At 67.6% G+C, this 48210-nt stretch carries 46 protein-coding genes and 1 tRNA gene (1 of these 47 cut by a window edge); 19 read left to right on the top strand and 28 right to left on the bottom strand.

Going from position 1 to position 48210, the window contains the following annotated elements; genetic code table 11:
• Positions 1-326: 326 nt before the first annotated feature.
• Complete coding sequence (locus WCD84_RS06665) at positions 327-662, bottom strand: hexameric tyrosine-coordinated heme protein (RefSeq protein ID WP_343280839.1); 336 nt, start codon at positions 660-662, stop codon at positions 327-329.
• A 117-nt stretch (positions 663-779) separates the two neighbouring features.
• Between WCD84_RS06665 and truB the strand changes: the two genes are divergently transcribed.
• The 3 genes from truB (at position 780) to pnp (ending at position 4446) form a co-directional block, all read left to right on the top strand.
• Complete coding sequence (gene truB, locus WCD84_RS06660; protein ID WP_343280838.1) at positions 780-1769, top strand: tRNA pseudouridine(55) synthase TruB; 990 nt, start codon at positions 780-782, stop codon at positions 1767-1769.
• Positions 1770-1951: 182 nt separating this feature from the next.
• A complete protein-coding gene (gene rpsO, locus WCD84_RS06655) occupies positions 1952-2212 on the top strand; it encodes a 30S ribosomal protein S15 (protein WP_343254445.1) in 261 nt (86 codons plus the stop codon).
• 125 nt (positions 2213-2337) lie between these two features.
• Complete coding sequence (gene pnp, locus WCD84_RS06650; protein ID WP_343280837.1) at positions 2338-4446, top strand: polyribonucleotide nucleotidyltransferase; 2109 nt, start codon at positions 2338-2340, stop codon at positions 4444-4446.
• Positions 4447-4658: 212 nt separating this feature from the next.
• Here pnp and WCD84_RS06645 read toward each other — a convergent pair whose 3' ends face one another.
• Positions 4659-6062: a GntP family permease gene (locus tag WCD84_RS06645; RefSeq protein WP_343280836.1), complete on the bottom strand. Its 1404-nt coding sequence runs from the start codon at positions 6060-6062 to the stop codon at positions 4659-4661.
• A gap of 168 nt (positions 6063-6230) precedes the next feature.
• Between WCD84_RS06645 and WCD84_RS06640 the strand changes: the two genes are divergently transcribed.
• The 3 genes from WCD84_RS06640 to WCD84_RS06630 all read left to right on the top strand — a co-directional run bounded on the left by WCD84_RS06640 (position 6231) and on the right by WCD84_RS06630 (position 12503).
• On the top strand, positions 6231-8513 hold the full coding sequence (locus WCD84_RS06640) for a TonB-dependent receptor (protein ID WP_343254440.1): 2283 nt from the start codon (positions 6231-6233) through the stop codon (positions 8511-8513).
• Positions 8514-8631: 118 nt separating this feature from the next.
• Positions 8632-11976, top strand: coding sequence for a PAS-domain containing protein (locus WCD84_RS06635; protein WP_343280835.1), 3345 nt, complete (start codon positions 8632-8634; stop codon positions 11974-11976).
• Between the two features lie 38 nt (positions 11977-12014).
• Positions 12015-12503 (top strand): NUDIX hydrolase, encoded by a 489-nt coding sequence (locus WCD84_RS06630; RefSeq protein ID WP_343280834.1) that lies wholly within the window; start codon positions 12015-12017, stop codon positions 12501-12503.
• A 56-nt stretch (positions 12504-12559) separates the two neighbouring features.
• Here the strand turns inward: WCD84_RS06630 and WCD84_RS06625 are convergent, their stop codons facing one another.
• Together WCD84_RS06625 and WCD84_RS06620 are read right to left on the bottom strand one after the other, a co-directional pair.
• The gene (locus tag WCD84_RS06625) at positions 12560-13231 is read right to left on the bottom strand and encodes a response regulator transcription factor (RefSeq protein ID WP_343254437.1); all 672 of its coding nucleotides are present in this window, start codon (positions 13229-13231) and stop codon (positions 12560-12562) included.
• Positions 13232-13255: 24 nt separating this feature from the next.
• Positions 13256-14089 carry a 3-hydroxybutyrate dehydrogenase gene (locus WCD84_RS06620; RefSeq protein WP_343280833.1) on the bottom strand — a complete coding sequence of 278 codons (834 nt, stop codon included), beginning with the start codon at positions 14087-14089 and terminating at the stop codon, positions 13256-13258.
• Positions 14090-14192: 103 nt separating this feature from the next.
• Between WCD84_RS06620 and WCD84_RS06615 the strand changes: the two genes are divergently transcribed.
• The 7 genes from WCD84_RS06615 to WCD84_RS06585 all read left to right on the top strand — a co-directional run bounded on the left by WCD84_RS06615 (position 14193) and on the right by WCD84_RS06585 (position 20793).
• Complete coding sequence (locus WCD84_RS06615) at positions 14193-16073, top strand: 3-hydroxybutyrate oligomer hydrolase family protein (protein ID WP_343280832.1); 1881 nt, start codon at positions 14193-14195, stop codon at positions 16071-16073.
• A 163-nt stretch (positions 16074-16236) separates the two neighbouring features.
• Positions 16237-16869: a CDP-alcohol phosphatidyltransferase family protein gene (locus WCD84_RS06610; protein ID WP_343254434.1), complete on the top strand. Its 633-nt coding sequence runs from the start codon at positions 16237-16239 to the stop codon at positions 16867-16869.
• Between the two features lie 60 nt (positions 16870-16929).
• A complete protein-coding gene (phaE, locus tag WCD84_RS06605; protein WP_343280831.1) occupies positions 16930-18393 on the top strand; it encodes a class III poly(R)-hydroxyalkanoic acid synthase subunit PhaE in 1464 nt (487 codons plus the stop codon).
• Position 18394: 1 nt separating this feature from the next.
• Entirely contained in the window at positions 18395-19459 is a 1065-nt protein-coding gene (locus tag WCD84_RS06600; protein ID WP_343280830.1) for a class III poly(R)-hydroxyalkanoic acid synthase subunit PhaC, read from the top strand.
• Entirely contained in the window at positions 19456-19656 is a 201-nt protein-coding gene (locus WCD84_RS06595; protein WP_343280829.1) for a PspC domain-containing protein, read from the top strand. The genes WCD84_RS06600 and WCD84_RS06595 overlap by 4 nt, the downstream gene beginning before the upstream one ends.
• An 11-nt stretch (positions 19657-19667) precedes the next feature.
• On the top strand, positions 19668-20132 hold the full coding sequence (locus tag WCD84_RS06590) for a hypothetical protein (RefSeq protein WP_343280828.1): 465 nt from the start codon (positions 19668-19670) through the stop codon (positions 20130-20132).
• A 256-nt stretch (positions 20133-20388) separates the two neighbouring features.
• Positions 20389-20793 (top strand): hypothetical protein, encoded by a 405-nt coding sequence (locus WCD84_RS06585; protein ID WP_343254429.1) that lies wholly within the window; start codon positions 20389-20391, stop codon positions 20791-20793.
• Positions 20794-20805: 12 nt separating this feature from the next.
• Here the strand turns inward: WCD84_RS06585 and WCD84_RS06580 are convergent, their stop codons facing one another.
• On the bottom strand, positions 20806-21603 hold the full coding sequence (locus tag WCD84_RS06580; RefSeq protein ID WP_343254428.1) for an NRDE family protein: 798 nt from the start codon (positions 21601-21603) through the stop codon (positions 20806-20808).
• A 472-nt stretch (positions 21604-22075) separates the two neighbouring features.
• Here WCD84_RS06580 and WCD84_RS06575 point away from each other — a divergent pair, with 472 nt between their 5' ends.
• From WCD84_RS06575 to WCD84_RS06550, 6 genes are all read left to right on the top strand, one after another.
• Positions 22076-23386, top strand: a complete 1311-nt coding sequence (locus tag WCD84_RS06575; RefSeq protein ID WP_343280827.1) for a tyrosine-type recombinase/integrase — start codon at positions 22076-22078, stop codon at positions 23384-23386.
• Positions 23383-23922 carry a hypothetical protein gene (locus WCD84_RS06570; protein WP_343280826.1) on the top strand — a complete coding sequence of 180 codons (540 nt, stop codon included), beginning with the start codon at positions 23383-23385 and terminating at the stop codon, positions 23920-23922. Before WCD84_RS06575 ends, WCD84_RS06570 begins: the two co-directional genes overlap by 4 nt.
• Positions 23923-24009: 87 nt before the next feature.
• Positions 24010-24246, top strand: a complete 237-nt coding sequence (locus tag WCD84_RS06565) for a helix-turn-helix transcriptional regulator (protein WP_343280825.1) — start codon at positions 24010-24012, stop codon at positions 24244-24246.
• On the top strand, positions 24243-24482 hold the full coding sequence (locus WCD84_RS06560) for a hypothetical protein (RefSeq protein WP_343280824.1): 240 nt from the start codon (positions 24243-24245) through the stop codon (positions 24480-24482). The genes WCD84_RS06565 and WCD84_RS06560 overlap by 4 nt, the downstream gene beginning before the upstream one ends.
• A complete protein-coding gene (locus WCD84_RS06555) occupies positions 24482-24748 on the top strand; it encodes a hypothetical protein (protein WP_343280823.1) in 267 nt (88 codons plus the stop codon). Before WCD84_RS06560 ends, WCD84_RS06555 begins: the two co-directional genes overlap by 1 nt.
• Positions 24749-25087: 339 nt before the next feature.
• Positions 25088-27442: a phage/plasmid primase, P4 family gene (locus WCD84_RS06550; RefSeq protein ID WP_343280822.1), complete on the top strand. Its 2355-nt coding sequence runs from the start codon at positions 25088-25090 to the stop codon at positions 27440-27442.
• 372 nt (positions 27443-27814) lie between these two features.
• Here WCD84_RS06550 and WCD84_RS06545 read toward each other — a convergent pair whose 3' ends face one another.
• The 23 genes from WCD84_RS06545 to WCD84_RS06435 all read right to left on the bottom strand — a co-directional run.
• On the bottom strand, positions 27815-28258 hold the full coding sequence (locus WCD84_RS06545) for a terminase small subunit (RefSeq protein ID WP_343280821.1): 444 nt from the start codon (positions 28256-28258) through the stop codon (positions 27815-27817).
• 60 nt (positions 28259-28318) lie between these two features.
• Entirely contained in the window at positions 28319-29488 is a 1170-nt protein-coding gene (locus tag WCD84_RS06540; RefSeq protein ID WP_343280820.1) for a phage portal protein, read from the bottom strand.
• Between the two features lie 11 nt (positions 29489-29499).
• Positions 29500-30024, bottom strand: a complete 525-nt coding sequence (locus WCD84_RS06535) for an HK97 family phage prohead protease (RefSeq protein ID WP_343280819.1) — start codon at positions 30022-30024, stop codon at positions 29500-29502.
• 51 nt (positions 30025-30075) lie between these two features.
• The gene (locus WCD84_RS06530; protein ID WP_343280818.1) at positions 30076-31293 is read right to left on the bottom strand and encodes a phage major capsid protein; all 1218 of its coding nucleotides are present in this window, start codon (positions 31291-31293) and stop codon (positions 30076-30078) included.
• Positions 31294-31524: 231 nt separating this feature from the next.
• A tRNA-Leu gene (locus WCD84_RS06525) sits at positions 31525-31611 on the bottom strand.
• Positions 31612-31676: 65 nt separating this feature from the next.
• Positions 31677-32288 carry a cysteine dioxygenase family protein gene (locus WCD84_RS06520; RefSeq protein ID WP_343280817.1) on the bottom strand — a complete coding sequence of 204 codons (612 nt, stop codon included), beginning with the start codon at positions 32286-32288 and terminating at the stop codon, positions 31677-31679.
• Positions 32289-32381: 93 nt separating this feature from the next.
• Entirely contained in the window at positions 32382-33497 is a 1116-nt protein-coding gene (gene metX / locus WCD84_RS06515) for a homoserine O-acetyltransferase MetX (protein WP_343254426.1), read from the bottom strand.
• A gap of 85 nt (positions 33498-33582) precedes the next feature.
• Positions 33583-34926 carry an NADP-specific glutamate dehydrogenase gene (gdhA, locus tag WCD84_RS06510; RefSeq protein WP_343280816.1) on the bottom strand — a complete coding sequence of 448 codons (1344 nt, stop codon included), beginning with the start codon at positions 34924-34926 and terminating at the stop codon, positions 33583-33585.
• Between the two features lie 67 nt (positions 34927-34993).
• On the bottom strand, positions 34994-36079 hold the full coding sequence (locus tag WCD84_RS06505) for a tetratricopeptide repeat protein (RefSeq protein WP_343280815.1): 1086 nt from the start codon (positions 36077-36079) through the stop codon (positions 34994-34996).
• Positions 36079-36558 carry a cytochrome c-type biogenesis protein gene (locus WCD84_RS06500; RefSeq protein ID WP_343280814.1) on the bottom strand — a complete coding sequence of 160 codons (480 nt, stop codon included), beginning with the start codon at positions 36556-36558 and terminating at the stop codon, positions 36079-36081. The genes WCD84_RS06505 and WCD84_RS06500 overlap by 1 nt, the downstream gene beginning before the upstream one ends.
• Positions 36555-37145 (bottom strand): DsbE family thiol:disulfide interchange protein, encoded by a 591-nt coding sequence (locus tag WCD84_RS06495; protein WP_343280813.1) that lies wholly within the window; start codon positions 37143-37145, stop codon positions 36555-36557. The genes WCD84_RS06500 and WCD84_RS06495 overlap by 4 nt, the downstream gene beginning before the upstream one ends.
• Positions 37142-39070 (bottom strand): heme lyase CcmF/NrfE family subunit, encoded by a 1929-nt coding sequence (locus tag WCD84_RS06490; RefSeq protein WP_343280812.1) that lies wholly within the window; start codon positions 39068-39070, stop codon positions 37142-37144. The genes WCD84_RS06495 and WCD84_RS06490 overlap by 4 nt, the downstream gene beginning before the upstream one ends.
• Positions 39071-39559 carry a cytochrome c maturation protein CcmE gene (gene ccmE / locus WCD84_RS06485; RefSeq protein WP_343280811.1) on the bottom strand — a complete coding sequence of 163 codons (489 nt, stop codon included), beginning with the start codon at positions 39557-39559 and terminating at the stop codon, positions 39071-39073.
• Positions 39556-39732 (bottom strand): heme exporter protein CcmD, encoded by a 177-nt coding sequence (gene ccmD / locus WCD84_RS06480; RefSeq protein WP_343280810.1) that lies wholly within the window; start codon positions 39730-39732, stop codon positions 39556-39558. The genes ccmE and ccmD overlap by 4 nt, the downstream gene beginning before the upstream one ends.
• On the bottom strand, positions 39729-40493 hold the full coding sequence (locus WCD84_RS06475; RefSeq protein ID WP_343280843.1) for a heme ABC transporter permease: 765 nt from the start codon (positions 40491-40493) through the stop codon (positions 39729-39731). The genes ccmD and WCD84_RS06475 overlap by 4 nt, the downstream gene beginning before the upstream one ends.
• A gap of 164 nt (positions 40494-40657) precedes the next feature.
• Positions 40658-41101: an azurin gene (gene azu / locus WCD84_RS06470; RefSeq protein WP_343254417.1), complete on the bottom strand. Its 444-nt coding sequence runs from the start codon at positions 41099-41101 to the stop codon at positions 40658-40660.
• A 147-nt stretch (positions 41102-41248) separates the two neighbouring features.
• Positions 41249-42085 carry a c-type cytochrome gene (locus tag WCD84_RS06465; protein ID WP_343254416.1) on the bottom strand — a complete coding sequence of 279 codons (837 nt, stop codon included), beginning with the start codon at positions 42083-42085 and terminating at the stop codon, positions 41249-41251.
• On the bottom strand, positions 42082-44616 hold the full coding sequence (locus WCD84_RS06460; RefSeq protein WP_343280809.1) for an MtrB/PioB family outer membrane beta-barrel protein: 2535 nt from the start codon (positions 44614-44616) through the stop codon (positions 42082-42084). The genes WCD84_RS06465 and WCD84_RS06460 overlap by 4 nt, the downstream gene beginning before the upstream one ends.
• A 26-nt stretch (positions 44617-44642) precedes the next feature.
• Entirely contained in the window at positions 44643-45689 is a 1047-nt protein-coding gene (locus WCD84_RS06455) for a DmsE family decaheme c-type cytochrome (protein ID WP_343254414.1), read from the bottom strand.
• 111 nt (positions 45690-45800) lie between these two features.
• A complete protein-coding gene (locus WCD84_RS06450) occupies positions 45801-46478 on the bottom strand; it encodes a TetR/AcrR family transcriptional regulator (RefSeq protein WP_343280808.1) in 678 nt (225 codons plus the stop codon).
• 22 nt (positions 46479-46500) lie between these two features.
• Positions 46501-47169 (bottom strand): heme exporter protein CcmB, encoded by a 669-nt coding sequence (ccmB, locus tag WCD84_RS06445; protein ID WP_343280842.1) that lies wholly within the window; start codon positions 47167-47169, stop codon positions 46501-46503.
• Entirely contained in the window at positions 47169-47813 is a 645-nt protein-coding gene (gene ccmA, locus WCD84_RS06440) for a heme ABC exporter ATP-binding protein CcmA (RefSeq protein WP_343280807.1), read from the bottom strand. The genes ccmB and ccmA overlap by 1 nt, the downstream gene beginning before the upstream one ends.
• Positions 47814-47847: 34 nt before the next feature.
• Positions 47848-48210: the 3' portion of a DUF3293 domain-containing protein gene (locus WCD84_RS06435; protein WP_343280806.1), read on the bottom strand. The gene runs 123 nt beyond the window's last position; only the last 363 of its 486 coding nucleotides appear in the window; its start codon lies beyond the right edge, outside the window; it ends in the stop codon at positions 47848-47850.

The raw sequence follows: 48210 nt of genomic DNA, 5'->3' as shown, positions 1-48210 counted from the left end.
CCCGTGCACAGGGGGTGTGCGTACAGCCGGCCATGGATGGCCGGCGGCCGGCCTTGGGAGCAGGACGCGGACAGGCCGGGGGAGCACACCCCCTGTGCACGGGACGGGCAACGCGCGCCGCAACGGAGGCTTCCGTCGCGACAAGGACAGACCAGCGCTGTCGCCGATCGCGGCTATAGCCGCTCCCACAGGGTTGGGAGGTGTCGATCGCGGCTGTAGCGGCTCCCACAGGGTCGGGATGCGCCGATCGCGGCTATAGCCGCTCCCACGGGGTCGGGATGCGCCGCTCCCACAGGGTTGGGGCCAGGCGGGCAGGGACGTCGCGGTCAGTCGCCGCCTTCATCCTGGCCGCGCCAATAGTCGTTGGCTTCGGCGATCGTCCTGAACTCGATCGCGACAAGCTCTGCCGCACGCATGAGCATCATCGGATCCTCCTCGTATTTTTCGCGCACGCGCTGCTTGGCGTCGGCGTCCTTCTGGATGCTGCCGATGGTTTTCCTGACCAAGGTGATCGCCAGCTGCCGGCCCTGCAGCGGAGTGCTGGTGATCAGGCTGGGTAGGTAGTCGTTGCTGGCGGGCGCGGCCACCGCAGCATCCTGTGCGTGCACGGGCAGCGCAATCGCCGACAGCGCAAGGGCAAGGGCCAGGGTTTTCGTTTTCATGAGCGCTCCTGTTCGTGGTCGACCGGATGCGTGCAACCGGTGGATGCGGTCAGGCTGCGCCGCGTATGCGCGGGTGGCCATGATCCACATCAAGGGCACGCCACCTACAATGCCGTGATGAAGCAACGATCGCGAACGAAATTCCGCAGGCTCGACGGCATCCTGCTGCTCGACAAGCCCCGTGGACCGAGTTCCAACCAGGCGCTGCAGCGTGCGCGCCATCTGTTCCGGGCGGAAAAGGGTGGCCACACCGGCAGCCTGGATCCGCTGGCCACCGGCCTGCTGCCGCTGTGCTTCGGTGAGGCGACCAAGATCGCCGGCGGCCTGCTCGGCGCGCGCAAGGCCTACGACACCGTCGCCCGCCTGGGCCAGGTCACCGATACCGATGACGCCGAAGGCCAGCTGCTGCGCGAGCGGCCGGTGCCGCTGCTGGACATCGCCACGATCGATGCCGCCCTCGCACGGCTTACCGGCCCCATCATGCAGCGGCCGCCGATCTATTCCGCGCTCAAGCGCGGCGGCGAACCGCTGTATGCGAAGGCCCGTCGCGGAGAAGACGTCGAAGTCGAGCCGCGCGCGGTCGACGTGCACGAATTCAGCCTGCTGTCTGCCGCCGACCTGCTGGATGCCACCGACGGCGTGGCGCCGGGAAATATCCTGCGGCTGCGCGTGGAGTGCGGATCGGGAACCTATGTCCGCAGCCTCGTGCGCGATCTCGGCGAAGCCCTTGGCTGCGGCGCGCACGTCGCTGAATTGCGGAGGCTCTGGGTGGACCCGTTCAGGAACCCGAGGCTGTGGACGTTCGCCGAGCTCGAGGCGCTGGCTGAACGGGGCGAACGCAGCCTCGAGGCCTGCCTGCTGCCGGTCGAGGCGGGCATGGATGCCTGGCCCCGGGTCGAGGTGGATGCCGCTGGCGCCGCGCGCCTGGCGCATGGGCAGGGGGTGGACGGCGTATTCACCGGCGCAGGCGAAGTCGCCGTGTTCGGACCCGGTGCCCGGGTGCTGGGGCTGGGGACGAGCGATGGCGAGGGCGGCCTGAAGCCGCGACGCATGTTCACATGGGCCTGCGCGCAGCCCGCTCCTGCCGCGGCGCCGGGCAGGGACTGAGGCCGCGCCTTGTCCGCAGGGGCTCGCGCGCGGTACAATTCCGCGGCTTTTTCCAAGCACTTCCGGCGCCCGATGACGGGCGCCAGGCGTCCCACAGCAAGCGGCGGTTCTCGTGGTGTGCGTCCGTGCCGGTCGGCATGGGGGCGTTCCTGCGGTCCACGCATCACAGAAAGGCATAAACGATGTCCATCGACACCAGTTCCATCATTGAAGACAACAAGCGCGGCGAGAACGACACCGGTTCCACCGAAGTCCAGGTCGCCCTGCTGACCGCACGCATCGTGCACCTCACCGAGCACTTCAAGACCCACAAGCAGGACCACCACAGCCGCCGCGGCCTGCTGAAGATGGTCAACACGCGCCGCAGCCTGCTCGACTACCTGCACCGCAAGGACATCGCGCGCTACAAGGCGCTGATCGGGAAGCTTGGCCTGCGTCGCTGATACACACCCCGCCGCGGCGCAGAGATGCGCCGCGGTTCTTTTTCCGGCGCGCCGCGGGCGCGCCACCCGGCAAGGGGCAAGGGTCCCGGCCGGTTCATCGCAAGAGACACCGAGGAATCACCAACGTGGCGAAAGTTACCAAGAGCTTCGAGTACGGCAGTCGCACGGTCACCATCGAGACCGGTGAGATCGCACGCCAGGCCGGCGGCGCGGTCATGATCTCGTGCGAGGGCACCATGCTGCTGGTCAGCGCGGTCGCCAACAAGACCGCACGCGAGGGGCAGGACTTCTTCCCGCTCACCGTCGACTACCAGGAGAAGTTCTACGCCGGTGGCCGCATTCCGGGCGGCTTCTTCAAGCGCGAGGGCCGCGCGACCGAAAAGGAGACGCTGACTTCGCGCCTGATCGATCGCCCGATCCGCCCGCTGTTCCCCGATGGCTTCCGCAACGAAGTGCAGATCATCGCCACGGTGATGTCGATGAACCCCGAGGTCGACGGCGACATCCTCGCCCTGATCGGCGCCTCGGCCGCGCTCTCGCTCTCGGGCGCGCCCTTCGACGGCCCGATCGGCGCCGCCAAGGTCGGCTACAAGGACGGCCAGTACCTGCTCAACCCGACCGTGTCGGAGCTGAAGGAGTCCGAGCTTGAACTCGTCGTCGCCGGTACCGCGAACGCAGTGCTGATGGTCGAGTCCGAGGCCAACGAGCTGTCCGAGGACGTGATGCTCGGCGCGGTGATGTTCGGCCACCAGCAGATGCAGGTCGCGATCGCCACCATCAACGAGCTTGTCGCCGAAGCCGGCAGGCCGAAGTGGACCTGGAGCGCGCCCGCTGCCGACGAAGGCATCGTCAGCGCGATCCGCACCGCGGTCGGCGAGAAGCTCGCCGAGGCCTTCCAGGTGCGCGACAAGCTCGAGCGCAAGGACACGATCTCCAACCTCAAGAAGTCGATCCTCGCCGCCATCGCCCCCGAAGCGGAGTCGAAGGCCTGGGCGACCGGTGACCTGTCGAAGGAGTTCAGCGAGCAGGAATACCAGACGATGCGCAACTCGGTCCTCACGACCAAGGTCCGCATCGACGGCCGCGCGCCCGACACCGTGCGCCCGATCGCCTCGAAGGTCGGCGTGCTGCCGCGCGTCCACGGCTCCTCGCTGTTCACCCGCGGCGAGACCCAGGCGATCGTCGCCGTCACGCTGGGCACCGCCCGCGACGGCCAGATCATCGACGCGGTCTCCGGCGAGTACAAGGAGCACTTCCTGTTCCATTACAACTTCCCCCCGTACTCGGTGGGCGAAGCCGGCCGCATGATGGGCCCGAAGCGTCGCGAGATCGGCCATGGCCGCCTTGCCAAGCGCGGCGTGCTCGCCGTGATGCCGACGATGGAAGCGTTCCCGTACACGATCCGCGTCGTGTCCGAGATCACCGAATCCAACGGCTCGTCGTCGATGGCGTCGGTCTGCGGCTCCTCGCTGGCGCTGATGGACGCGGGCGTGCCGATCAAGGCGCCGGTCGCGGGCATCGCCATGGGCCTGGTGAAGGAAGGCGACGACTACGTCGTGCTGTCCGACATCCTCGGTGACGAAGACCACCTGGGCGACATGGACTTCAAGGTCGCCGGTACCGAGAAGGGTATTTCGGCGCTGCAGATGGACATCAAGATCCAGGGCATCACCGAAGAGATCATGAAGGTCGCGCTGGCGCAGGCGAAGCAGGGCCGCCTGCACATCCTCAAGGAAATGGAGGCCGCGCTGACCTCGCCGCGTTCGGAGCTCTCCGAGTTCGCGCCGCGCCTGATCACCATCAAGATCCACCCCGACAAGATCCGCGAAGTGATCGGCAAGGGCGGTTCGGTCATCCAGGCGATCACCAAGGAAACCGGCACCCAGATCGACATCCAGGACGACGGCACGATCACGATCGCATCGGTCGACGCCGCCGCCGGTCGCGCCGCCAAGGAGCGCATCGAGCAGATCACCTCCGACGTCGAGCCGGGCCGGATCTACGAGGGCAAGGTCGTCAAGCTGATGGACTTCGGTGCCTTCGTCACCATCTCCCCCGGCAAGGACGGCCTGGTGCACGTGTCGCAGATTTCCAACGATCGCGTCGAGAAGGTCAGCGACGTGCTCAAGGAAGGCGACGTGGTCAAGGTCAAGGTGCTTGAAGTCGACAAGCAGGGCCGCATCCGCCTGTCGATGAAGGCGGTCGAGGAAGGCGAGGGCACCCCGGCCGATTAAGGGCTGGCAGGTCCCGGCGCGCCTTCGGGCGCGCTACGGCTTTACCGGGAAAGCGGGCTTCGGCCCGCTTTTCTGCGTTCGGAAGCTGCTCCGTCGCGGTGTGCGCTGCCCGTCCCCGGACGTTTCCCGGCGTCGCGACTGGGTAGCCCGGCTTCAGCGCGGCTCGATGCGGGATCCGGTCACGCGCGCCGCGAAGACAAGAGTACGCAGGCTCAGACCAGCCCGGTCGCGTAGAACACGCCGATGATCACGAACACCGCCAGGGTCTTGATGATCGTGATCGCGAAGATATCCTTGTAGGCCTGGCGGTGGGTCAGGCCGGTGACCGCAAGTAGGGTGATCACTGCGCCGTTGTGGGGCAGGGTGTCCATGCCGCCGGACGCCATCGATGCCACCCGGTGCAGCACTTCCATCGGAATCCCGGCGGCTTCGGCGTTGGCGATGAAGCTGTCGGCCATCGCCGCCAGAGCGATCGACATGCCGCCGGAGGCCGAGCCGGTGATGCCGGCCAGGGCGGTGACCGTGACCGCCTCGTTGATCAATGGATCCGGGATGGCGCCAAGCGCGTCGGCGACGAGCAGGAAGCCGGGCAGCGCGGCGATCACGGCGCCAAAGCCGTATTCGGACGCGGTGTTCATCGATGCCAGCAGCGCGCCGCCGATCGCCGATTTCGTGCCCTCGGCGAAGTGCTTGAACACCGTCTTCCAGGCAAACACCATCACCGTCACGATGCCGATCAGCAGCGCGCCCATGACCGCCCAGATCGCCGCGATCTTCGCCACCTCCTGCACTACCGGCGCCGGGTTGCCGACCACCGCGGGAATGAAGCTGTGGCTGTCGCCGTACCAGCCCGGGATCAGCCGGGTCAGCGCCAGGTTCGCAACGCCCACCATCACCAGCGGCAGCAGCGCGATCAGCGGGTGCGCCAGCCGTTCGCCGACGAAGGGTGCGGGCTCGTTGAGCAGGGTGGCCGGATCGCCATAGCCCTCGCCGGCGCGCTGCGCCACGCGCCGGCGCCAGTCGAGATAGGACAGGCCGACGATGATGATGAAGACGCCGCCGATGGTGCCCAGGATCGGCGCCGCCCAGGTGTTGGTGCCGAAGAACGCCGTCGGGATGATGTTCTGGATCTGCGGCGTGCCCGGCAATGCATCCATGGTGAAGGTGAAGGCGCCCAGCGCGATGGTGCCGGGGATCAGGCGCTTGGGGATGTCGCTCTGGCGGAACAGTTCGGCGGCGAACGGATACACCGCGAACACCACCACGAACAGCGAGACGCCGCCATAGGTCAGCAGCGCGCAGACGATCACGATCGACAGCATCGCCCGCTGCGCGCCGACCACCTTGATGGTGGCGGCGACGATCGACTTGGAAAAGCCCGAGATCTCGATCAGCTTGCCGAACACCGCGCCCAGCAGGAACACCGGGAAATACAGCTTCAGGAAGCCGACCATCTTGTCCATGAACAGGCCGGTGAACATCGGTGCCACCAGCGAGGGATCGGTCAGCAGCACCGCGCCCAGGGCCGCGATCGGCGCGAACAGGATCACGCTGTGGCCGCGGTAGGCGACGTACATCAGGAAGACCAGCGCAGCGAGCACGATCAGGAACGACATCGGCAACCCTTCGATCGTGCGGCGCACGACTCCACGGGCGACAGTGTTCCCGCCAGCCGCCGTCTCGGCCCATTGTCCGAAGGTACGATGCCGCCGCGGGCGCCGCCTCCCTAGTCTTGGCACCACGCGGCAATCGGCCGCGCGCTACCAGCATTTCCCGGGGACCCCATGAAGCCTGCCAACATCCGCGCCACCTCACTCAGCCTGGCGATCGTCGTGGCCCTGGCCGCGCCCACCCTGCATGCGCAGGACGCCGGTCCGGCCCAGGCCCAGCCCGCGAGCAGCGCAACCGACCTCGACACCATCACCGTCACCGCCCGCCGCCGCGTCGAGTCCATCCAGGACGTGCCGGTCGCGGTCAGCGCGTTCGGCGAGGAGCAGCTCAAGGACCTCCAGGCCAGCGACATCAGCGGCCTGCAGGGCGCGGTGCCCAACCTCAATATCGTCCAGGGCCGCGGCTCGTCGAACACGGTGAACGTGTTCATCCGCGGCATCGGCCAGCCGGATTCGCTGCAGACCTTCGATCCCGGGGTCGGCATGTACGTCGACGATGTCTATTACTCGCGCATCAACGGCGCGCTGTTCTCGCTGTTCGACGTGCAGCAGATCGAAGTGCTGCGCGGCCCGCAGGGCACGCTGTACGGCAAGAACTCCACCGGCGGCGCGATCAAGATCAACACCAAGAATCCGTTCGACAGCGAAGGCGCAGCGGTCGAGTTCGGCGTCGGCAGCTTCGGTCGCACCGATTTCCGCGCCTACCTCGGCGAGCAGCTCTCCGATACCGCCGCCTTCAGCATCGCCGGCGCCTGGCTGAAGAACGACGGCTATGTGGAAGACCCGGTGACCAGGGAGGACTACAACGGTGAGGACACGATCGCTCTGCGCGGCAAGCTAGCACTGCGTCCGAGCGACAGCTTCAGCGCGACGTTCTCCGCCGACTACACCCGCCAGGACAACGCGCTGACCCTCGGCCAGCCGACCGCGCCGCTGATCCGCACGGACCTGGCCTTCGGCCCGGTGGTCCTGCACCAGCCGGGCACCGACGACTACGACTTCAAGAGCCGTACCTCGTTCCGCCCGGACCAGGGGCAGGAGATGACCCACAAGGGCGTCAGCGCCAACCTGCAGTGGGACCTTGGCCAGCAATGGACGGTCAAGAGCATCACCGCCTGGCGCAAGCTCGATACCAGCTCGTACATCGACATCGACGCCTCCGAATGGGAGCTCGGCGACGTCCTGGTCGAGGTGGACCAAGAGCAGGTCAGCCAGGAACTCCAGCTGCAGTACGACAATGGCAGCAACGTGCAGGCGATCTTCGGCGCGTACTACATGAACGAGACGCTGCCTTCCTACCAGGAAGCGTATGCCAGCGATTTCTTCGGCTTTGCAGGAGCGCCGATCGACTTCCTGCGCACGATCGACGATGACCTGGAAACCACCAGCGTCGCCGCCTTCGCCCACGTCAACTGGGAGTTCGCCCCGACCTGGACGCTGGCCGCCGGCCTGCGTTATTCGCGCGACGAAAAGGACTACTGGCGTACCACCAGCACCTTCTGGGGGCCGCTGTTTGCCGCGATCAACGAGACAGTGGCTTTCAGTGGCAAGCAGAGCTGGGATGCGTGGACGCCGTCGCTGAGCCTGCAGAAGGCTTTCAGTGACCAGGTGATGGGTTACGTATCGGCGAACCGCGGCTTCAAGTCGGGCGGCTTCAACGGCCGGGCCAACGCCGTGCTGGAGACCACGTCCGCGGCGTTCGATCCCGAGTTCGTGTGGACCTACGAGGCCGGCGTGAAGATGCGTTCGGCGGATGGCCGCCTGACCGCCAACGTCGCTGCGTTCCACAGCAGCTACAAGGACTTCCAGGCCCGCGTGTCGGAGGTCTTGAATCCGGACTCGCCGGTGCCGACGTTCTCGTTCCCGGTGCTCAACGCCGCCGAGATGGAAATCAACGGATTCGAGTTCGAGGGCGTTGCGCGACTGGGTGATGCAACCACGCTCAGTGGCCAAGTGAGCTGGATGGACGCCAGCTACAAGGATTTCGCGGACCTGCGCACCACCGACCCGGGCAACCCGGAATACAACCCGACGCTGCACGACCACGTTCCGTTCTCGCCGGACTGGACTGCCCGCCTCGCGTTGCAGCACACCTTCGCCCTGGGCGGCAGTGGCGCCCTGACCGTGGGCGGTGACGTTTCGTATCGTGGCGACACCTGGCTGTCGGTCGACAATCGCCCGGGTCTGATGCAGGACGCCTACACCACGGCCGGTCTGTTCACGGCGTGGGATTCGCCCCAGTACGCGTGGCAGATCCGGGCCGGCGTGCGCAACCTGACGGACGAGCTGTACAAGACGGAGGGCCAGGAGTTCTCTTCGGTGGCCAATATCCAGACTGCGTACTATGCACCGCCGCGCAACTGGTACCTGTCGGTCCGCCGCAACTTCGATTTCTAGTCGTCTGCGCATGATGTCCCTGCGGGCCGCGGTTCCAGCCGCGGCCCGCTGCGTTTATGCTCCGTGCCGGTAGTACAGGGGTGGCAGGGGCCGGAATGACGCGAACAGTTGCAAGGCCATGCTGAGCGTCGGCGTGGTGGTCGCGGCCGCGGTGCTGTGGCTTGCGCTGCTGTTCGGCGTCGCGGTCTATGCCGAGCGCCATCCAGGCACGCTGGCGCGGCACTGGCGCCATGTCTATGCGCTCTCGCTGGCGGTGCACTGCACCTCCTGGACCTTCTACGGCACGGTCACCCAGGCCGCGCGCTATGGCTGGCCGCTGCCGCCGACCTTCCTCGGCGCGATCGTGTTCTACATCGTGGCCTTCGCCTTCATGCTGCGCCTGGTCCGGCTGGCGCGTGAGAGCAATGCGACGTCGATCGCCGACCTCATCGCCACACGCCTGGGCAAGGATCCGTGGCTTGCCGCCGTGGTCACCCTGGTCGCGCTGCTGGGCATGGTTCCCTACATCGCGCTGCAACTGAAGGCGGTGACGATGAGCTTCGCCACGCTGACCACGGGTGGTGGCGGCGGTGGCGCGATCGCACCCTGGCGCGACGGCGCGCTGTACGTGGCGCTGGCGATGGCGGTGTTCGCGATGGCCTTCGGCACCCGGCGCGCAAGCGCGGCCGAGCACAACCGCGGCCTCGTGCTGGCGATGGCCTTCGAATCGCTGTTCAAGCTGGTGGCGATGCTGGCGCTGGGTGCGCTGGTCTGGTTCGGCCTGGGCGAGATCGAAGTCGCGCAGGTACCTTCGCCGCCGGCCCCGGTGGGGGGCTTCATCCCGCTGGTGCTGCTTGGCGCGCTGGCGATGTTCATCCTCCCGCATCAGTTCCACGTCGGCGTGGTGGAGTGCCGCGACGAGCGCCACGTACTCACCGCGCGCTGGCAGTTTCCGCTCTACCTGGTGTTGATCGCACTGCCGACCCTGCCGCTGGCGCGGGCGGGCACGGCACTGCTTGGCGACAGCGTGCCGCCGGACATGTACGCGCTGGCGCTGCCAGCCGCGCTGGGCCACCACGGGTTGGCGCTGTTCGCCTTCCTGGGCGGACTGAGCGCGGCCACCGGCATGGTGGTGGTGAGCACGCTGGCGCTGAGCCTGATGATCGGCAACCACTGGTTCACGCCGGGCCTTCTGCGCGGCGCATGGTCGGCCGGTCGCGGCGGCGACGATCGCCGCGGCGCGGTGCTCGCCCTGCGACGCGCCGGCATCCTGGGGGTGATGCTGCTGGCCTGGGCCTACAGCCGCGTGATCGCCGGCAGCCAGTCGCTGGCGGACGTCGGTGCGGTCTCGTTCTCGGCGCTGGCCACGCTTGCGCCGGCGCTGTTCTGCGCCGTGTGGCGCACGCGCACGCCGGCCGTCGCGGCGACATGGGGCGTGCTCGCGGGCTTTCTCGCCTGGGCCTGGGTGACGCTGTCGCCGATGCAGGTGGAACTGTCCGGGAGCAGCGGTGACTGGCTGGCGGCGGGTCCCCTTGGAATTGCCTGGCTGGCACCGGACACGCTGTTCGGGCTGACCGGGTGGAGCCGGCTGGGGCGGGCGGTAGGCGCCAGCCTGTTCGTGGGTGCGGCGACCATGCTGGTGCTGTCGGCCTGGCTGTCGTCGCCGGATCGCGACATTGCGCGCGGCTCCGACCTGCGCACCCTGCGCCAGGCTGGGCGGCGCTTCCTGCCGGTGCGGGCGGTGGACGAGTTGCTGCGCGGTGCGCCACAGAGCGGCCCGGTGCCGGTGCTGATCGAGGCGCGCTTCGAGCGCGAGCTCGCCGCAGTGCTGGGCAGTGCCTCGGCGCGGCTGCTGCTCGACGCTGCGCGCCGCGAGGCCGGCCCCGACCTCGACACCGTGGCCGAGATCGTCGGCGAAGCCTCGCAGGACCTGCGCTTCAACCAGCGCGTGCTGCAGGCGGCGCTGGAGAACATGAGCCAGGGCATCAGCGTGGTCGATCGCGAACTGCGGCTGGTGGCATGGAACCGGCCGTATGCGGAGCTGTTCGGCTATCCGCCGGGGCTGCTGCGCATCGGGGTGCCGGTGGCGGAGCTGGTCGCGCACAACCTGGGCCGAGGACTTGTCGGCGATCTCGGTGCGCGTGTCGAGGGCGAGTCCGCAAAGCGCCTGAGGCACATGCAGGCCGGCACGCCCTATGTCAGCGAACGCGTGTTCCCGCAGGGTGGCATGGTCGAGATCCGCGGCAACCCGATGCCCGGTGGCGGCTTCGTCGCCACCTTCACCGACGTCACCGCCTTCCGTCGCACCGAGGCCGAGCTCAAGCGCAGCAACGAGACCCTGGAGCAGCGCGTCGAGGAGCGCACCGCCAGCCTGGACCAGGCGCGGCGCGAAGCCGAGCGCGCCAACGACGCCAAGAGCCGCTTCCTGACCGCGGTCGGGCATGACCTGCTTCAGCCGCTGCACGCCGCGCACCTGTTCACCGATGCGCTGGCCGAACAGGTGCAGGGCCGGCAGAAGGAGTCGCTCGGGCAGATCCGCGGCGCCCTGGATTCCACCACCGACCTGCTCACCGGCCTGTTCGACATGGCACGCCTCGAGGCTGGAGGACTGGTGCCACAGCCCCGCGCCTTCCCCTTGGCCGAAGTGCTGGAACCATTGGCTTCGGAGTTCCGCGCGCTGGCCGGGGATCGCGGCCTGCGCTTCGACCACGTTGCCAGCAGCGCCTGGACGCAGAGCGACCCGCAGCTTCTGCGCCGCGTGCTGCAGAACTTCCTCGCCAATGCCGTGCGCTACACCGGCCGCGGCCGCGTGCTGCTGGGGGTGCGGCGGGCAGGCGGCCAGCTGCGCATCGAAGTCCACGACACCGGCCCGGGCATCGACGTGGCGCAGCAGGGGTTGATCTTCGAGGAGTTCCGCCGTGGCGAAGGCGTGGGCGGGCAGGGGCTCGGCCTTGGCCTGGCGATCGCCGAACGCATCGCGCGGCTGCTCGGTTCACGAGTCGAATTGCGCAGCCGTCCAGGCGTGGGGACCGTGTTCGCGATCGCGCTGGCGTCGGTGGCCGCGCCAGCGGAAGCTCCTGCCGTGCAGGCTGCGCGTGCCGGCCTGGCCGGCGCCCGCGTGCTGTTGCTCGACAACGATCCGATGGCGCTGGAGTCTCTGGCCGCCCTGCTGCGCGGCTGGGGTTGCAGTGTCGACGTCGCTGCCGACGCGCGGGCCGCGCTCGCCGCGCAGGCCGCGCATCCAGCCGACCTGTGGCTGCTCGACTACCACCTCGATGACGGCCAGACCGGCATCGGCGCCTGGCGGCAGCTGTCGGCGCGCCACGGTGCGGTGCCCACCCTGGTGCTCAGCGCCGACGCCACCGATGCGGTGCGCCGGGACGTCGCCGAACACGCACTCGGCCTGCTGCAGAAACCGGTGCGGCCGCTGGCGCTGAAATCGATGCTCGGCCGCATGCGCGTCAGGCCCGGGTCCGCGGGCTGAGCGCCTACAATCACGGGCTGCCCGCACCCTCCGATCCGATGCCCTATACCCCGATCCTGGCCACGCTTGGCTACGTGCTTTCACCCGACCACCGCCGCGTGCTGATGGTCCATCGCAATGCCCGTCCCGGCGACCAGCACCTGGGCAAGTACAACGGGCTGGGCGGCAAGCTTGAAGCCGACGAGGACGCGCTGGCCGGGATGCGCCGCGAGATCCGCGAGGAGGCCGCGATCGAATGCACGGAGCTGCAGCTGCGCGGCACCATCAGCTGGCCGGGCTTCGGCAAGCACGGCGAGGACTGGTTCGCCTTTGTCTTCCTGGTCAAGGAGTTCACCGGCACGCCGCCGGCGTCGAACCCGGAAGGCACGCTGGAATGGATCGACATCGACCGTGTGCTCGAGCTGCCGCTGTGGGAGGGCGATCGCCACTTCGTGCCGCTGGTGTTCGACGACGACCCGCGCGCCTTCCACGGCGTGATGCCGTATCGCGACGGGCGCATGCAGTCCTGGAAGTACTCGCGGGCCTGACGCCGGCAGACGGGTCGGGCGGTCGGGCGGCTGTTCGGGCCCGGCCTGCGCGGTGCTCAGGCTTCCGGGGCCACCTGGCGCGCGGGGTCGGACAGCTCCAGCTCGCGCAGGATCACGCCGGCCTGGGTGCGGTTGCGCACGCCAAGCTTCTCGAAGATCGCCGACAGGTGGGCCTTCACCGTGCGCTCCTGCACGTCCAGCCGATCCGCGACCTGCTTGTTGAGCAGCCCCTCGGCGACCAGCGCCAGCACCCGGAACTGCTGCGGCGTCAGGCTGGCCAGGCGTGCTGCAAGGTCGGTGTCGCCCGGCGCCGACTGCGCACGCGCCACGGCGCCGCGCAGCGCCGGCGGCAGCCATTCCTCGCAGGCCAGCACGCTGCGGATCGCATCGCGCATTTCGTCCAGGCCGGCGCTCTTGGGGATGTAGCCGGCGGCGCCATGGTCGAGCGCGCGGCGCACCACCCGCGGGTCCTCGTTGGCCGACACCAGCACCACCGCGACCGCCGGGAACTGCGCGCGGATCGCGGCCAGGCCGGCAAGCCCGTGGTTGCCGGGCATGTGCAGGTCCAGCAGCACCAGGTCGATGTCGGACCGCGACTCCAGCGCCGCCAGGGTGGCGTCAAGCGTGCCGGCCTCGATGGTTTCGGTGCCGGCCTCGGCCTCGACCGCCGCGCCGCGCATGGCGGCGCGGAACAGCGGGTGGTCGTCGGCGATCAGCAGGGTGGCCATGGGCGCGCGTGCCTGGATGCCCGCCTACTGCGCCGTCCAGCCACCGTCGACCGGGAACGAGGCGCCGGTGACGTTGTGCGCTTCGCGCCGGCACAGCCAGGTGGCGAGCGCGCCGATTTCGGCGGGCAGGGTCATGCGCAGGCTGGGCTGCTTCTCGGCCAGCATGGCGCGCACGCCGTCGTCGCGGCTGCCGCCGTTGCGGCGGGCCTGAATCTGCGGCTCGATCAGCGGCGTCTCCACCCAGCCCGGGCAGATGCAGTTGACGGTCACGCCGCCGCCGTCACGGCTGCCCGCGGCCGCGTACTCCAGCGCGGCGACCTTGGACAGCCCGACGATGCCGTGCTTGCTGGCGACATACGGCGCCTTGTCCTTCGAGGCCACCAGGCCGTGCACCGAGGCGATGTTGACCACCCGGCCGAAGCCTCGCTCCGCCATCCCCGGCATTGCCAGGCGCATGGTGTGGAAAGCGGCGCTGAGGTTGATGGCGATGACCGCGTCCCACTTGCCGACCGGCATGTCGGCCAGCGGCACCGCATGCTGGATGCCGGCGTTGTTGACCAGCACGTCGATGGGCGACCAGGCGTCGATGTCGGCCATCATCTTGGCGATGGCTTCGGGATCCAGGAGATTGGCGTCGAAGTGGCGGACGTCGCCGCCGCCGGCGGTGCGCACGGCGTCGAGCGCGGCATCCACCTGGGCCTTGTCGCCGAGGCCGTTGATGGCCACGCGCGCCCCGGATTCAGCCAGCGAGCAGGCGATGCCCAGGCCGATGCCCGAGGTGCTGCCGGTCACCAGCGCGGTGCGCCCGGAAAGAAAGGTGTCGGTCATGTCGGGCTGGCCTGCGGGGGGGATGTCCACGGTAGCAAATCCATATGCCGCTCCACTGCGTACGAAAGTACGATGCCGGCCTCACCGGCCGCTGCTACGGTGCCTGCATTCCCTGCTGAAAAAGGTGGCGCGCGTGCGCAAGACTACGGACCCGACCCCGACCGCATCCGGGACGCGCCTGTTGGCGCTGGCTGCGCTGGCCACCGCCGCGATCACCGCCGGCTGCGCTGCCACTGGCACGCGTGACATGGTGATGGCCGGCGACGCCACCGGGGAGACCCTGATGTTCGAACACCAGCGCAGCAGCACCCATCGCGACGGCGACGACCTGCTCACCGCCGGGCTGGGCATCGACGGCCTGCGCCAGATGGTGCCGCCGGCATTTGCCGATGCCGAAGCGCCGACCGCCGCCGAACTCCGTCGCCGCGCGCTGTGGAGCAACTGGCGCGGCATCGCCGACCTTGGCCCGGCCGGTGGTTACGGCGAGCTCTACGGCAGCGTCGCGGCGGTGCCCGGTCGCGAATTTTCCTCCTACGCCACCGTCCAGGGCGCAGCGCACCCGCACCGCGTGCTGGTGCAGGTGCCCGATGCCTTCGACGCCGCGAAGCGCTGCGTGGTCGTGACCGCCTCCTCGGGCTCGCGCGGCATCTACGGCTCGATCGCCGTCGCCGGCGCCTGGGGCCTGCCGCGCGGCTGCGCGGTGGCCTATACCGACAAGGGCGCAGGCAGCGACTACTTCGACCTCGACGCCGGCATCGGCTTCGGCGCCGATGGTCGCGCGGTGGCCAAGGGCGCGTCCGACGACCTCGCCTTCGTGCCCACCGCCGCGGACGCCGCCACCGGCGTCGCCTTCAAGCACGCGCATTCGCAGGACAACCCGGAGGCCGACTGGGGCCGGCACGTGAAGCAGGCCGCCGAGTTCGCGCTGCAGTCCCTGGACGAGGCCCTGCCGGCGCAGGCGCCCTTCACCTTCGACAACACGCGGGTGATCGCGGTCGGCATCTCGAATGGCGGCGGCGCGGTACTGCGCGCGGCCGGGATCGAGGGCGACTGGCTCGACGCCGTGGTGGCGGGCGAGCCCAACGTCCACGTCGATGCGCCCGGCGCGCGCACGCTGTACGACTACACCACCGAGGCCGCGCTGCTGATGCCCTGCGCGCTGCTGGATATGGAAAACCTGCCGCAGCCGCCGCTGCTCGACCAGGTCCGGCCGCTGTACGCGGCGCGCTGTGCGTCGCTGGCGGCCGAGGGCCTGCTGCCAGGCACCGATACCGCGACCCAGGCGCGCGCGGCGCACGAGGCACTGCGCGGCGCCGGCTGGAGCGATGAGGCGCTGCGCGCCGGCGCGCTCTCCGCCGGCTTCGACCTGTGGCGCGCGGTGGCTGCGACCTACGCCAGCGCCTACGGCCGCTATGGCGTGGGCGAGGGTCCCTGTGGCTTCTCGTTCGCGGCCCAGGGCGCCGACTTCATGCCGCGCGCGGCCACGGCCGCCGAGCGCGCCGCCTGGTGGCCCGAAGCCAGCGGCATTCCCCCTGGCTCGGGCGTCGGCATCATCGACGCCGGCATGGCGCCGCCCGACCTCACGCTCAAGGGCCTGCAGTGCCTGCGCGCGCTGTGGACGGGCGAGGGCGCCGACGCCGACCGCGTGCGCGCCGGCATCGCGGCGACCCGCGCCGCATCGCCGCGGGCCGGGCTGCCGGTAATCGTGGTGCACGGCCTCGACGACGGCCTGATCCCGGTCGCGTTCAGCAGCGCGCCCTACGTCGCCCACGCCCGCGCCGCCGGCCGCGACGTGCGCTACTGGCAGGTGCGCAACGTGCAGCACTTCGACGGCTTCCTGCCGCTGCCCGACTACGGCGCCCGCTACCTGCCGCTGCTGCCCTATGTGTACGAAGCGCTGGACAGCATCGACGCCCACCTCGACGGCGCGCCGCTGCCGGTGGACGCGGTGATTGACACGACGCCGCGCGGCGCCGGGATGCTGGAGGCTTCGCACCTGGCAATTCCGCGCTGAGATTGATCGGAGATGCCGTTCGCAGCTATGGCTGCTCCTGTACAGCGGCCTGTGCCGTTGCGGGAGCGGCTATGGCCGCGACTCGGGGCTTCCGGTTGCGACTACTCCACGGCAACGGCGGATTTGGCATGCTGGCAGTCCTTTCCCCCGCGACGGAGCGGCGATGACCCGCCAGCGCCATTTCTCGATGATCCGCGACTTCCACCTCGCCGACTGGTTCACCCTCGCCAACGCCGTCTGCGGCACCGGCGCGATCTTCGCGGCCATGCGCTACCTGCAGGAGGGTGCCGGCACGAACGGCATCCGCGACCTGATGCTGGGCATGGCGCTGATCCCGCTGGCCTTCGTGTTCGACGCGCTGGACGGCCGCGTCGCCCGTTGGCGCAAGGTCGCATCGACGCTCGGTCGTGAACTGGATTCGCTGTCCGACGTGATCTCCTTCGGTGTCGCCCCGGCGGCGCTGGGCTATGCCTGCGGGCTGCAGGGCGGCTGGGACTGGGTGGTCCTGAGCTACTTCGTAGGCTGCGGCGTCAGCCGGCTGGCGCGCTACAACGTTACCGCCGAGACCCTGGCCGACGGTGGCGACAAGGTGAAGTACTTCGAAGGCACGCCGATCCCGAGCAGCGTCGGCATCGTCCTGCTGCTGGCCGTGGCCGCCTGGCAGGGCGCGCTGGGCGGTGATGTGTGGTTCGGGCAGTGGCAACTCGGGCCGTGGCAGCTGCACCCGCTGGTGCTGGTGTATGCGCTGTCGGGTTCGCTGATGATCAGCAAGACCATCCGCATCCCCAAGCCTTGAGCCACGCAGGCACCGCCACCGGCGGTTGCTATGATCGGAGCGAACAGACGGAGGCGCGTGATGTCGGGGAATCCACGGGACGATTTCGAATCGCTGGCACGGCGCTACTGGGCCGCATTGGGCGACGCGCTGCGCAACACGGTGCCGGGCGTTGATGGGGCACCGGGCATGGGAGGATTCCCGGGCCCGGGTGGCACGCCGGGCGCAGGTGGCATCCCGGGCATGCAGGGAGCTCCAGGCATGGCCGGGATGTTCGGACTGGGCGCAGTCCCGGGGCTGGGCGGCATGCCGGGTATGGGCGGGATGCCCGGCATGGGCGGTCCGCAGGCCTCGATCCCCGGCGCGGAAGCGTTGCAGCAATCGCTGGACTGGTGGACGCGGCTGGCACAGGGCGATCGCACCGGAACCAACGACGCCCTGGCGCACTTCAACAGCCAGGCGCGGCAGTGGTATGCCCGGATGCAGGAAGTCGCGGCGCGCTTTTCCGGCCAGGAGTCCAGCGCGGCCGACGTGGCCCGTGCCTGGAAGGACGCGCTCGGCGCTGCCGGCGAAAATCCGTTCCCGGAGATGCTGCGCACGCTGCGCGGCAACGGCCTCGAGGGCCTGGAGCAGTGGATGGAGGGCGCATCGCCGTGGCTGGATTCCATCCGCGACGAAGGCCTCTCGTGGCTGCGGCTGCCGGCCTTCGGCGCCGACCGGGAAAAGCAGGAGCGCGCACAGGCGCTCGCGGCCCACATGGCCGAGTACCAGCAGGCGTCCGGCGCGTACAGCGCATTGATGCTCAAGGCCCAGCAGGACGCGTTCGCCATCTTCGAAACGAAGCTGATCGAACGCGAAGAGCCCGGCCGCCAGCTGCAGTCCGCGCGCGCGCTGTTCGACCTGTGGATCGACGCTGCCGAGGAGGCGTATGCAGTGATCGCGCTGTCGCCGGAATTCCGCGAAGTCTACGGGCGCCTGGTCAATGCCCAGATGCGCGTGCGCGCCGGCATGCAGCGCCTGGTCGAGGACGCCTGCGCGCAATGGGGCATGCCCACGCGCAGCGAGCTGGATGGTGCGCACCGCAAGCTTGCACAGCTCGAGCGCGAGGTGAGGAAGCTGCGTGATGCGGTGGCACAGGGGCAGGGTGGCAGTGGCGGAACCGCCGCTGGACGCATACCTGCCGGCGCACCGGCATCACCGCCGGTGCGCGACCCAGCGGTGAAACGCACGGCGACTGCCGCCGCCAAGGGCGCGAAAAAGACGTCGCGCTCATCCGCAGGGAGCTTCGGCGGCGCGATAGCCGGTGCGATGCCGCGCGCGCCGGAGCCGATTGGATCGAAGCCGGAAGCAAGGCCGACGTCGAAGGTCCCGAAGAAGGCAACGAAGAAGGCAACGAAGAAGGCCACGAAGAAGGCAGCGAAGAAGGCAGCGAAGAAGGCGGGCAGGAAATTGACCAAAAAGGCGAGCAAGGCGGTGGCGAGGAAGTCCTCCGGCAAGGTCGCCCGGAAAACAGTGACCGGCACTGCGAAGAAGGGGAAGCGCTGACATGTACGGTCCGCTCAACATCACCCCGGCGGGACTCGCCGAAGAAGCGATGCGGCTGCAGCAGAAGCTCGCCGCCGGCCTGCAGGTGCTGCGCGAGGTCGACGACGTCGACTTCGGCGCCACCGACAAGGAAGAGGTCTGGCGCGACGGCAAGGTCGTCCTCTACCGTTTCATCGGCGAGCGCGAGCCCACCGCCAAGGTGCCGCTGCTCATCGCCTATGCGCTGGTCAACCGCCCCTACATGGTCGACCTGCAGGACAACAAGTCGCTGGTGCGCCAGCTGCTCGCCCGCGGCGAGGACGTCTACATCATCGACTGGGGCTACCCGGACCGCTCCGACCGCTTCCTCACCCTCGAGGACTACATCGAGCGCTTCATCGGTGGCGCGGTGGACCATCTGCGCGCGGAGTACGGCCTGGATGCGATCAACCTGCTCGGCATCTGCCAGGGCGGCGCGTTCTCGCTCAGCTATGCCGCGCTCAATCCCGGCAAGGTGCGCAACCTGATCACCATGGTCACGCCCGTGGATTTCCACACGCCCGACAACATGCTGTCCAACTGGACCCGCGGGATGGACGTCGACCTGTTCGTCGACACCCTGGGCAACGTGCCCGCCGACCTCATGAACATGTGTTACCTCACGCTCAAGCCCTGGCGTCTGTTCGTGCAGAAGTATGTGGGCATGGTCGACATCCTCGACGACAAGGCGGCGATGGAGGACTTCCTGCGCATGGAGAAGTGGATCTTCGATTCGCCCGACCAGGCCGGCGAAGCCTTCCGACAGTTCATCAAGCAGTTCTACCAGGGCAACGGCTTCGTCAATGGCGGCATCGAAATCGGCGGCCGTGAGGTACACCTGGGCCTGGTGGACATGCCGGTGCTCAACATCTACGCCGAACAGGACCACCTGGTGCCGCCGTCGGCATCCAGGCCGCTCGGCGGACTGGTCGGCACCAGCGACTATTCCGAACTCTCCTTCCGCGGTGGCCACATCGGCATCTACGTGTCCGGCCGCGCGCAGAAGGAAGTCCCGGGCGCGATCCACGAGTGGCTGGGGCAGCGATGAGCGCGGGCCGGCCCAGTCTCAGCCGTCCGCTCGACGACCGCGTGCTCGCCGGCGTGATCGGCGGCCTTGCGCGCCGGTTCGGTTGGAATTCCACCCTGCTGCGCGTGCTTTACGTCGTGTTTTCGGCGCTGTCGATCGCATTCCCGGGCATCCTCGCGTATCTGGTGCTGTGGCTGTTGATGCCCGAGGACGGCTAGCGCAGTCCGCAATGCGCGGGCTTCGGCTGGTCGTGGGCGCGCTGGGCGTGGCGTGGACGCTGCCGAACACCCTGATCGGCGTGCTGGTCGGCATTGCCGCGCTTCCATTCGGCGCGCGCGGCAGCCTGCGCAGGCGCGATTTCGCCCTGGTCTTCGACGGCGTGCCCTGGGGCCCCGGCGGCGCGATGACCCTGGGCAACGTGATCCTGCATACCGGTGACAGCATCGACTGCGACTGCATGACCTACGCCCACCGCGCGGGTCTGAGCGAGCAGCCCGCGGTGCGGCTTGCCGATCACGAGCGCGCGCACGTGCTGCAGTACATGGTGCTGGGCCCGCTGTTCCTGCCGCTGTACTTCGCGTGTGGCGGGATTGGCGTGCGCAACCGCTTCGAGCGCGCGGCCGACCGCTATGCGCTCAGCGGCCGCGGCTGGTGGCCCTGGCCGGCACCGCCGACGAACGGTCGCCTCGATTGACGTTCGCATAACGGGGGCTGCGCTATCGTCGCAGGCGTCGAAGAAAAAGCGGAAAGGCTCCGGCCCGTACGCAATCGCTTCGACGACGAAAGGCTCAGCCGACCAGGGAAACCTGGACGACTGGGCCTTTCACATGTCTGCCCCATACGGGTTTTCCCGAGGCGCGTCCGGGATGGTGAGGGGCTAGTCTGATGACATGGGACCAGACTGACCGCACGATTGCAGGCCTGGCCGCGAACCCGGAGAGCGAAAGCCCATGAGTCCTGTCCGCCTGCGCGCCGACGTCACGCCCTGGTCGTTCCTGCTGCCGATGCTGCTCGCGGTGGCGGGCGGAGTCCTGCTTGCCGACATCGTCCGTCACGTCGCCGGTGCCGCCTTCGGTCCAGAGGAGCGGCAGCAGCCGACGGCCGCCGCCGTCGCAAAGCCGGATCAAGGCGACGACGATGCCCCGGACGACATGGATTCCGACGAGACGGGGCTGGTCGAGGTCGGTGCCTCCAGCGGCGGTGGCGTGGTGCTGCTGCCCGGGCCGTCGACCGCGATGCGCGAGGGGGCCGATCGCGCCTGCATCAACGACACCATCGCCATGCGCCGGCCGAATGGCTGGGAACAGGGGCTGGAAGACAATGCGCCGCTGCGCTGCCGCGCAAGCTCGCCCTGACGCGCAAGGCCTTCAAGGCGGCGGTCGCGGCACGAAGGCAAGGCTGGTGCCCAGCACGACCGCCCTGGGCCCGAAGCGGCGCTCCGCGAACACGAAGCCGTCCTCTCCGGCCAGCACCAGCGTGCTGCAGCGCGTCCCGTAGTCATCACTGCTGACGAAGGGCGGCGACAGCCTTCGCTCCAGTTCCAGGCCGATGCCGGTATCGGGCAGGGTGTCGTCGGGTGCCAGCGCGGTATCGGCGAGCGCGGCGAACAGCGGTTCCAGCGACTCTGGATCTGACAGCGGGTCGCGCTTCGACAGTCCGGATTCCAGCCACGATGCCAGCGCGCGGGTGGCCAGCCTGCTCTTGGGCCAGGCGGCGTTGAAGGCGCCGTTGGACATGGCGTGCAGGCCCGGTTCCACCAGCGTATTGGATGCAGTGGGCCGGTTGCTCGCGAATGCCAGCTGGACGCCGTCAAAGGCCAGCAGGTTGAATGGCCCGAATTCGTCGGGACGTTCATCGATCCCGGCTGCAAACGCCGGTGCGGCTGCGGTTCCACGTACGAAATCGCGCACCAGCCAGCCGCGCGAGCGCGGCGCCACGTCTGCTTGCAGGCCGTTGCGGACATTGGTGACCGCCGCCAGGCGGCCGGAGGTGGACACCTGCAGCCAGCCGCCGCCCTGCACCAGGTCGCGGCCGCCATAGACCGCGGGATCGTCGGGGTCGAGATCCGCGGCCGCAGTCGGCCGGGCGTGGGCCTCGTCGCGGTTGGCGGCGATGGCCAGCGGATAGCGGGGATGCTGGCGCCAGGCGAGCGCAATCAGGCACATGTCGCCATGGTAGCGAGGTCTGGCGGGTGCCGCGCCGGGCATGTGGGCACGGGAGGCATGAAGAGAGGCGCCGGCCCAGCACCGTGGCCAATGGCCACGGCCGTAATTCCGTGTAGGCGGCGCTCCAATCCGTTGGTGCGCTGTGCTGCCGGTCAGCACAGGATCGCCGCAAGCGGCGCTTGCCGGTATCAGGGTCGGTCCTGAATCAGGGTCAGGAAACTCCTACCCCACCCTGAAGGCCGCGGGTTGCGCGTCGTACAGCGCGGACTCGCAGTATTGGTGCCGAAGGTGGGACTCGAACCCACACGGTTTTAAGGCCGGCGGATTTTGAATCCGCTGCGTTAGGGTTTCAGGGGATGTCATGATGTGTCACCGGAAGTGTACGTCATTGAAAAATATAGCATCACTGTTTCCGGCGGTGTCAGCGCGTTTCAGGTAAGCTTGCGACAAACGGGCACCATACGGGCACCAGATGACGCAGCGGACACTCACAGACAGGCAGATCAGGGCGCTGAGGCCAGGCGAATGGGCGAGCGATCCGGCCGCACGCGGGGCAGGTCGGCTACAGGCGCGCAAGCTTGTCAGCGGCTCATTGGCTTGGTATTACCGCTATACGGCCCCGGACGGAAAGCGCCACCGCCAGCCCATCGGCTCCGATCTATCGCTAGCTGCCGCGCGTGCCGAAGCTGACAAGCTGGTGCGCAAATTCCAGGCCGGCGCGCGTGACCTTCGGGAAGTGGTCAAGGATGAGCGCGAGCGGGAGGCGCGGGAACGTGCCATCGCTGCGCGAGAGGCAGAGGAAGCGGCAGCCCGACAGGTCGCATCGCTCGGCAAGCTGCTGACGGCCTACGTCGCGCAGTTGCGCTATGACGGCAAGAAAAGCGCGCGTGACGTGGAGACCACATTCGCGCGGCACGTCGAAACACCGTGGGAAAAACTTTGGGCAATGCCTGCGGCAGACGTGACCACGGATGACCTGCTAGAGATCGTCGCCCGCGTGGAGCGCGCCGGAAAGAAGCGGGAGGCCGCAAAGCTTCGCAGCTTCCTCCGTGCGGCCTACTCGGCAGCGATCAACGCGCGCACCAGTGCATCCGCACTTGATGCTCTGCGCGTCCTTAAGATTCGGGCGAATCCGGCACGCGACCTGGGAGTTATTAAAGGCAGCACAACGCCCGGCGAGCGTGCACTATCGCTTGCGGAGTTGCGCGCGTACTGGAAGCGGATCAATGCCAAGGGGTTCCGCTACGGCCCCATGCTGCGCTTCCACCTGCTGACAGGATCGCAGCGGCAGGAAATGCTGGCGCGGGCCACAGAGGCCGACATTGACCCGGATGCAATCTCATTCCGTCTATGGGACCACAAGGGCCGGCGCTCGCAGCCACGCGTCCATGATGTGCCATTGATTCCTGCTGCTATGGAAGCTTTGGACGCGATGCGGACGCCGCGCGTAGGCCCGTACTTGTTCACCGCTACAAATGGCGCTAGCGGTCAAAGCAATAGCACCATGCGCGATGCGGTCAAGGCCGTGAACAAGGCAATGAGTGAGGCGGGGGAGCTGACAGGCGAGCCATTCACTGCGTCCGATCTACGGCGCACCGTGGAAACCCGGCTGTCTGCCGCTGGCGTGTCAATGGAGGATCGCGGTTACTTGCAGTCGCACGGCCTTGGCGGTGTTCAGGCCCGCCACTATGACCGCCACAAGCGGCTGAAAGAAACGCGGGAAGCCTTGGAGCTACTGCACAAGTTGGCCACGGGTAAGATCAGGAAGAGGGGCGCGCAATGAACAACGCCTTTGATGACAACTTGCCAACCAGACTCAAGATTCCCGAGCGCGAGGGTAACAGCGTTGTCGATGTCCGCGCGGTTGCGGATGAGTTGGCGCGTGCGCTCGGGTGGTATCGAAAAGAAACAGCAGAGCGAATCACCCCGAAGGGCAGGCGTGAACAGGCCGACAGACTATCTACGCTGCTACAGGAGTTGGCCGGGTACTTTGAACAGCCGACAGCGATAGACCCGCTGTTGCGCTCGCGTATGCTAGATAACATGCGGCATTTGAGAATTGCGATACCTGAATTTTCGAGGATCGCGGGGTGTGTTGTGAACGCAGCCCGTGAACTCCCGGAAGTGAGAACCGGCCCGAGCGTTGACGCTGCTAGAGGGGCTGCCGCACGCATGGTTTATCAAGCGATCAGGGCGCACACGACACCACAGCTAGGGAAGGTGGCGTCACGAGAGTTGGCTGCGAAGTTGTTGATGGGTTGCCAAATCAGAATCCCGGATGGGGACAAGGAGCGCCGCGCGATCATGGGGGAAGGTTAGGCCGCGAATCCCGCTTAACTCTCCCCTTACTAGACCTGTCGGCGATACCTAGCTTAGGCGGCACATCCTGAAACGGAGTGCCACCCCATGAAACACCACAAGGGCCGCAGGGCCACAGAGTTTCCAGACCTCAACAAACTGGACGACGCCGCGCTGATTACCGGCAAGGTAGCGCAGGCCGTGTGCGGAGTGTCGCGCTCCACGCGCTACCGCTTGGAGAAGGCAGGGCACTTCCCCAAGGGCCGCAAGGTGGGTTCAATGACGCGCTATGTTCTGGGAGAGGTTCGCGCCCATGCAAAGCAGTGCGCGGAGGCCTACCAATGAGCATCTGGCCTCCGCTGTTTCAGACGATGCGCGTTCCCGGAATGAATGCCGTGGAAGGCTTGGCGCTCGATACGTTCGGCGTGGCTGCCGACGATCCAAACGCCCCCGAATGCGTCATGCGGTGGGCAACGTCCGCGCTGCTGCGACTGTACGCCGAAGGTGACGGGGAATTGTGCGCGCAGCTTGAAGCCGCAATTGTCCAGGCTGCGGCCGACTTTCAACGGGGGATGCACTAATGCTCACTCCCGTTGAAATTGACTACTGGACTTCGCACGTTCGCGGCCCCAGCGCCGCAAAGACCGTTGCATATGCCCACGCGCAAGCGATGGCATGGGTCGATAGCCACGCTGGGCACATGCTCCCAAGCATTCAGCACGGCATCGTCCGCAACTACTTCCGCTTTGTTATCGAGACAGACGGCGGCGAACGCCGACTGCTGATGGACGCAATCGACGCACTGCTACAAATGGGGGAGGCCATCCATGCAAACTCCAACGCTTGAGCCGGCCATCGCTATGTATTTGTTGGAAGCATACCCAGGCGTCCGGCGCGAAGGGCTGCGGAACATGTGGTTTTCCGCGTGGAGTTGGGTTGCGGATGAGCTGCCGCCGCACCATCCGGCGACCCACTGGGCTCTACACAGCGCCGCGCTGTTCCGGCTGCGCGCGATTTGTGAGCAAGACCCAAAGCGCAAAGCGGCCTTCCTGTTCTCTGCGACCGAAGCACTAGCGCCCGTTCGGCGCTGACAAAAATCCTTGGCAGGGGTGCGCCCTTCAACGCTGCACCTTTTAAGGCTTGGCACACAATGACAACTCCCCGATTTGCGGCCGCAGTAGGCGGCATGGCAAGCATTCCTCACTGGTTCCCGTGGCGCCTGGAATGGGACGCCAACAAAGGCAAGTTCGCAAAGCTTCCATGCACGTTGGACGGTGCACGCTGGCCAGTAGACGCAGCATCGCCAGCGAACTGGCATACATTCGACGCGGTACGCGACGCTGTAATCAGCCTCGACACGCCGGGCGCAGCGGTGCGCTACACGATGGGCTTCCGCCTCACAAGGGAAGCGGGCTACGTTCTATTTGACCTAGACCACGCCCTAGGCCAAGACAATCAATGGCAGCCCATCGTTAATGAGCTGTGCGCGCAGTTCGCTGGCGCGATGATCGAAGTGTCATCGTCTGGCCACGGGTTGCATATCATCGCCAGAACTTCCAGTGCGATGCCCGAACACCGCTGCAAGCCGTCACGCGACGTGGCAGCCAGTACAGCGCCGGTGGAACTTGAGCTGTACAGCGAGGGCCAGAGCATCGCGTTCGGATTCGGCGACCAGGTGCAAGGGTGCGCGGATACCTGCTTTGACTTCGCGCCACTGGTTGAATGCTACTTCAAGCGCGACGCGCTGCCGCTACCGATGTCGCCCGAGCGTGGCCACGCCGTAGGGTTCAACGGCACCGATGATGAGTTGATTAGGAAGGCGCTGTCAGCGCCCGTTAGCGCTGCTGTTGCGTTCGGCGGCAAAGCATCCGTTGCGGATTTGTGGAACGGGAAGTGCGCGGCTGACAGTCATGCCGATGCGGCCCTAGTCGCACACCTTGCATTCTGGTGCGGCCCCGATCCCGAGCGGATCGAACGTCTTATGCGTCGCTCCAACCTGATACGCCCCAAATGGAATGAGCGTCGGCCGGGCGGAAGCTATTTGACTCATACCATCGCCGAAATACTGGCAAAGACTGACACGTTTTATACCGAGCGGCCCACCACTGCAGAAGATGCAGCGGCCAGCGTGACCAGCGACCTTGCGAACGCCCACCGGCTCAACGCCGCGCATGGCCAGGACTTGATGCACGTCCCCGGCATTGGCTGGCATGTGTGGAGCGGCGGACCGTGGCGGCACGATGATGACCAGGCGCGGCGGCTGGCGTTCGGCCTTGGCCGGATCATCCAAGAGGAGGCGGACGCGCTCAGTTCTTGGGTTGAGGATTCGACCGTCGCGGGCAGCGATGAAGCGAAGCGGCGTGCCGACTTCCAAAAGACTTTGCGCCGGTGGGCGCGCTCATCGGAATTTGTCGTGTCAGTCCGGCACACGATGGAAGCGGCGCAAACGATGCTGGCAATAAAGGCTGACCAACTGGACGCCGACCCAATGCTAGTCGGCACACCTTCGGGCGTGATCGACTTGGCCACGGGTCAGCAGCGGCCACATGCGCGCGAGGATCGCATCACCAAACAAATCACAGTGGACTATGACCCGAGCGCCACTGCGCCGACGTGGGCGCGCTTCATTGACCGCATCATGGGGAGCGATGCGCAGCTGAAAGCGTACCTACAGACGATTTGCGGCTACATGCTGTCAGGTGTTCGCGGAGAACACGCGCTGCCGGTTCTCTACGGCAGCGGCGCGAACGGCAAATCGACCTTCCTTGCGACACTCCAGACATTGCTAGGCGACTATGCCGGCACCGCATCGCCGGGCCTGCTACTTGCGCGCAAGGATTCCGACCAGCTGGCAGCGATTGCCAGCCTGCGCGGCCTGCGCCTTGTCGTGGCCAGTGAGTCAGGCGAGACAGAAAGACTAGATGAGTCACGCGTTAAACAGATCACAGGTGGGGACCGGCTCACAGGACGGCCGCTCTATCAGAATTTTGTGGAGTTCACGCCTACACACCTGGTTGTATTGCAGACCAATCATCGGCCGCGCGTCACCGGGACGGATGGGGGCATTTGGAGACGGCTGAAGTTGGTGCCGTTCGCCGTCACGATTCCCGAAACCGAGCGTGACGCCGAACTGACAGCCAAGCTGCGCGCCGAACTGCCGGGAATCCTTGCTTGGTGCGTTGCAGGTTGGAACATGTACCGGCGGCACGGCTTCCAGGAGCCGGACGCAGTGAGGGCGGCAACGGCTGAGTATCGGAACGCGTCGGATGTAATCGGCCAGTTCATCGCGGATCGCTGCCGAGTTGGCCAGCAATTTTCTGTGTCCTCGTCCGCGCTCTATAATTTCTACCGCTTGTGGTGCGCCGAAAATGGCGAACACGTCCTGACCAATAAGGCCTTCAGCCTGAGAGTCGCTGAGAGGCCGGGACTTGTCAGGGTGCGGCAGAGTGCCGGCATGACGTGGCAAGGGCTGGACATCGCCGCCCACGCAGTCCTAGGGGATGCTAGCGGCAAGGTTGTTCCCATGCCCCATCGCGGATGACCACGGAATGTAGGGTTGTGTAGGGATGTAGGGTTCTCCCCATTGTTTACCACCTAGACGCTTCATCAGTAATTACTGTAATTACTGCTCAGATTTTCCTGACTAGGTAACAATGCTTAAACCCTACATCCCTACACAACCCTACACTGGATTATTGTCGTCAACGGAGCAATTACAGTAATTACCGTGGCCACCGCACAAAAGAAAGGCCCGCAGCGCCTTGGCAACGCTGCGGGCCTTGTGCAGCTTCACGGCTCACTCTTAGGCCGCTAGCCACTGCCGGGGTTTTGTTGGCGGCACTCGCCGGCTAATCCGCAGGCAGTCAGGATGAATCACCACGCGCATGGCCTGACAGCCCAGCACCCACGCGCGCTATTCGTTCCGCACGACCGTCAACGCTGGCGGTGCCTTCGGGGCGAACTTCCCACGCCCTGCCGTGATCACCTTGGCGCGGTCTACCTTGGACTGCTTCTTTCCCACTTCGCCCATCTTCGCGTGCTGATACGGCAGCAGCTGCTTTGCAGCGTCCGCGCGCACAGCGATAGGCAGCGTGGTCAGGTTCATCACGTCGGACAAAAACACCTTCGGGTCTGTGTACTTCTCGCGTGGCATCTTCGGAAGGGTGTTAGCCTTCGCTGACACGTTCGGTGCAGCAGCCTTGATCGCGGAGAGAACACCGGGATGCTTCATCAACTTGTCAGCAGCGACCGCTGCGCCGGTCACCGAGTAGCCGGCCGCAATGGCTGCATCCCGGTTGGCCACGCCGGCAACCTTGTTGGCGACGAACGCCTGCTGCTTTTCAGTGAGTTTCGTCATGGTTGGCGTACCTTTGAGGGGGAGTAATCCGCGCCACAGAGGGGACAGCGGGTCTATGTGTCAGTCAGGTGCCAGTGATTTATCGTCAACTGCGCGCCGCGGCAGGTTCTCCAGCCTGCGAACCTCGTCAGCGTCCATCCACGGTTCGCCGTTGAGCGCCTTGGCGTAGAACTCAGCACGCTGCGGCGCAGTGCCACGCAACAGCGCATCGACCGCATGTTCCGCGTAATAGCGTTGCCGCGCGATCGGCCCTAGCAGCTGTTGCGCGATGGCCGACTCCCACAGGTTGAGCCAACGCGTGAGGCTGAACTTTACGAATTGCTCGCCCAGTGATTCGACGTTGTTATAGCTCGCCTGCTCCAGCGTCTGTACCAGAATGGGCGGAACGCGATAGATGCGGCACACCTCGGTCACGCTGAAGTTCATGGCCTCAAGCCACTGCGCATCTTCGGCTGTCATGCCAATGCCTTCCAGCCTCAGCCCGCGCAGTCCCATGATCAGGGTTTTGCCCGCGTTCGCTGGAGATGCATAGTTGTCCATCGCACCACGCAACGCGGCCAGTTCCTCACTGGTAAGGTCGCGCTTGCTTTCGTTGTAAAGGATCGACGCAGGCCGCGCGCCACGCCCGAAGCTGTTAGCACCATGCGTGCGCAGCGATAGTGACAGCCCCAGCGTTTCGCGTGCAATGGCAATACGCGAGCGTCCAACAATGCTTCCAGGTTCGGTGCGGTCGCGCAGGTGCAGCACTTCATCCGACAGCAGATGCTGCACACGTCCATCATCGTCTGTGCAGTCATAGCGATAGCGGCCGCTGCCCAGGCGCACGATAGTCACGCGGGCGGGATTCATGGGATGCAGCGCCGTGACTTCGCCGGCCCCGTTGGATTCCTTCCGGGCGTAGGCGTTGCCATGCAGCAGCACCGCCGCTGTCATGGACTCCCGAAACTCCATGCCCGATTGGTAATCGTTCGGCCGGTCAAGCACGCGCGACAGCCAATGATCGTTGGCACGCTCCCGGCTCCCATCTTCATTGCGGCGGTAGGTGTGCAGAGGCAGGCAGGCCGTGGACTCACTCAATGCCTGTACGCACGCGAACACCGTGCTGATACTTTCCGCGCTGCGCGTATCAACGTGCGAGCCGGCAGCAGTAGTGCCGCCGCTACCAGTGAGCGCGCCCCATGATGGGTCGGCGCTGCGCTGCTCCCGCTTGAAAAGGTCAAATAGCTTCATTGCGTCAACTCCTAGCGGCAGGTGGCGAGCCAGTAGCGCATAAGCGTCAACTGGTTTTGCGGTTGCAGGCTGCGCAGGTGAACTTCGGTATCCGCATACGCTGGCCACGCCTGCACAATGGAGACTTCCCGAAGCTCCACGCTGCACAGTTCACGGGTGTCACCCTGCCAGCGGTCGCCGCCAGCGTTGACGACGAACCCGAAGCTGCAGCCGCCAAGGTCGCCACGCTCGGCCAGTGCAATCAAGTCACGGCCTGCAGCGGTGTCCGGGACTTCCAGCGTGAACGCCAGGCCGTCCCCATCTTCCTGCAGCTGCAGCGTGCCGCTACGGGTGCGGCCAAGCACGCGCGCCGGGTCGTGGTCAGCCAGTGCGATGATGTCCCGGCCGCTGGCCAGCGATGCAGCGAACGCACCAGGCCTGACAACTTCCGTAAAGCCGCCAATGGTCGTGGGGTTGTCGAACTTGGCGACGTAGCCGGACAGCTTGCGGCCATTGGCGGTGACGCCTGCGGTAGCTCTTTTCTCGATCATGGTCATGCGCTCCAAAGCACACAGCCCGCCACATCGACGGGCTGTGCGGGCTGACAGTTACGGCGCGTCGGCAGTCGCGATCACAAACGCTTCCTCGTGGCGTACCGCAACGTCCACCGTGGCGAAGGCGCGGACAAGCACGCCGCCGCGACGATAGGGCGCTTCGGCAAACGGGTTCACCAGGATTTCCACGGCTCCCCACTGCCCCAGAATCACCTGCGACCAGTCGCCAAGAATGGCGGTATCAGCCGGCGCGGCATTGCTCGACGCGACCGGCAGTTCGCCGATGGTTTTGGCCGTGGCGATGTAATCGCTGCCGGCACTGGCAGCTTTCAGCACGCCGCGCAGGGCAGTAAGCACGCCCGGTGACGTATACCAGCCGGACGGGTTGACGTTGAGCGCAGCAAGCATTTGCTCGATGGCCAGGACATCGGCCCAGGTGGCCGGCAGGTCAGCTTCCTGCACACCGGCACGATTGATGATGCCCAGCGGCTGCCCGTTCGCGCCGGTGCCGGCGATGATCGCGCGGTCCACTGCCTGCGCGATCGCAAACGACAGGTCATCACGCGCCAAATCCTCGACAGCCGGACTGGACTGCTGAATCAGCTGGCGGGAAAGCTCGGTGATGCCGCCGACGTGATGCGGGGTCAGTGCGACCGACTCAAATTCCATGTCCGCTTCCGGCAGTGCCTGCCCTTCCGTCACCCAGCCGACAGAAACGCCCGTGCCGGCCTTCGGGATGCTGACATTGCCAGTCAGGTCGGACAGGGTGCGCACACCCAGCGCACGCACCAGGAGCGAATTACGCAGCGGGCCGATAAAATCCTGCGGGCGATGCTGCGTACCCACCAGCCCGCCAGCGGTGCCGGTTGTGGTGGCGCGGCGCTCAAAGGCCGACAGCGGAACAAGGATGCCGCCATGCTTGGCCGAACCGTGACGGCGCTCCAACTCGGCGTGCGCTTCGGCTTCCGCACCGGTCAGGCTGCGACCCTCCATGCCAGCACGCAGCACGTTCAGCAGGCTTACGCGCTGCTCGGGGTTGTCGTGGCCGTTACCCGTGGTCACGGGGGTGCCGGCCGCGCGGCGCTCCTGGTCGTCCATGAACTGCTGCCGCGACTCGGCACCTTCCAGTTCCAGAATGATTGCCTTGATCGCGTCGAAGGCTGCAGCCTCGTCGGCGGTGAGCGCGCGGTTCTCGGTCGTGGCCTTGGCGAGCATGGCGCGCTGCTCGGCAACCTTGGCAGCCTTGCGCTGCCGGATTTCAGAAAGAGTCATGGCTATAGCTCCGGGGTTGTTTTTGGGGAGTCCCGGTTGGGCTAATTACGCGCGCGCGCGCGAACCTCCTAGCGTGGGATGCACTGGCACACGCTGGGATAGTTGGGGGAGGGCAGGCGGTGCCCGAAGTGCGCGGAATGTAGCGCCCGACAAACGGGCACCATACGGGCACCGGATGGAGGCCCGAAAAACGAACGGGCTAGGCCGCGAAGCCTAACCCGTTGATTTTACTGGTGCCGAAGGTGGGACTCGAACCCACACGGTTTTAAGGCCGGCGGATTTTGAATCCGCTGCGTCTACCGATTCCGCCACTTCGGCGCGGGCGGCAAGTATAGCGGCTGTGCGCGGCTTGCCGAGCGTCGCGTGCCGAGGTCGCGTGCCGCTCAGGCGGCCGCGTCGGTGCGCAGGGCGTTGTCGCGGCGCAGGTGCCATTCGCCGGCTACCGCCTCGAAGCGCGAGCACAGCTCCAGCGGCGCTTCGTAGACGTGCAGGGAGATCGCTATCGCATGCGGATCGGCGTTGCGGATGGTGTGGTATTCGTGCGGTGGAATGAGGCTGCCGGCGCTGCCCGGGCCCGCCTGGATACCGCCCGCGGAGCGGAAGCGGAAGCGCTCGCCGTCGCGCTCGAGCAGCTCGTACTGGTTGATCTCCAGCTCGCCTGCCCAGACGCCTTCCACGCACCAGCAGCCGGCATGGTCGTGGATGGGCGTGCCCTGGCCGGGCCCCCAGGTCATGGCGACCACGCTGTAGCCGTGCCTGGCGCTGCGATACAGCTCGCGGCGGGCGTAGTGGTCGGTGACCGGCTCATGGATGAAGGCGGGCAGGCGCACCGCGGGATCGCGGATCACCCCGCACAGGAAGCTGCGCAGCGCCGCGGTGACCGCATGGCCATCGCCTGCGCCGACCGCTTCGTCGATGCCGGCGACCAGCAGCTCGCGTCCGGGGAAATCAATGTCGGGCAGCGCGCCGGGGGCGCGTTCGCTGGCTTGGGTCATGGCCCGAGTGTACGACGGCCCGGGCAGGCGGGTCGCCGCGCTGCAGCATGCGCGGCGGGGCCACAGGCGCAGTGCGCAGACGCAGGGCCAGCCTCAGAGCCCAGCCAGGAAGTCGCCGATCGCCGGGGAAAAGCGCGCGAAATCGACCAGGAAGGCGTCGTGGCCCTGAGGCGACTCCAGCGGCAGCAGGGTCGACTCGGCGCCGCCGGCGCGCAGGCCGTCAGCAATCTCTTCCTGCTGCTGCAGAGGAAACAGGATGTCGGTATGGACGCCGATCGCCAGCGCGCGCTCGAGACGGATGAGCGCAAGGCCATCCGCCGTGGTGCCGCCACAGGATTCGCCGATATCGAACCAGTCCATGCAGCGGCTGAGGTACAGATAGCAGTTGGGATCGAAGTTGCGCACGAAGCGCCGCGCATGCGCTTCAAGGTAGCTTTCAACCTCGAACTCGAGGCCGAAGGGATCCTCGTCGTCGCGGCGGTCTGAATCCAGGCGCACGCGCCCGAAGCGGCCATCCCATTCCAGCGCCGAACGGTAGGTGATGACGCCGAGCTTGCGCGCCATGCGCATGCCGCTTTCGGGATAGGACTCCTCGTCGTACTCGCCGTTGCTCCAGTTCGGATCCAGGCGGATGGCCTCGCGCTGCAGCGAGCGGATGGCGATCGAGAACGGCAGCGCGCGCGCGGCTCCGGAGACATTGACGTGGCTGCGGGCGATGCCGGGATGGCGCGCGAGCAGGGCCAGCGCGGCCATGCCGCCCATGGAGTTTCCGATCACGCAGGCCAGTCGTTCAATGCCAAGCGCGCGTACCACGTGGGCGGCGGTGTCGGCGATGTCCTCGATGGCGACGTCCGGAAACGACAGGCCATAGGCACGACCCGTGGCCGGATCGATCGACGCCGGTCCGCTTGAACCCTTGCAGCTGCCGAGTGCGTTGACGCAGACCACGTGCCAGCGTTCGGTGTCGATCGCCTTGCCCGGCCCAAGCATGGCCTCCCACCAGCCCGGCGACGGGTCATCGGCGCTGGCCGCGGCATGCGCGTCCGGCGACAGGCCGGTGAGGATGAGGATCGAGTTGTCGCCCGCGGCGCTGCGGCGGCCCCAGGTTTCGCAGGCGATGCGGCCGTGCAACAGCTCGCCGCCGCGCTTCATGGCGAAGGGCGAGGGGAGGTCGATGAAACGCGTGCCGGGCGGGATGAATTCGGTCATGGCCGCAAGTTTAACGGCCGCCACCGCGCGTGTCGGTCGGGACGGACCGCGTCTAGCGTCGGTGGCGCGCCGGCGTCGTCCGGGATCAAGTGATGCCCTGGGCCAGCATGGCATCGGCCACGCGCACGAAGCCGGCGATGTTGGCGCCGTCGAGGTAGCTCACCGTGCCGTCGTCGCGGCGGCCGTGTTCGACGCAGGTGGCATGGATGTCCCGCATGATCTGCCGCAGCCGTCCGTCGACTTCGTCGGCGCTCCAGCCCAGGCGCATCGCGTTCTGGCTCATCTCCAGTCCCGACGCCGCGACCCCGCCGGCGTTGCTGGCCTTGCCCGGCGCGTAGAGCACGCCCGCGGATTCGAAGATTCTGGCCGCCTCCCGCGTCGAGGGCATGTTGGCGCCCTCGGCGACGCAGCGCACGCCGTTGTCGACCAGCCGCTTGGCGTCGCTGGCGTCGATCTCGTTCTGGGTGGCGCAGGGCAGGGCGACATCGACCGGCACCGACCACGGCCGCATGCCGGCCTCGAAGCGCGCTCCGACGCGCTCGGCATAGTCACTGACCCGGCCGTAGAGGTGGTTCTTCACCTCCATGAGCTCGGCCAGCTTGTCCGTGCTGAAGCCGTCCTCGTCGATGACCGTGCCGCTGGAGTCGGACACCGTCACCACCCTGGCGCCGACCTCCATCGCCTTTTCGATCGCGCACTGGGCGACGTTGCCCGAGCCCGACACCGACACCCGCAGGCCGTCGAGCTCGGCGTCCTGGCGCGCCAGCATTTCCTGCGCGAAATAGACGGTGCCGTAGCCCGTCGACTGCGGCCGCATGAGCGAACCGCCAGAGGCCAGGCTCTTGCCGGTGAACACGCAGTCGGCGCGGTTGCTGAGCTTCCTCATCATCCCGGCCATGAAGCCGATCTCGCGGCTGCCAACGCCGATGTCGCCCGCGGGCACGTCGGTGTGGGCGCCGATGTGCCGGGACAGCTCGGTAACGAAGCCCTGGCAGAAGCGCATCACCTCGCCGGGGCTCTTGCCCTTGGGGTCGAAGTCCGATCCGCCCTTGGCGCCGCCCATCGGCAGGGTGGTCAGCGCGTTCTTGAAGGTCTGCTCGAAGGCGAGGAACTTCAGCACCGACAGGTTCACCGAGGGATGGAAGCGCAGGCCGCCCTTGTAGGGTCCCAGCGCGTTGTTGTGCTGCACGCGATAGCCGCGGTTGACCCGCACTTCGCCGTGGTCGTCGACCCAGGTGACCCGGAACAGCACCGTCCGGTCGGGTTCGACCAGGCGCTCGAGCAGGCCCTGGCTGGCATAACGCGGATGCGCGGAGAGGAACGGCCAGAGGCTGTCCACGACCTCGGTGACCGCCTGCAGGAACTCGGGCTGGCCGGGATTGCGCTGTTCGACCCGGGCCAGGAAATCCGCGGAGGATTCATGTTTCATGCGTGACATGTCTCCCGGGGCGGATGGGTCGATGCTGCAGCGCAGCATCGATCATGTCAAGCGCAGGTCACTCCGCGCCGAGGATCAGCTCGATCACCTCGTCGCCCGGCAGGGAGACGCGGACGGCGGCCGATTCGACGTCGTCCGCGCTGCGCTCGACCGTGCCGGAGGCGGAGATGCGCGCTGAAACCAGGACGGTGTCGAGCTGCGACAGGACCTGCGTCGGCATCGGGCTGTCGGCGTCATCGAGCACGATGTCCAGCGGCAGTGCGGACACGGGGTGGCGCTCCGCGGCCACCGGCATCGGGGGACCGTCGGGGTCACGCGCCATGACGAACACGATGCCTTCGCCGCCGAGCCGTTCGGCGAGGCCGGGGGCCAGCGAAATGCGTACGCGCAGGCCGCCCGAAGATCCCGCTCCGGTGCCTTGGCCGGCAGCGGTTGCGACCGCTGGCGCGGCCACGGATCCGGCGGCGGATCCGGTTGCCGCTGGCAGGCCCGCTGCCGCGCGCGCGTCTCCGATCTGCGTGCGCAGGCTGGCGGCGGTGGCGGGGTCGACCTCGTCCAGCATGGCTTCCCAGGTCGCGACCGCTTCCGCGTCCATGCCGCGCTGGCGCTGGGCCACGCCGATGAACCAGCGCGCGCGCTGGTTTGATGGCTGCAGCGTTGCGGCGCGCTGCAGCAGGGCGAGCGCCTGGTCTTCGAACAGATTCTGCGGATGGGCCTGGGCGCTGGCCTGCGCGAACTCGACCATCAGCGACGGCTCATCGGGGACCAGCTCGAGCGCCCTTGCATACGCGTCGCGCGCGCCGGCGGCATCGCCCTGCACCGACAGCGAGCGGGCGAGGAGTCCCCAGCCTTCCGGCTGTTGCGGATTGCGTTCCAGTTCGGCGCGCAGCTGGACCACGGCTTCGGCGAACTCGGCGGGATCGGCGTGGGCCGCGTCGCCGCCGGCCATCGCCACCGGCGCGCGCGCGCTCGGATCAAGCGCGGCGGGCGTGCCCAGCAGCTGGTACAGGCCGACTGAAAGCAGGGGAGCCACGGCCAGCACGGCAAGCCAGGTGCGCGGCGAGCCGCGGCGCAGCGGTGCGGCAACCAGCGCGGTGGCCACCAGCGACCCGAACAGCACGACAAGCATGAAGACAACGGTCATTACCACTCCTGTCCGTCGTCGACGGGATCCAGCGCGACGCGGTTGCGGGCCGCACGCTTGCGCACCACCACCACCAGGACCACGGCACCGCCAAGCAGCACGATCCCCGGTCCCAGCCACAGCAGCAGCGTGCCGCCGCCGAACTGCGGACGATAGAGCACGAACTCGCCGTAGCGATCGACCAGGAAGGTCTTGATCTCGGCGTCGCTGCGGCCTTCGCGCATCAGGCTGAAGACTTCGCGGCGCAGGTCATGCGCGATCGGCGCGTCGGAGTCGGCCAGCGACTGGTTCTGGCACATCACGCAGCGCAGCTCGAGGGTCAGCTTGTGGAAGCGTCGTTCCTCGGCGCGGTCGTGGAACTCGAGGGGCTGCGCGTTGCGCGCGGCCTGGGCCGAAGCAGGTGCCGGCACCAGGGCCAGCGACAGTGCGACCAGCAGCAGCGCCAGCAGCCCGCCGGAAAGCGTCATGCGCATGTTCATCCGTCGGCCTCCATGGCTTCGACCATCGGTGCAACCACCGTGTCGATGAGCTCGTCGCTCACCGGGCCCACGTGCTTCCAGCGCACGATGCCGTCGGCGTCGACCAGGAAAGTTTCGGGCGCCCCGTAGATGCCCCATTCGATCGCGGCGTCGCTGTCGTAATCGGTGACCACGACCCAGTACGGATTGCCGAACTGTTCCAGCCAGCGCAGTGCATCCTCGGGCTCGTCCTTCCAGTTGTAGCCGACCACGCGGATCTTCTTCGTTTCCGCGTAGCGCGCCAGCACCGGGTGCTCGACCTGGCAGGCCGGGCACCAGCTGCCCCAGACGTTCATCAGGTAGGGCTGGCCCTGCAGCTCCGCGGTACCGACGCGGTAGCTGGCGTCGTGCAGCACCGGCAGCGAGAACTCGGGCGCGGGCTTGCCGATCAGCGGCGAGGGCAGGGATTCGCGATCGGGGCGGTCGGAGCGGCTCACGCCCCAGCCCAGCAGCACCAGCAGCAGCAGGAATCCGCCGAACAGGACCACGGTCAGCAGCTTGCGGCTACCGCCGTCGGCGTCGGCGCCGGGAGGCAGCGGCGCGCTCATCGTGGCTGTTCCTTTTTCAGCGGCAGGCGGAAGCGGCGGTCGCAGGCGGTGACCAGGCCGCCCAGCGCCATCAGCACCGCGCCGGCCCAGATCCAGCGGATGAAGGGTTTGATGTGCAGGCGGACGGCCCATGCGTCGCCGCCCAGCGGTTCACCCAGGGCAACGAAGATGTCGGCGCGGACGCCGGCGTGGATGCCGGCATCGGTCATCACCTGGCCGCCGCTGGCGTAGGCGCGCTTCTCCGGATGCAGCAGCACCAGGGGCTTGTCATCGCGGAACACCTGCACCAGGCCGCGGTCGGCCATGTAGTTCGGTCCCGGCACGCGTTCGACGCCGTCGAAGCGGAATGCATAGCGGCCGATGGTCTGCGTTTCACCCGGCACCATGGGCACCTCGCGCAGCACGTTCTGCGCTTCGACCAGCATCGCGCCCAGCACGAACACCGCGACGCCGAGGTGGCCCAGCACCATGCCGAACATTTCCGGGGTGAAGCTGCGGCCCTTGGCACGCACGCGCGTCCACGCGAAGCGCAGCGTGCCCAGTGCGACCCAGGCTGCGGCGCCCACGCCAAGGCCGGTCTTGAGCGCGCCCTGCGGCGCCTTGAACCAGGCGATGACGCCCAGAAGCACGGCCAGGCCGAGCCAGGGCGCGAGCATCGCCAGCGGCTTCGAGGCCTGTTCCTGCTGCCAGCGCGTCAGCGGCCCGAAGGGCACCAGCATCACCAGCGGCGCCATCAACACCAGGAACAGGGTGCCGAAGTAGGGCGGGCCGACCGAAACCTTGCCCAGGTCCAGCGCGTCGGCGATCAGCGGATACAGCGTGCCCAGCAGCACCATCGCGCAGGCGGACGCCAGCAGCAGGTTGTTCACCAGCAGCAGGGTCTCGCGCGAGGAGGCCGCGAAGGGTTTGCCCTGCGCCAGGCGCGGCGCGCGGGTCACGTAGACCAGCAGCGCGCCGCCGATCACCGCGCCCAGGAACACCAGGATGAAAAGACCGCGCGAAGGGTCGGCGGCGAAGGAATGCACGCTGGTCAGCACGCCCGAGCGCACCAGGAACGCGCCCAGCAGCGACAGCGAGAACGCCGCGATCGCCAGCAGCATCGTCCAGCTGCCGAAGCTGCCGCGCTTCTCGGTGACCGCCTGCGAATGGATCAGCGCCGCGCCCACAAGCCAGGGCATGAAGCTCGCGTTCTCGACCGGATCCCAGAACCACCAGCCGCCCCAGCCGAGTTCGTAGTAGGCCCACCAGCTGCCCATGGCGATGCCGACGGTGAGGAAGGCCCAGGCGACGTTGGTCCACGGCCGCGACCAGCGCAGCCAGCGCGCGTCGACCGCGCCCTCGAGCAGCGCCGCGAGCGAGAACGCGAACGGCACCACGAAGCCGATGTAGCCGATGTACAGCAGGGGCGGGTGAATGATCATCCCCGGGTCCTGCAGCAACGGATTGAGGTCGTGCCCCTCGGCGACCGCCGGCAGCAGCCGCGCGAAGGGATTGGAGGTGAACACCATGAACGACAGGAAGCCGACCGCCACCAGGCCGATCACGCCGAGCGCGCGCGCCCGGAAGCTCCACGGGATGCGGCCCGATGCCAACGCGACTGCGGCATTCCACACCGCCAGCATCAGCGCCCACAGCAGCAGCGAGCCTTCATGCGCGCCCCAGACCGCGGTGTAGCGATAGACCAGTGGCAGCAGCGAATTGGAGTTGTCGGCCACGTACTTGACCGAGAAGTCCTGCATCACGAAGGCCAGGGTCAGCAGCACGTAGCCGGTCAGCACCAGCACCAGCTGCGCGAGCGCCGCCGGTCGCGTGACCGCGGCCAGGTCCTCGCGTCCGCGCGCCGCGCCGACGAGGCCGGTGATGCCCTGGAGGACGGCGAATACCAGTGCCAGCGCAAGGACCGCCTGGCCGATCTCGGGCAGCACCTAGAGGGCGCCTTCGGGCTGCGGCGCGGGCACGTCGACGTTGTGCTTCTCGTGCGCCAGGCCCATCTTGTCGGCCACTTCCTTGGGCACGTAGGTCTCGTCGTGCTTGGCCAGCACGTCCTCGGCGACGAAGGTGCCATCGGCGCGCATGCGGCCGGTGGCGACCACCGACTGGTTCTCGCGGAACAGGTCCGGGAGGATGCCCGAGAACACCACCGGCATCAGCGCATCGCCGTCGCTGACCATGAAGCGCGCCTCCATCGAACCCGGCGTGCGCTCGAGCGACCCGTCGGCGACCATGCCGCCCAGGCGGAAGCGGGTCTCGCCCGAGGCGACGTCGGCGCCGGCACGGCCGTCGAGGATTTCGGCCGGGGTGAACAGGTAGGCGACGTTGCGCTGCAGGGCCATGGCCACCAGGACGGCCACCAGGGCGGAGGCGGCGACGATGGCGAGCACGAACCAGAGGCGTCGGCGGCGGGTGGGATTCATCGGCGAAGCTCCGTGGAACGGTCGGGTCGGTCGGGACGAACAGTACGGCGCGCCGCGAGCCGGCGTGCGGCACGCAGCTGGCGCGCAATGGCGAGCCGCGGGGCAATGAAGTCCCAGGCCAGCATCAGGGCGAACACCGCGTAGGCGGCGATGACGTATTCGAGATAGCTCATTCGCGTGCTCCGGCGGCGGACGCTGCGGCGAGCCGGCGGACCCAGTCCTTGCCGGCCTCGCGCTGCAGGTTGTCGGCGCGCGCGCGCGCCAGCAGTGAACCGGCAAACCAGAGCTTGGTGCCGATCAGCATCCACACCAGCGGCGGCAGCATGCTCGGGTCCATCGAGGACTCGCCGAACACGCGGATGGTCTGGCCCTGGTGCAGCGAATTCCACCACACCACCGAATAGCGGATGATCGGCAGCATCACCACGCCGACCAGCGCCAGCAGGCCCGCGGCGCGCGCGGCGGTGCGGCGGTCGTCGATGGCCTGGTACAGGCCGATCACGCCCAGGTAGAGGAACAGCAGCACCAGCTGGCTGGTCAGGCGCGGATCCCAGTCCCACCAGGTGCCCCACATCGGCTTGCCCCAGATCGAACCGGTGACCAGGGTGACGAAGGTGAAGGCCGCGCCGATGGGTGCGCAGGCCATGGCGAGGATCTCGCAGAGCTTGATCCGCCAGATGAGCGCGATCGCGGAATAGAGCGCCATAAGCCCGAACACGAGCAGGCTCATCCATGCCGCGGGCACGTGGATGTACAGGATGCGGAAGCTGTCGCCCTGCTGGTAGTCGGCGGGCACCTGGAACAGCGCACCGTACACGCCCCAGGCCATCACCAGCGCGCCCAGCGCGTAGCCCCAGGGGGACCATCTGGCGGCAAAGCGGTCGAAATAGGGCGGTGAGCCAAGCTGGTGGAACCAGCGGATCACCGGATTCATGTCGGACATCGTTTTCGCTGGCAGGAGGTGGGGCTGGCCCCGCTGTTCGCCGGCTCAAGGCCTGCCGGGGGCCTTGGCCAGGCAGGCCATTCTTTCAGGTTTGGCCCCCCGGGCCAAGCACGCGGAACGGCACCGGGCCGTTCCGCGGAGGTACGCAATGGCGCTTACTTGACGGTGATGGTGCCCTTCATGAGCGCCGAGTGGCCCGGGAAGCTGCAGAAGAACGAATTCGGGCCCGCGCCGAGCTTGGCGACCGGGAAGGTCACCGAGGTGCTTTCGCCACCGCCGACGAGCTTCGAGTGCGCAATGACGCGGCTGTCGCCGACCTTGACGTAGTCCGCGGCCGCGCCGGCCTTGATGCCGTCGGCGTCGATGCCCTTCATGTCGGCCGTGGCGGCGACCACGACGTTGTGGCCCATCGCGACCTTCGGCAGCTGGCCGGTGTGCTTGAGATTGATGGTGAAATCCTTGCAGCTCTTGTCGACGTCGATGTTGGCGACGTTGAACTTCATTGCGTCGTTGCCTTCGAGGTCGACCGCACAGGTCGCGGCCATGGCAGCGGGGGCGCCGAGGATGAGGGCGGAAGCGAAGAGGATTTTGCGAAGCATGGTGAGACTCCAGGGAGTGCGGGGATAGTGTGTAACTGCCATTACATGATACCCCCGAACGCCGAACGCGCCCTGACCTGGGTCAACGCGGAAGCGATCAGGAACTTGCGAAGCATGTCTTGTCTTCCAAATGCGGGCTGACCCCAGCTAGTGCGGAAGACTTGAAAGCCAGGCCGCCAGCGCGTCGACGCTGGCCGGATCCAGGTTGCGGGCGGCCCCGATCATCACGAAGTCGGTCGTCAGGGTGGTGTGCTTGCCTTCCTGGTATTCCGCGATCCGGGTCTTGAGATAGTCCTCGCGCTGGCCCCGCAGCGACGGATAGGCGGCATAGGGCGTGAATCCGCCGGCGTCCACGGACTGTGCTCCGGGGTGGCCGCGGGCATCGCCGCCATGGCAGGCCTGGCAGGGCGGGATGCCGGCGGCCGGATCCCCGTGCAGGTAGAGCTGTTCGCCGCGCGCAAGCAGCGCCGGATCCGGTGATGCCTCGGTCCCATCGTCGGCTGCGGCTTCTTCGGCCTCCGCGGGTTCGGGCGGGCTGCCCGCGGCGGGAAGGCCTGCGTAATACAGCGACAGGTCGCGCATGTCCTGTTCGCTGAGTTCCTCCACGGCAACGGCCATCACCGTGTCGCCGAAGCCGGCGTCCTTGAACTTGCGCAGCTGCCAGTACATGTAGTCGGCCTTCTGCCCGGCGATGTCCGGGTAGATGGGAACGATCGAGATGCCGTCCTGGCCGTGGCAGGCGGTGCAGAGTTCGGAGCGGCTCTCGCCGCGCGCGGGGTCGCCGGTGATCGGCGTGATCCGCCGCAGGTCGAAATAGCCGGGGTCCGGCGGGACGTTGAACCGGGGATCCTCGACCGCGGCCTCGTCCTCGACCGCGGCCCCGGTCTCCTCGGCGGCCTGGTCCTGCGCGGCGGTTCCGAACGCGGCGGCGAGCGCCGCGACCGTGCCCAGCGCCAGCGTGAAGGCCCTTGCGCGGCGGTTCACAGCTTCACCTCGAGCATCGCGCCCACCATGTTCACCGAATAGTCGGACGGGCCGCTGTCCAGGTAGACGCGGTTCGAGGTCACCAGGCTCTGGTCAAGGCCGAAGTAGTGCCAGTCCGCCATGCGCCCGGTCTCGTAGGTGTCGAACAGCCGCAGGCCGACGCGCTCACTGATCGGAATCGCCCACGACAGGGTGAAGGTGTTGGTCCGGTGCACCATCGGCGCGAAGCCGTTGCCCGCGGCCGCGGCCATGGCCGGGTAGGCCAGTGCATCGGGGGAGTTGAAGCGATAGCCGGTCTGGCCGCGCGAGTCGGCGTAGTTCCAGCCGAGCTCGAGGTGGCTGCGGTCGAATTGGCGGCTGAAGTTGATACCGGCGTAGTAGTTGCGCTGATCGTCGTCGACCCACCAGCGGCCGGCGTCGATGTAGCTGTCGCCCCCAAGATTGGGGTCGTTGCCGAACACGGCGATCTCGTTGATGTTGGCCATGCCGAGTTCGGACCGGTCGTAGCCGAGGAAGACGTTGGCCGTGGTCCGCTCGTCGGGCTGCCAGTCCCAGGACAGGCTGGCACCCAGGCTGTCGTAGTCCTGGCGGCCGAACTCGGCGTCGTAGTCGTTCCAGTCGCCGCGCAGCGTGCCCGACAGGGTGTGGTTGCGCGGCAGGGCCAGGGTGGTGATCAGGGTCGCCTTGTGCTGCTTGCGACCGCCGACGTCGTATTTGCGCAGCTCGGCAAGGGTATGCGGCCAGATGTTGCCGTCGTCGACGAATCCGGGCAGGTCCATCGAGTAGGTGAAATGGTAGGGGTCGTAGTTGTAGTCGCGCCCCTTGCGATCAAGATAGGAATAGTTGGCGCGCAGGGTCACGTCGTCGATCGCGCGGCTGCTCCAGGTGAGCTTGGCCAGCGTGTCCTCCTGGCGCGCGACTTCGCGGTGATCGCGGTCGGTACGCGTGAAGCTGAGGAACGCGCCCAGCGTGTTCTTGTCGTTCACCCGCCAGTCGACGCCGAAGCTGCCTTCAAGAATGTCCTTGTCCAGCGGCAGGTTGCGTATCCGCGTGATGACGCTTGGGAACAGCTCGGGATCCCAGACGCCCATTTCCAGCGGCACCGAGCTGCCCTGGGCGCCGTTCTCGGCGATATAGCCGTACTGGCCGGTCAGCGGGTTGTAGGCGAAGTAGTCGCCCTTGTAGTCCTGGCGGTGGAACTTGAGGTTGCCCTGCACGGTCACGCGCTCGGCCGGGCGCATGACCAGGCGGGCGTTGACCAGACTGCTGTCGATGCTGAGGTCGGCGCTGCGCTGCGACAGCGCGGCGGTCGTGTTCCAGTCGGAGCAGTTGAAAGCGAACGGCGGCACCGTCAGGCCGAACTGGTCGCCGCTGGCGCAGTTCATCGGCGGCAGCAGCTTGTCGTCCTGTCGCGATGTCGAGAACGAGGCGGTCACGGAGAACTGGCCGTTGCCCTCGAGTTTGCGCGTCGCGGTCGCCTTGAGGTTGTGGTAATCGTTCTCGGGCTCGTAGGCGAATTCGCCCAGGGTCAGCGGGTAGTTGCCGAAGCCCGGCACCAGCGAAGGGAACCCGAACGGCACTTCGTAGCTGAAGCGGCGGTTGCCGGTGCGGAACATCGAGCCGCTGTAGCCGACGTCGAAGTTCCATTCGTTGCCGGCGTAGCGCAGGCCACCGTTGACGTTGAAGGTGCTGTCGTCGATCGGGCGCGGGGTTTCGTACACGCCACCGGAACCCGGGAAGATGAAGGCGAAGAAGAACGCGCCGCCGAACGGGCGCGCGCCCTCGCGCTGCTCATGGCTGGCGCCGAAATAGGCGGTGAGCTGACGGCTGAACATGTAGCTGCCGGACATGCCGAACTTGTCGCGCACCACCTTGAGCACCTGCGGCATGGCAGCTGCGGAAACCGCGCCGACTTCGGCATGGGTGCTGCCCGCTGGCGTCAGGCCGGGTTTCAGCGCCAGGTAATCGCTGCCAACGCCGTCCCAGATCGAACGCGCCGCGCCGCTGGTGACGTTGGGCTGGCTGCGTGCAAAAGCTTCGAGGCGGTAGTGGCCGGCGCGGCCCCAGGTTGCCTTGATGAACTGGTTGTCGGAGTTGACGCGGGCGCCGCGGATTCCGGCGTGGCTGCCGTCGGCCGGGCGGGTATACGCCAGTGCCAGGCGGGCGACCAGCCCGTCGGACCAGTTGTTGAAGCGCAGCCAGTTGGTGTTGCGCTCGTCATTGATGTCGATGTAGCCGATGCCCAGGGCGCCGGAGAACAGCCAGCCGCCGGAAAGCTCGCGCGGCTGGCCGAAGTCGGGGACGCAGGGGTACAGGTGGCCGCTTGGCGTGCGCTTGCGCTCGGCGCTGAGCCAGCTCATGCCGTCGGCGTTGCAACCGTACTGCGCCATGCCGTCGGGATCGATGGCGTTGCCAAGCTGCAGGTCGACGCCGGCGCCGCTGTCCTGGGCAAACGCGGGGAAGGCGAACGTGCCGAGCAGGGCAAGGCAAAGCGGGTGGTGGCGTGCGATGCGGCGGTTACCTGGGTTCATGTCAGACCTCCTGCGCGTCGATGCCGCTATTTGTGCAGCCGTGGGCCCGAGGGATGGTTGGATCCGTGCACCTGGGAGTGGCAGCTGATGCAGCCGCGCGCAATCAGGCGTTCATCCGCTCCGGGCTGGCCGGCCAGCGAGGTGCCGGTGTGCAGGTCGTTGGGATGGCGCACGTGCGAATGGCACTGCTGGCACAGGAAGGGCACCGGCGCTACCAGCAGCGCCTGCTGGTTGGAGCCGTGCGGGGTGTGGCAGTTCAGGCAGCTGTCGCGCACTGGCGCGTGCTCGAACAGCATCGGCCCGCGCTTCTCGGCATGGCACTGGTAGCAGGTCTCGTTGACCGTATCGGTCTTGAGCAGGCTGGCGTTGATGGTGCCGTGCGGGTTGTGGCAGTCGGCGCAGCTCATCTGGCCTTCGGGTAGCGGCATGTGCGAACGGCGATTGAACTGCTGGCGCACGTCCTGGTGGCATCCGGCGCAGGTTTCGCTGATCGATGGCTTGGCCAGCAGCCCCTCCGACGAGAACTTCGCCATGGGGTTGTGGCAGTCGCTGCACGACAGGTCGTTGCGCTGGTGCACCGAGCCCGCCCACTGGTCGCGCTGGCCGCCGGAGTGGCAGCCGAGGCAGCTCGTGGCCTGGGTGGCGACATCGGTGCCGCCGTCCTTGGTGAAGGCGATGATCGAGCCGGGCGTGGTGGGCGATTCGATGTGGCGCGATCCGCCGCCGTGGCAGGATTCGCAGGTGGCGGTGCCGGGATCGGCGGCCAGCGCGGCGTTCATGCCCAAGGCGTGGATGGTGTGCGCAAAGTTCGCGGTCTCCTGCGTGTGGCAGGCGGTGCAGACCGTCTCGCCCACGGCACGCGCATCCGGGCTGTCCGGATTGTGCGCGACCGGGGCGTTGGCGAAACCCGGGGCGGCGTTGAAGCCGTGCGGCGATACCGGCTGCTCGCTTCCGAAATGCGTCGAAGGCAGGCTGCTTTTGGGAGCCTGTTGTGCCGCGACCGGTGCCAGGAAACCGGCGCCAAGCAGGACGGCCGCGGCGAGTGCCAACAGACTTCCGATGAAAACCCGCATCGCCCTTTCTCTCCCTTTGGCTGGCCCGACTTGAAATCGGCTGGCGTGTAACCGGCGTTACAGGAGTGTTGTCTGACGTTCAGCTTTCGTCAAGCTGCACTGCACATCAACTCAGCGGGGGAGGGCGCCGCGAAGGAACATATGGGCAGCGGACCGCGCCTCGGCGCATACCGCCGAGTGATCCGCGGGCGTGCGCATGCCGTTGATGCTGCGGATGATCGTGCCGCCGAAGACCATCATGTAGAACTGGTTCGCAGCCTCAGCGGGGCATTCGACCGCCAGCGTTCCCGCCTTCGCCTGGCGGGCGAAATAATCCGCCAGGCGAGCATGCGCGGGCTCCACGCCATGCTCGAAGAACCAGTCGCGCAGCTCCGGAAAGGCGAGGCCTTCGCCGATGATGATGCGGTGGCTGACGGTGCGCTCCGGTGACAGCATTTCCACGGAGAGGCGCTCGGCAGCGGCCGGCAGCGCGTCGGCGGGCGTGAGGCCGGGGTCGTCGAGGATGTCGAGGCCTTCGCCGAAGGAGCGGATGCTGCGCTCCATGACCGCGTGTGCCAGGCCCTCCTTGTCACCGAAGGCGGCATAGAGCGTGGACAGCGAACCACCTGCGCGGGTCACGATGTCCGACAGGCGGGCGTTGCGGTAGCCCTTTTCCATGAAGACTTCGGTGGCTACTTCGAGGAAGCGGTCAGCGCGGTCTTTCGCGCGTCCCGTTGGCCGGTCCGGCCGGGGCTTGCGGCCCGGGACCTGCGCCACGTCGTCGGAGGGCGGGGGTGGTGGATTGGTCATGGTCCTGCTCCGGTCGCCATGCCTAGGCCAGCGCGATCCGGATCGCCGCGGCGGCGGCGAGTGGGGCCAGGACGATCGCGGCCACCAGCCCCGCGGCCAGCAGCAAGAGGCCGCCCATGGGGTCGAATCCCTGCGCCGCGGCGGTGACGCTGCCGGCACCGAACACCAGCACCGGCACGTACAGCGGCAGCGCCAGCAGCGCGACCAGGATCCCGGAGCGGCGCATGCCCACGGTGAGCGCGGCGACCACCGCGCCGAGCAGCGCCAGCAGGGGCGTGCCCAGCGCAAGGGCCGCGAACAGCACCGGCCAGTGCTCGCGTGGCAGGGCCATCAGCTCCGCCAGCAGCGGCATGGCGATCAGCAGCGGCAGCGCCGTGGTCGCCCAGTGCGTGGTCACGCGCACCAGCACCAGCCAGGCCAGCGGCACCGGCGCCAGCAGCCATTGTTCAAGCGAACCATCCTCGGCGTCGCCGCGGAACAGGGTGTCCAGCGCGAGCAGCCCGGACAGCAGCACCGCCACCCACAGCGCGCCCGGTGCAACCCGCGCCAGCATCACCCGGTCATTGCCCAGCGCCAGCGCGAACAGTACGAGGACCAGCAGTGCGAACAGCGCCGGCTGCAGGGCATCGCCGCGCCTGCGCCACAGCAGCTGCAGGTCACGGGTGGCGAGCGCGCGCGCGGCCGACCACATCACGACGGCCGCTCCAGCACCAGCAGCCGGGTGCGCACCGGTGGCGCGGCATAGGCACCGTGGGTGGTGACCATGGCCCCGCCGCCTTCGCGCAGGTGCGCCTGCACCATCCGGTTCACCAGTTCGATGCCTTCCAGATCGAGGTTGGCGTAGGGCTCGTCCATCAGCCACAGCGGCGCCGGCGACAGCCACAGTCGCGCCAGCGACAGGCGCTTGCGCTGGCCGGCCGACATCTGGCGCGCGAGCGCGTCCTCGTAGCCGGCCAGGCCGACGGTCGCCATCGCGTCTTCCAGCGACATGCCCGGGCGGCTGCCGTGCAGGCCGCAGAGGAAGCGCAGGTTCTCCAGTGCGCTGAGGTCGGCCTTCTGCCCGGGCAGGTGGCCGAGGTAGCCGATCACCCGCGCGCGCAGCGCCGGGAGCGCGGGCTGGCCCTGGAACCGGATCGCGCCGCCGTCGGCGTGCAGCAGTCCGGCCAGCACCTTGAGCAGGGTGGTCTTGCCGGCGCCGTTGTCGCCCTGGACCAGCAGCGCCTCTCCGGTCCCCACCTCGAAATCGACCGGGCCGAACACCGGCATCTCGTTGCGCGTGAAGCGCAGGGCCTGTGCGGAAAGTAGCGCGGGTGCTGGGCTGGCGGCTGGGGGCATCGTGCGGTACGGGCCGCGACGGCGACCGGGGCCGCTATTCTAGCCAGTCGACCGCGGCTTCGGGTCCGGGCCGTGCCGGCCGTTTCGCCTGCATGCGCAGGCGCACCGGATCGCCGCGCAGCCACCACAGGGCACCGAGCTGGCCGAAGCGCTGGGCGAGGGCGTCGAGTTCGTCGCTGCCGATGTCGAAGATCACCCAGCCGGGTTCGCGCCAGCTGCGGTTGGTCGCGGAGGAGAATGCGGGCAGGTGCTCCAGGCCACGATCGGTGAGTTCGGCCTCGAGTACGGCATCCTCGAGCCGGTTGGAGGCTTCGGCGCGCGGCTGCGAAAACGGATTCCAGGCCGACAGCAGCGCGAAGCTCCGCACCCCGGGATGCAGCAGCTCGAGCCCCGGCGC

The sequence above is a fragment of the Luteimonas changyuni genome, from assembly GCF_039548395.1.
Classification (GTDB): Bacteria; Pseudomonadota; Gammaproteobacteria; order Xanthomonadales; family Xanthomonadaceae; genus Luteimonas.
This window is presented reverse-complemented; position numbering and strand designations above follow the sequence as displayed.

Coding starts and splice junctions, on each gene's coding strand:
- WCD84_RS06665 (WP_343280839.1), bottom strand. CDS start 662: ATGAAAACGAAAACCCTGGCCCTTGCCCTTGCGCTGTCGGCGATTGCG.
- truB (WP_343280838.1), top strand. CDS start 780: ATGAAGCAACGATCGCGAACGAAATTCCGCAGGCTCGACGGCATCCTG.
- rpsO (WP_343254445.1), top strand. CDS start 1,952: ATGTCCATCGACACCAGTTCCATCATTGAAGACAACAAGCGCGGCGAG.
- WCD84_RS06645 (WP_343280836.1), bottom strand. CDS start 6,062: ATGTCGTTCCTGATCGTGCTCGCTGCGCTGGTCTTCCTGATGTACGTC.
- WCD84_RS06640 (WP_343254440.1), top strand. CDS start 6,231: ATGAAGCCTGCCAACATCCGCGCCACCTCACTCAGCCTGGCGATCGTC.
- WCD84_RS06635 (WP_343280835.1), top strand. CDS start 8,632: ATGCTGAGCGTCGGCGTGGTGGTCGCGGCCGCGGTGCTGTGGCTTGCG.
- WCD84_RS06630 (WP_343280834.1), top strand. CDS start 12,015: ATGCCCTATACCCCGATCCTGGCCACGCTTGGCTACGTGCTTTCACCC.
- WCD84_RS06625 (WP_343254437.1), bottom strand. CDS start 13,231: ATGGCCACCCTGCTGATCGCCGACGACCACCCGCTGTTCCGCGCCGCC.
- WCD84_RS06610 (WP_343254434.1), top strand. CDS start 16,237: ATGACCCGCCAGCGCCATTTCTCGATGATCCGCGACTTCCACCTCGCC.
- phaE (WP_343280831.1), top strand. CDS start 16,930: ATGTCGGGGAATCCACGGGACGATTTCGAATCGCTGGCACGGCGCTAC.
- WCD84_RS06600 (WP_343280830.1), top strand. CDS start 18,395: ATGTACGGTCCGCTCAACATCACCCCGGCGGGACTCGCCGAAGAAGCG.
- WCD84_RS06595 (WP_343280829.1), top strand. CDS start 19,456: ATGAGCGCGGGCCGGCCCAGTCTCAGCCGTCCGCTCGACGACCGCGTG.
- WCD84_RS06590 (WP_343280828.1), top strand. CDS start 19,668: ATGCGCGGGCTTCGGCTGGTCGTGGGCGCGCTGGGCGTGGCGTGGACG.
- WCD84_RS06585 (WP_343254429.1), top strand. CDS start 20,389: ATGAGTCCTGTCCGCCTGCGCGCCGACGTCACGCCCTGGTCGTTCCTG.
- WCD84_RS06580 (WP_343254428.1), bottom strand. CDS start 21,603: ATGTGCCTGATTGCGCTCGCCTGGCGCCAGCATCCCCGCTATCCGCTG.
- WCD84_RS06575 (WP_343280827.1), top strand. CDS start 22,076: ATGACGCAGCGGACACTCACAGACAGGCAGATCAGGGCGCTGAGGCCA.
- WCD84_RS06570 (WP_343280826.1), top strand. CDS start 23,383: ATGAACAACGCCTTTGATGACAACTTGCCAACCAGACTCAAGATTCCC.
- WCD84_RS06565 (WP_343280825.1), top strand. CDS start 24,010: ATGAAACACCACAAGGGCCGCAGGGCCACAGAGTTTCCAGACCTCAAC.
- WCD84_RS06560 (WP_343280824.1), top strand. CDS start 24,243: ATGAGCATCTGGCCTCCGCTGTTTCAGACGATGCGCGTTCCCGGAATG.
- WCD84_RS06555 (WP_343280823.1), top strand. CDS start 24,482: ATGCTCACTCCCGTTGAAATTGACTACTGGACTTCGCACGTTCGCGGC.
- WCD84_RS06550 (WP_343280822.1), top strand. CDS start 25,088: ATGGCAAGCATTCCTCACTGGTTCCCGTGGCGCCTGGAATGGGACGCC.
- WCD84_RS06545 (WP_343280821.1), bottom strand. CDS start 28,258: ATGACGAAACTCACTGAAAAGCAGCAGGCGTTCGTCGCCAACAAGGTT.
- WCD84_RS06540 (WP_343280820.1), bottom strand. CDS start 29,488: ATGAAGCTATTTGACCTTTTCAAGCGGGAGCAGCGCAGCGCCGACCCA.
- WCD84_RS06535 (WP_343280819.1), bottom strand. CDS start 30,024: ATGACCATGATCGAGAAAAGAGCTACCGCAGGCGTCACCGCCAATGGC.
- WCD84_RS06530 (WP_343280818.1), bottom strand. CDS start 31,293: ATGACTCTTTCTGAAATCCGGCAGCGCAAGGCTGCCAAGGTTGCCGAG.
- WCD84_RS06520 (WP_343280817.1), bottom strand. CDS start 32,288: ATGACCCAAGCCAGCGAACGCGCCCCCGGCGCGCTGCCCGACATTGAT.
- metX (WP_343254426.1), bottom strand. CDS start 33,497: ATGACCGAATTCATCCCGCCCGGCACGCGTTTCATCGACCTCCCCTCG.
- gdhA (WP_343280816.1), bottom strand. CDS start 34,926: ATGAAACATGAATCCTCCGCGGATTTCCTGGCCCGGGTCGAACAGCGC.
- WCD84_RS06505 (WP_343280815.1), bottom strand. CDS start 36,079: ATGACCGTTGTCTTCATGCTTGTCGTGCTGTTCGGGTCGCTGGTGGCC.
- WCD84_RS06500 (WP_343280814.1), bottom strand. CDS start 36,558: ATGAACATGCGCATGACGCTTTCCGGCGGGCTGCTGGCGCTGCTGCTG.
- WCD84_RS06495 (WP_343280813.1), bottom strand. CDS start 37,145: ATGAGCGCGCCGCTGCCTCCCGGCGCCGACGCCGACGGCGGTAGCCGC.
- ccmE (WP_343280811.1), bottom strand. CDS start 39,559: ATGAATCCCACCCGCCGCCGACGCCTCTGGTTCGTGCTCGCCATCGTC.
- ccmD (WP_343280810.1), bottom strand. CDS start 39,732: ATGAGCTATCTCGAATACGTCATCGCCGCCTACGCGGTGTTCGCCCTG.
- WCD84_RS06475 (WP_343280843.1), bottom strand. CDS start 40,493: ATGAATCCGGTGATCCGCTGGTTCCACCAGCTTGGCTCACCGCCCTAT.
- azu (WP_343254417.1), bottom strand. CDS start 41,101: ATGCTTCGCAAAATCCTCTTCGCTTCCGCCCTCATCCTCGGCGCCCCC.
- WCD84_RS06460 (WP_343280809.1), bottom strand. CDS start 44,616: ATGAACCCAGGTAACCGCCGCATCGCACGCCACCACCCGCTTTGCCTT.
- WCD84_RS06455 (WP_343254414.1), bottom strand. CDS start 45,689: ATGCGGGTTTTCATCGGAAGTCTGTTGGCACTCGCCGCGGCCGTCCTG.
- WCD84_RS06450 (WP_343280808.1), bottom strand. CDS start 46,478: ATGACCAATCCACCACCCCCGCCCTCCGACGACGTGGCGCAGGTCCCG.
- ccmB (WP_343280842.1), bottom strand. CDS start 47,169: ATGTGGTCGGCCGCGCGCGCGCTCGCCACCCGTGACCTGCAGCTGCTG.
- ccmA (WP_343280807.1), bottom strand. CDS start 47,813: ATGCCCCCAGCCGCCAGCCCAGCACCCGCGCTACTTTCCGCACAGGCC.